Raw genomic sequence first — 56262 nt, forward strand, 5'->3', positions numbered from 1 at the left:
TTTCACCGGGGCCCTCCGGGCGCTTCCCTTCGTTCTTGCGTTTCCGACTCTATCAGACTCTTTCGTGTCCGATTCCCGGTCGAAGCGGGTCGAGCAGTTTTCGCTTTCCAGTTCTTCGCTTTCGCGTTTCCCTTTCCGGCGATTCCGACTCTATCAGATCCTTTCGGGCCTGATTCCCAGTCAGCGGGCTTGTCCTCCGGGCCGTTTCGGGCCCTTCCGACGAGTGAGACATTAGCGGATTCCCGGGCTCCGACGCTAATCGGGGCCGTTCTCTCGAACAGGCAATCCTCATTTCACACAAGCACACGCAAAGGCACACGACAGAAAGCCGGGCCTTGTTGAATGGTGGTGCGGAATGGCTGTCCGGGGACCGACCGGAGTCGGCGCTCACGTCGGACAGCTCGCAGGACATTACTCAGGGACGGGCAGCCTGTCAACCCCGCGTTCGCGCCCCGTATGTACGGGCAACGGTGCGCTGCCCGCTCAAGCGGTGAGCGGGCAGCCTGGGTACGGGTCGGGCTGTTCTCGGCCGGTCGCGGATCAACCGTGCCGGTGGTCCTCGATGGGGGTACGGGCCTCCGCGAAGAGGGCCGGGCCGTCCTGCGGCACCTCGGGCCACGCCCCGGATTCGGGGTTGAGCTCGACGAGCTGCTCGGTGGAGAGCGCGTACACGACCCGGCCGAGGCCGGAGCGGACGATGCCGCCGGCGCACATCTGGCACGGCTGGCAGCTGGTGTACATCGTGGTGCGGGCCGCCGCCTCGGGAGCGAGTTCGCGGGCAGCCCAGCGGGCGAGCTTCAGTTCCGGGTGGGCGCTGATGTCGTCGTCGCGGCGCACGGTGTTGTGGGCCTCGACGAGGACGGTGCCGTCCTCGTCGGCCAGCAGGGAACCGTACGGGGCGTCGCCCAGGGTGACGGCGCGGGCTGCCAGGCCGATCGCGCGGCGCAGCAGGGTCTCGTCGGCGGGGGTGATCACGCGGGTGTCCTCCAGTGGTCGGCCACGGTGGCGAGCGCCCGCCAGGCCGCTTGGGGCCGGCGGGTCTCCTCCGGGTCTCCGTCGTAGGGGTCGAGAACGACGGTATCCGCCCCGAGGCGCTCCAGCTGGGCGAGGTCGTCGAGGACCTGTTCGAGGGTTCCGACGCCGGCGGGCCGGTCGGGGCCGTCGACGGGTGTGGTGGTCAGCCGCAGCGAGATCCGGGGAGCGAAGCCCGGCAGGCTGTGCCGCTCGACGGCCGAGCGCAGCCAGGGGACGGTGTTGTTCAGCGGGTGCCAGGGGGCGTCGAGTCTGATGGCACGACGGATGGCGGCGTCGCTGTTGCCGCCGACCCAGATCGGTACGGATGCGGTGGGGCCGGGACCGTCCTCCCGCCAGGCCGCGCGTACGGCGTCCAGGTACTGGTCGGTGAGCTTGCCGCGCTCGGTGAACGGCACGCCCAGTGCGGCGAACTCCTGCCGGGCCCAGCCCACGCCCACCCCGAGTACGAACCGCCCGCCGCTGAGCCGGTCCAGGTTTCCCGCCATGCGGGCGACCAGCAGGGGACGCCGGTAGGGCATCACCAGCACGGTCGTGCCCAGCCGGATCCGGGTGGTGACGCCCGCCAGCCAGGAGAGTGTGGTGAACGGTTCGTGGAAGGGTTCCGGATACTGCGCGGCCACGTCCGGGGTGACGGCGACGTGGTCCGACACCATGAGGAGGTCGTACCCCAGGCCTTCCACGGTCCGCGCCCAGTCGCGCAGGGTGCCGGGGTCGGTTCCCGGCCCGAAGTTCGGTACGTTGACGCCCAGTTGCATGCTCAGAGGCTATCCCCGCGATCATGGCGACGGGAATGGGCTCTTCCCCGGACAGGCGGTCGGTCTCCGCTGATTTCCCGGTAGATTCCCGCCATGGCCGCGAATCTCGACGACGTCGACTGGGCGATCATCACCCAGTTGCAGCAGGAAGCCCGGATATCCCTGAGCGAGCTGGGGCGGCGGGTGAGCCTCAGCTCCTCCGCCACCACGGAGCGCGTGCGTCGGCTGGAGGCGCTGGGTGTCATCACCGGATACACAGCGACGGTCGATCCGGCCGAGGTGGGCTATCCGGTGCTGGCGGTCGTCCGGCTGAAGTACCCGGGCAACCGGCATCAGCCACTGCACGGGCTGCTCGCCGAGCGGCACGAGATCCTGGAGTGTCTGCGGACGACGGGCGAGGACTGCTACACGCCGAAGGTGGCCGCGACCTCGATGGAGCATCTGGAGTCGCTCGTCGATGAGCTGGCCGGTTTCGGGAGCACGACCACGAGCGTGGTCTACAGCCGGACCCTGCCCGCTCGCGGCCCGCGCCGGCCCTGACACCGCCCGTCCGCGACGGCTCACACCGTCGCGTGCACGTCCTCCAGCTCCTGGAGGAGGCGGCGCTTGGGGCGGGCTCCCACCATCGACTTCACCGGTTCGCCGTCGCGGAAGACGATCAGGGTGGGCATCGACAGCACGCCGTAGCGGGCGGCGGTACCGGGGTTGTGGTCGACGTCGATCTGCACGATCTTGAGGCGGTCGGCCTCTTCACGGGCGATCTCGCTCAGCACCGGGGCGAGCTGGCGGCACGGGCCGCACCAGTCGGCGGTGAATTCCACCAGGACCGGCAGTCCGGCGCCGAGCACCTCGTCGTCGAAGGTCCCATCGGTCACCTCGGTGACGCCTTCCGCATGGATCATCTGTCATCCTCCCAGTTCACATCGGGGCTCCGGTCCGCCGGGAAGTCCGGCGGCCGCCTCGACCTCGGCGCGGGCGAGCTGTACGCCGACCTCGGCCCGTACGGTCTGCAGTTGTGCGATCAGCGCGTCCAGCTCATCGAGCTTCCGCCGGTAGACGGCGAGCGACGCGGGGCAGGCGTCGCCCGCCGGGTGTCCTGCCCGCAGGCACTCCACGAACGGCCGGGTCTCCTCCAGGTCGAACCCGAAGTCCTGGAGGGTCCGGATCTGGCGGAGTTGCCTGAGGTCGTTCTCGTCGTACGTGCGGTAGCCGTTCTCGGACCGTCGCGCCCGCAGCAGCCCGCGCGTCTCGTAGTAGCGCAGCGCCCGCGTCGTCGTCCCGGCCCGTTCGGCCAGCTCACCGATTCGCATGACCCGACCGTATTCCTTGACGCGGGCGTCAAGGCAAGGAGGCGGTCAGGAGGGGACGGGGGCCTCCGCCAGGACGCGCGCCAGTTCGCGCGGCTGCGAGAACATCGGCCAGTGGCCGGTCTCCATCTCGACCAGCCGCCAACGGTCGCTCTTGAGCAGCTCGGCCACGTCGCCGTTGGGCTCCGCGCCGTCGAGCAGGCACTTGACGTAGGTGGCCGGCAGTTCGCCGAGCGGGCGGGTGAGCTCGGCGGGCTCGGTGAGGGTCGCCCCGGGGTGGGGCGTGGAGCCGTCGACGATCCGCCGGATCTGCGCGGGGTCGAGTCCCTGGCCCTCGAAGTCCGGGGCGGTCAGCGGGGGCCAGAAGCCGCCGTGCCCGGCGATCGTGGCTTCCAGCTGCCAGGCCCACGGAGCGGAGGCGAACGCCTTCCCTTCGGCGGGGACGTCGGAGTCCACGAACACCACGTGTGCGAGCCGGTCGCCGATGCGTCCGGCTGCCTGGCCCACCGGGATGCCGGAGTAGCTGTGCCCGACGAGCACCACGTCGGTCAGGGCGGCGTGTTCGACCGCGTCCACGATGTCCCGCACGTGTGTCTGCTGCCCCGCCGGTACGTCGCGCTTCTCCGCGAGCCCGGAGAGGGTGAGCGGGAGGACGGTGTGCCCGTCCCGGCGCAGCTCCTCGGCCACCTCGTGCCACGCCCAGCCGCCGAGCCAAGCTCCCGCCACCAATACGTAGTTCGTCATCGGGGCACCGTAGCGCCGGGCGCTGACAGAAGGGCGCTGACAGCGGCTGTCGGCGGCGACCGGCGTCGGAGGCCCGGGGCGTCCCCGTGGTGGGGTGCGCCCCGGGCCTCGGCGGGGATCATCGTGTGAAGGCGGCCCCGGTCACTGGGCGTAGATCCCGATCTCGTTGAGGGAGTACCGGTTGTCGGTGCCCCTGACCAGCCCGGTGATGCGCACGTACCGGGCGTCCACCGGGGTGAAGGAACGGTTCTCGGTGCCGCCGGAGCCTGCGGTGGTGGTGTGCACCGTCGTCCAGGTGGCGTTGTCCGAGGAGACCTCGACGGTGTACTTCACCGCGTACTGGTCGGACCAGTCCAGCGAGGTCCGGCCGACCCGTCGTACCGCTCCGAGGTCGACGGTGATCCACGCGGTGTCGACGGTCTTGCTGGCCCAGCGGGTGGACCGGTCACCGTCGACCGCCTGCTTGGGCGGGTAGGCGACCACCACGGCGTTCTGGTAGTCGGACGCGGTGGCCTTGGCCCCGGTGGCGAGGTTGGTGAGGCTGTCCGACCGGGTGGCCGGGAACTCCACCACCTGCTGGTAGGTGGGACGGTTCTGCCAGGCGATCCGGGGCACGGTGATGCCGCCCATGGCCCGGTGCACGATGGAGTCGGCGCAGACCTGGTCACCGGCGGAGCAGGACGCGTCCGCCGGGTAGACGGTGGCCGCCGGGACGGCCGCGGCGGCCGTCAGGGTGGTCAGCAGGACGTTCCGGCAGGACGCGACGGTGCCGCTACCGCAGTACGTACGGTCCAGGGGCGAGGCGACCGCGGCGCCGAGCACCGCGCGCAGGTCCTTGTCGAGGTAGCTCCACCAGCCGTGCTGGAAGGAGGAGCCCTTGTGGGCCTGGGCCGCGGCGATGCCGGTGCCGACCGCGCCGGAGCCGTTCTGCCCGCCGGACGGCGACTCGTTGATGGGCGCGACGGCGGTGAGGGCCTGGTAGGCGGCGCTGCCCAGCTTCGGCTGGAACACCCCTTCCACCAGCAGTGGCCACCAGGCGTCCAGCACCCGGATCGCGGTGGCCTGGTCGTACGTCCCCGCGCCCTTGGACGGCTCGCGCCGCTCGGAGCCGGAGGCGGCCCAGGCGCGCAGCTGCTCGACGGTGGCGGAGAGGGCGGGGTCGGTCACGGCGGCGCTGTCGATGACCCGGAGGAGCTCGGGCAGCACTTCCTCGGCCCGCAGGTCGGTGGCGGCGGCGTCCTCCATCGCCTTCACCAGCTGGGCGCGGGTCACGCCGCCCGCGGTGACGAGGGCGGAGACCCGGCTGTCCAGCAGGTCGGCCCGGTGCACGGCGCCGTTGCCCCAGCCGGAGGTGAACCCGGCCGCCTGCTTGTTGTTCCAGCTGACGTAGTAGTCCTGGTCGACGGAGTGGGGGTGCTGGGCGGGCGGGGTGACCGCCGAGGTGTTGACCGTCGGGTTCCAGCCCTGCCATTCGTAGGCGGGCTTGGCCCAGATCGGCTTGTCGGGGTCGGTGCCGGCGGCGCGTACCGGGTTGACGCCGGAGTTGTAGTACGCGGTGTGGTGGGCGTCCGCGTAGAACCAGTTGAAGGTGTATCCGACGTCCTGGGCGGCCGTCTGGAAGGCGGTGGCCGAGGTGATGACGGAGGGGTCGTTGAACTGCTGGAAGCCGACCACGGAGTCCAGCTCGTGCTGGTAGGTGGAGCGCAGCGCGGTGTACGCCACCGGCTTGCCGCCGCTCTTCCCGACATGGGTGACCAGCCCGTACGCGGACCGGAGCGTCTCCAGGTCGTAGGAGCCGGCCGCGGTGGAGTCGGCGGTGGTGGGCGCCCAGGAGTTGTGGGCCGTCAGCTTCTCGAACGGGGTGCAGACCCCGCGCAGCAGGTAGGAGCGGGAGGCGGTGGTGGGCGTCGCGCCCGAGGGCTCGCAGAGCTCGACGGCGAAGGTGTCGGTGATGTCCTGGTTGGCCGAGGTGGCGCTCCAGGAGTAGTCGAGGCCCCGGCCGATCTCCACGTAGAAGCTGATGCCCGGGAAGGAGGCGCCGCGCGAACGGAGGCCCGGGCCGTCCAGCTCCTGGACCATGAGGAGCTGGGGCGCGTAGTACCCGGTCTGCGGGCCGAAGACGGCGATCGGGTGGCCGGAGGCGGTGTGGTCGCCGGAGACCACCAGGGCGTTGGACATGCCGTGTTCGCCGGTGATCAGATCGGCGGGCAGGACGCCCTCGCCGGTGGTGGCCGCCGTCTTCGCGGTCGTGGCCGTGGTGGCCGTGGTGGCCGTGGTGGTCGTGGCGCCGGTGCCGGTGCCGTTGACCGCGTGCGGGTAGGCGGTCACGGTGCCGCTGTCGGGCGTCGCCGTACCGACCGGGGCGGCGGGCGTGGTGGCGTACGGGAAGCTGCCGGTGTGCAGGGTGGTGGTGGCCTCGGTGTCGTTCTGCGCGCGCCAGGCCCGGTACGCGGCGGAGCCGGCGGTGGTGCCGTACTGCTGCTGGAGGGCGAGTTCGGCGAGCGCGTTCTCGACCTCGCCGCCGCCCCCGCTGCCGAAGATGGCGCCGACCACCGAGGCGATGGCGACCGTGTCGGTGGCGGTGAAGTCGGCGATGTTCTTGCCGTGGCCGGTGAGTTCGTACTCGCCCGGGTAGTTGTTGGCGTCCAGGTCGGCGTCGATGAAGGCGTTGACGCCCGCCACGTAGTCGTTGATGTCCTGCACGGCCTGGGTGCCGCGCGCACCGGAGGCCGCGACCCGGTCGAGCTGGGCGCGGAGGTCGGCCTCGGTGTACGGGGCGACGGCCCAGAGGCTCTCCTCCAGCGCCCGGTTGCCCGCCGCGCCGCCCGCGAACGAGGACAGCTGCCCGCGCCCGACGTGGCGCAGGATGTCCATCAGCCACAGCCGGTCCTGGCCCGCCGCGTACCCGGCGCCGAACTCGGTGTCGGAGCGGGTGGTGCCCTTGATGTGGGGGGTGCCGGTGGCCTTGTCCCGGGTGATGGTGACGCCGCTGCGCGGGGTGAGGGTGGACTCCGCCTGTCCGGACGGTACGCCGAAGGAGGCGTCGTTGAAGTAGTTCGCCAACTGGTCCGGGGTGAGCCCGGAGTAGTCGTGCAGCAGGTTGTCGTACTTCTCTATCTGGTCGGCGGAGTGCGCCGGGCGCGTGCCGATCGTCTGGTGCAGCAGGATGCCGGCCAGGGTGGCGTGCCCGTTCTCACCTGCGGTGAGGATGTCCAGGCACTGGCCCTGGCAGGGGTCACCGGCGGCGGGCAGCGGATCGGAGGTCGCTGCCGCGGTGGGGGCGGCGGCCAGGGCGCCGGTGAGCAGCGTTCCGGCGGCGAGGAGGGAGACGACGGCGGCACGGGGTCTGGCCCGGCGCGCGCGCCCCAGGAGGCGCTTGACAGGATTCAACGGAGGGCTCTCGATCTGGGGTGTCGGGGCCGTAGCGGCTCCGAGGGGGAACACCGGCGGGAGCCCGGTGCGTGCGCACGCTAGCCCTCGCGGGGCGCCGGGCGTAAGCCTTGTGCGGTTGCCGCCAGGAACTTGCAACACCCGCTTCATACTGGGAAGTTGGCGCGCCGGGCCGAGAATGTCCTGCGAGGTGGAGGGAGCGGCCGGCCGCGGCATCGGTGGCGCCGGCCCTGTCGGTGGGTTCGCCGCGAAGGTGGCGCCGTCCGCCGGGGGGGGGCGGGTCCGGCAGGTCCGAGGGACGCGCGGAAGGACCCGTGCGGGGCGTGCACGGACCGGCCGGCCCCGCGCCTCGGCGCTGTCAGTGGTTCGACGGGGCATGCGGACCGATCTCTTCCCGATCCAGGATGCTGCGGTACGCGATCGCTGTCGCACCCTTGTCGGGCTTGCCTACGACGTAGCGTGGCGGGGTGTCGGCCAAGGGCACCCTGAGCGTCAGATTCGAGATGTGAGGGGATATCTGCGCTCCGTGCAACTGACGCTGGAAACGGTGATCGACGAGTCGGACGTGCCTCCTCATGCTGCTCCACCAGCCCTGGCCAGGGAGAGCGACGTGGCTTGGGTTCCGCCTCAAGTGCCCTGGCACTGGCGCGATCCCGCCGATGGCAGCTGAGCCGGAACCGGGAACGCCCGCACCTTCCGGTGCGGGCGTTCCCGGCGAGACGGCCGAGGCAGAGGTGGGGTCCTCGGCGAGGGTCTCGGGTCTGTGGGGCTCCGTGCGGATCCGCGCGCGGACGCACCGCCCGGGGCCGGTCGGCGTGGCGCGGGTCAGACCTTCGCCGGCACGCCGCCCCCGTCACGCTGGTCGGGTACCTCTTCGGCGGCCGGAGAACCGGCCCCCGCGGCCGGGGCCGAAGGCGCCTCCTCCTCCAGCATCCGCTCGTCGAAGGGCAGGTTGCCGGCGAGGACCTCGTCCACGCGGGCCCGGTCGATCTCCTTCGTCCAGGTGCCGACGAGGATGGTGGCGACGGCGTTCCCGGCGAAGTTGGTCAGGGCGCGGGCCTCGCTCATGAAGCGGTCGATGCCGACGATCAGGCCGACGCCGTCCACGAGTCCGGGGCGGTGCGACTGGAGGCCACCCGCGAGGGTGGCGAGTCCGGCGCCGGTGACTCCGGCGGCCCCCTTGGAGGCGATGACCATGAAGACGAGCAGGGAGATCTGCTCGCCCGCGCTCAGCGGGTCGCCCATGGCGTTGGCGATGAAGAGGGACGACATCGTGAGGTAGATGGCGGTGCCGTCGAGGTTGAAGGAGTAGCCGGTCGGCACGGTGATGCCGACGACGGGCTTGCTGACGCCGAGGTGCTCCATCTTCGCGATGAGGCGCGGCAGGGCGGACTCGGAGGACGATGTGGAGAGGATCAGCAGGAATTCACGGCCGAGGTACTTCAGCAGCAGGAAGAGGTTCACCCCGGCGACCAGGCGCAGGATGCTGCCCAGGACGACGACGACGAAGATGGCGCAGGTGAGGTAGAAGCCGACCATGATGATGCCGAGCGACTTCAGCGCGTCCACGCCGGTCTCGCCGACCACCGCCGCCATCGCGCCGAACGCGCCGACCGGGGCCGCCCACATGATCATGGCGAGGATGCGGAAGACGAGCTTCTGGATGTGGCCGATGCCGCGCAGAATCGGTTCGCCGGTCGCGCCCAGGGCCTGGATGGCGAAGCCCGCGAGCAGGGCGATCAGCAGGGTCTGGAGGACCTCGCCCTCGGTGAAGGCCGAGACCATGGTCTTCGGGATGATGCCGAGCAGGAAGTCGGCGGTGGACTCGCTCGCCCCCTCGGCCTGCTTCTCGCCGGCCGCGCGGACGGTCTCGGTGAGGTGCAGGCCGGAGCCGGGCTCCAGGATGTTGCCGACGATCAGGCCGATGGCGAGGGCGACGGTCGACATGACCAGGAAGTAGCCGAGTGCCAGCCCGCCCACCGCGCCCACCTTGGCGGCCTTGCGCACCGAGCCGACGCCCAGCACGATCGTGCAGAAGATGATCGGCGAGATCATCATCTTGATGAGGTTGACGAACCCGGTCCCGATGGGCTTCAGCTCGACGGCGACCCCGGGGGCGGCGAACCCCACGATGATGCCGAGCACCACGGCACCGATGACGGCGAGGTACAGGTACTGGGTGCGGTCCCGCTGTCCGGCTGTCCCTGCCACGGGTGCCTCCTGGGTTCGGTCTCGGCTCTTGTCGCGTACGAGTTCCGTGACCCCGGGCGCGTACGAGTCACCCAGGTGGGGTCCGGGGCACGTACGGGTCCCGCCGTCGGGGCGCGTACCGGCCCCCGTCCCTGGGGGCCCCGGTGACTATCCACCGAGCCGTGACGCGGGTCACCCTTGCGTTCATAACGTTCACGCGACTCCGTGGGCGCTCACAGCGTTCCGGAACGCGTAACCCGGGCGGAAGCGGCGGGGCCGAAAACGCCTGGCAACCGGTGCGCGGTGCCACTAGCCTCCATCCATGATCGAGACCGGAACGGTGGCGGAGGAGACCGCGGCCGACACGGAGTCGGAGGACGGGGGCACCGAGCGGCTCCGGACCTTCTGCTGGCGGGGTCGGGGCGTCGCCTTCACGCCGCTGGACTCCGACGACGCCGAGCTGATCCACGCCTGGCGCTCCGACCCCGTCATCGCCCGCGAGGTCGGTACGTGGCCGCGTTCGCTGTCGGCGGTACGCGAGCGCGTGGAGAGCGACCAGGAAGAGGGAGACCGCGACGACTTCCTCGTCCTGCTCCCCGACGGCACTCCCATCGGTCACATCGCCCTGACCGACCAGGACATCGTCGACGGATCGGCCGCGATCACGCTGATGCTGGACCCCGACCACCGTGGACAGGGGTACGGCACCGCCGCCGTGGACGCTCTGGTCGACCTCGCCTTCGGTGAACTGCCGCTGCACCGCGTCGAGGCCGAGACCCACACCACGAACGCCGCGGCACTGGGTGCCCTGGCCGGAGCCGGTTTCGTCCACGAGGGGATACGTCGCTCCACCTGCCTGCACCTGGGGCGCCGGCACGACCTCGCGGTGTACGCGCTGCTCCGGGAGGAGTGGGAGGCCCTCGACCGGCCCCGGTCATGGGACCTGCCGGCCGGCACCGGCTGACGGTCCCGATCGGGAGGACGGCCTGCGCACACCGTGGCACGGGTCAGACTCCTGGCCCCGGGTCCACTCCCCCCTCCAGCCACAGGAACTCCACGACGGCCTTCGTGAACTCCTCCGGTGCGGCCCGGTGGACCAGGTGCCCGGCCGGGATGGTGACGGCCCGCCCGCGCGGGATACGACGGGCCAGGTCGGCCACGCCCTCCTGGGGCACGTGGCTGTCCGGCCCGCCGGCCACGACGAGGGTCTCGGCGGTGATCCGGTCGAGGCGCTCCAGCCATGCGGCTTGCGGGGTGTCGAGCTGCGGCTTGACGGCCAGGACCATCTCCCAGTCGAACGTCAACTGCCCCGCCGGTCTGGTGGGTACGGTCCGCGCGCGGGGGCGCGGGGCGGGAACGTCCTCCAGGACGAGGCGGTGCACCCGCTGCGGGTGTTCCTGGGCGAGGAGGTAGGCGACGATCCCGCCCAGCGAGTGCCCCACCAGCTCCACCCGGTCGAGTCCCAGCGCGTCCAGGAAGCCGAGCACGTCGTCCCGCATGAGCTCCAACGAGTACGTGCCGGGCCAGTCGCTCCGGCCGTGACCACGCAGGTCGAGGGCGTGCACGCGGCGGTGGCGGGCGAGGACGGGGGCCACCGCGTCCCAGTCCGAGGCGTCCTCGCCCAGCGCGTGCAGCAGGACGAGCGGCGGGGCGTCCGCGGGCCCCGAGACCTGGTAGGCCAGCCGGACGCCTCCGACGTCGACGGAGCGGTGATCGGTCATACCGGCAAAATATCCGGGCGCCCGCACCGCGAAAACTCCTTTCGCCGCAGGCCGAACCAGCCCGCCGCCACTCCCCACACCGCGCACCGGTAGCCGTGACCCGGCCAACGCACCCCGGCCACCGCACCCCGGTCTCCGCACCCCGGGCAGACTGTCAGCCATGCGTTCCTTCCGTCCCCGTCCCCGCAGCCTGGCCGGCCAGCTCTTCGCCATGCAGGTCGTCCTGATCGCCGCCGTGGTGGCCGGCGGCGCGTTCTTCGCGTACGTCTCCGGCTCCGCGCGGGCCGAGGAGACCGCGCGGCGGCAGGTGCGGGCGGCGGCGTTGGCGATCGCCGGGTCGCCCTCCGTACGGGAGGCGATCCGCACCCCGGACCCGTCCTCGGTGCTCCAGCCGTACGCGGAACAGGTCCGCGCGGACACCGGGATCGCGTTCGTGACGATCATGAACCCGCAGGGCGTCCGCTGGACGCATCCGGACCGGTCGCGCATCGGCGAGATCTTCCTCGGGCACACCGCGCGGGCGCTGAGGGGCGAGACGTTCGAGGAGACGTACACGGGCACGCTCGGCCCGTCGATCCGCGTGGTCACCCCGGTCCGCGACAGGGGCCGGATCACCGGGCTGGTCAGCGCGGGCATCACCGTGGAGCGGGTCTCCTCCCAGGTGCGGGCGCAGTTGCGGGCGCTGAGCCTCGCGGCGGCGGGTGCGCTGGCGCTCGGCGGGATCGGTACGTACGTGATCAACGCCCGGCTGCGCCGCCATACGCACGGGATGAACGCGGCCGAGCTGAGCCGGATGCACGACTACCACGAGGCGGCCCTGCACGCGGTGCGCGAGGGGCTGCTGATGCTGGACGGGCAGCGGAGGATCGCGCTGATCAACGACGCGGGCCGGGAGCTGCTGGGGCTGGGGCCCGAGGCGGTCGGCCGGAGGGTGGACGCGCTGGCGCTGCCGCCTTCGCTGACCGGGGCCCTGCTGGCGTCCGAGCCGCGGGTGGACGAACTCCATCTGACGGCGGACCGGGTGATCGTGCTGAACTCCCGCCCGGTGGTGGGCGGTGAGCAGCGGGGCACCGTGGCGACCCTGCGGGACCACACCGAGCTGCAGGCTTTGTCGGGCGAGCTGGACTCGGAGCGCGGCTTCTCGCACGCGCTGCGCGCGCAGGCGCACGAGGCGGCGAACCGGTTGCACACGGTGGTGTCACTCATCGAACTCGGCCGTGCCGAGGAGGCGGTGGGGTTCGCGACCGCCGAACTGGAGCTGGCCCAGGTACTGACGGACCGAGTGGTGGGCGCGGTCGCCGAACCGGTGCTCGCGGCCCTGCTGCTCGGCAAGGCGGCCCAGGCCAACGAGCGCGGGGTGGAGCTGGTGCTGGCCGAGGACAGCCGGATCGACGACGGGGTGCTTCCCGACACCCTGGCGCAGCGGGACCTGGTGACCGTGCTGGGGAATCTGATCGACAACGCGCTGGACGCGGCGGCCGACGGCCCGGGCGCCCCGGGCGCCGTCGTCCCCGCGGCCCGGGAAGGCGGCGCGGCCCGGGAAGGCGGCGCGGCCCCGGAAGGCGGCACGCCCCGGGAGGCCGGCGCGGCCCGCCCCCGGGTCACGGTGACGGCCGTCGCCGAGGCGGACGCCCGGGAGCTGCTGCTGAAGGTGGCGGACAACGGCCCCGGCATCGGGCGGGAGGATGCCGAGGCGGTGTTCCGTACCGGCTGGTCGACGCACGGCACCGGGCGGGGACTCGGCCTCGCGCTGGTCCGCCAGACCGTGCAGCGCAACGGCGGGACGGTGGAGCTGGGGCGGGGTCCGGACGGGGGCGCGGAGTTCTCCGTACGCCTGCCGATCCGCGACCGTACGGGCCGCGGAAGCGGCACGACGAACACGACGCGCACCACGAGCACGACGAGCACGACGGGAGAGCGCGCATGATCCGGGTCCTGGTGGTGGAGGACGACCCGGTGGCCGCCGACGCCCACCGGATGTACGTGGCGCGGGTGGAGGGCTTCGAGGTGGCGGCGGTGGCGCACACGCGGGCGGAGGCGGTACGGGCGCTGGACCGGGAGCCCGTCGATCTGCTGCTGCTCGACCTCTACCTCCCCGACGGCCACGGGCTCCAGCTGCTGCGCGCGCTGCGGGCGGCCGGGCACGCCGCCGACGTGATCGCGGTGACGTCGGCGAGGGACCTCGCGGTGGTGCGGGAGGGCGTCTCGCTGGGGGTCGTGCAGTACGTGCTGAAACCGTTCACCTACCCGACGCTGCGGGACCGGCTGGTGCGGTACGCGGAGTTCCGGGGGGCGGCCGGGGAGGCGAGCGGCCAGGAGGAGGTGGACCGGGCGCTCGGGGTGCTGCGCGCCCCGCACCCGGCCGCGCTGCCGAAGGGGCTGAGCGCCCCGACGCTGGAGGCGGTCACCCGTGAGCTGCGCGGGGCGCCGGACGGGGTGACGGCGGCGGCCACCGGCGAGGCGCTGGGCATCTCCCGTATCACCGCGCGCCGTTACCTCGAACACCTCGTCGGCCTCGGCCGGGCCGCCCGCCGGCCGCACTACGGCCAGGTCGGACGGCCGGAGCTGCACTACCGGTGGGTGCCGGAGGCGCGCTGAACGGCGTCCCGGAGCGGGTGCACCGGATCCGCGTGTCACATTCCGCCGGGCTGCCCGGTCTGACCTGTGTACGCACCACAGGGGTGCGTGTCCCGGACCGGTCAAGGAGCCCCCGTGAACACCCACAGCGCCCGACTCAATCTCTTCGGCAGCCCGGCCGTCACCAGGATGCTGGGCCACTTCACCTCGGCGGGGAGGGCGGTCTCGGCGCTCAACGTGCCCGCCGCCACGCAGGAACTGATCAAGATCCGCGCCAGCCAGATCAACGGCTGCGGATTCTGCACCGACATGCACACCAAGGAGGCCGCGGCGGCCGGGGAGAGCGCGGTGCGGCTCGCCCTGGTCGCGGTCTGGCGGGAGGCGACGGTGTTCACCGAGGCCGAGCGTGCCGCGCTCGAACTGGCCGAGCAGGGCACCCGGATCGCGGACGCGGCCGGCGGGGTCACCGACGAGGCGTGGGAGGCGGCCGCCAAGCACTACGACGAGGACCAGCTCGTCGCCCTGGTCTCCCTCGTCGCGGTCATCAACGCCTTCAACCGGCTGAACGTCATGGTCCGGCAGCCGGCCGGCGACTACCAGCCGGGCCAGTTCGGCTGACGGGTCCTGGCCGTGTCCGACCGTTACCGCCGGAGAAAGGAAAGAGGAGCCATGACCACCAGGATCGCCGTCGTCGTCGGCAGTGTCCGCCCGGGCCGGGTGACCCGCGCGGTGGCCGACTGGGTACACACCGTCGCCGCCGGGCGGCCGGACGCCCGTTACGAACTCGTCGACCTCGCCGACCACGACCTGCCCCTCTACGACGAGGCGCTGCCACCCCGGTACGGGCAGTACGAGCACGCCCACACCCGGCGCTGGGCGGCGACGGTCGCCGGGTTCGACGGATTCCTCTTCGTCACGCCGGAGTACAACCACAGCGCCCCGGCCGTGCTGAAGAACGCGCTCGACTACCTCTACGACGAGTGGAACGACAAGGCCGCCGGTTTCGTCAGCCTCGGGTTCGCGGGCGGGGTGCGCGCGGCGGAGCATCTGCGGCACGTCGCCGCCGAACTCCGGATCGCCACCGTGCAGGCGCAGCTCGCGCTGACCCTCACCGACGACTTCGCCGAGTACCCGGCCTTCACGCCCACCGGGACCCGCGAGGAGGAACTGATCCGTGTGCTGGATCAGTTGGAGCGCTGGGCCGGTGCGCTGAAGACCCTGCGCGCCTGAGGCGGGCGGGCTTGCGGGCACCGCACCGGAAAACGGCTGAAGGCTGTTCCCCGTCCCTCCCGGGAGGGACGGGGAACAGCCTTTCACGCGCTCGCGCCGCCCGTGCCCAGAACCTCGCACCGCGCGTGCCCGGAACCTCACGCCGCGCGTGCCCAGAACCTCACGCCGCGCGTGCCCAGAACCTCACGCCGCGCGTGCCCAGAACCTCACGCCGCGCGTGCCCGGAACCTCGCGCCGTGCGTGCCTAGAACACCGACTCCGCTTCGAACATCCGGTCCGCCGGCACGGTCTTCAGCTGGGTCACCGCGTCGGCGAGCGGCACCATCTCGATGGTGGTCCCGCGGAGGGCGGTCATGTTGCCGAACTCGCCGCGGTGCACGGCCTCCACCGCGTGCCAGCCGAAGCGGGTCGCGAGGACGCGGTCGTACGCGGTCGGGGTGCCGCCGCGCTGCACGTGGCCGAGGATGACCGGGCGGGCCTCCTTGCCGAGGCGGCGCTCCAGCTCGACGGCGAGGCGGTTGCCGATGCCCTGGAAGCGCTCGTGGCCGAACTGGTCGATCTCGCCCTTGGCGTACGCCATGGAGCCCTCGGCCGGGTGCGCGCCTTCGGCGACGCAGATGACCGCGAACTTCTTGCCGCGGGCGAAGCGTTCCTCGACCATCTTGACCAGGTCGTCGACCTGGAAGGGGCGCTCGGGCAGGCAGATGCCGTGCGCACCGCCGCCCATGCCGGACTCCAGGGCGATCCATCCGGCGTGACGGCCCATCACCTCGACGACCATGACGCGCTGGTGGGATTCGGCGGTGGTCTTGAGGCGGTCTATGGCCTCCGTCGCGACGCCCACGGCGGTGTCGAAACCGAAGGTGCGGTCGGTGGCGGAGATGTCGTTGTCGATGGTCTTCGGGACGCCGACGACGGGCATGCCGGCCTCGGAGAGCATCCGGGCCGCCGTGAGGGTGCCCTCGCCGCCGATGGGGATGAGGGCGTCTATGCCGTAACGGCGGGACAGCTCCTCACAGTTCTCGGCGGCCTCGCGGAGCCGGTCGCGCTCCAGGCGGGCGGAGCCGAGGATGGTGCCGCCACGCGCCAGGATGCCGCTGACGGCATTCAGGTCCAGCGGGCGGAAGTGGCCGTCCAGGAGGCCCTTGAAGCCGTCCTCGAAGCCGATGACCTCGTCGCCGTGACCCACTACTGCGCGGTGCACGACCGAACGGATCACTGCGTTCAGGCCGGGGCAGTCGCCGCCTGCGGTGAGAATTCCGATGCGCATCGTGCGTTGTCTCCTGCTCGCTAGTACCGGACTGTTCGGGGCCTTGGTGAGCGGCCCCCGCGCCGTGAGCCGTCCCGATTCTCCCACGGCAGGGGTACACCTCGCGCTTTCGGCTGCTCCGGCGCACGAACAGGGGGCGAAAATCCGGGTAACAGGTCCGGAAGCTGCCTCCGGTCCCACGTTACGTGGGGCCTCATGGCCGCTGAGGAGCCGGGGCGGGGAAGCAACGCCCCCGGGTGTACGCGTGCACACACGCACGCACCGGCAACGGCGCGGCCCCGCGCGGGAAAGTGGGAAGGGGTCTCCGGCGGGCGGCCCTGCGGCCCCCGAAGGTATCGTCGGAAATAATGCAAGCCAATGCCACCCCTACCGGGATATCACCGCCCGTATCGGGCGAACAGCCGCATCAGGACGGGAGACCACGCGTGACGCGCAGCGTGTACGTGACCGGGATCGACCGGGGGGACGGCCGCCAGGTCGTCGAACTCGGGGTCATGGAGCTACTGACACGGCAGGTGGACCGCGTCGGCGTCTTCCGGCCGCTGGTCCACGACGGTCCCGACCGGCTGTTCGAGTTGCTGCGCGCCCGCTACCGGCTCTCCCAGAGCCCGGAGACCGTCTACGGCCTCGACTACCACGAGGCGTCGGCGATCCAGGCGGAGCAGGGTACCGACGAACTCGTCTCCCGGCTCGTCGAGCGCTTCCACCAGGTCGCGCGCGCCTACGAAGTGGTGCTGGTGCTCGGCTCCGACTACGCGGAGACCCAGCTCCCCGACGAGCTGGCGCTCAACGCCCGCCTCGCCAACGAGTTCGGGGCCTCCGTCATCGCGGTGGTCGGCGGGAAGGACCAGCCCGCCGAGTCGGTGCGGGCCGAGACGCACAACGCGTACCGCGCCTACGCCGGGCTCGGCTGCGACGTGCTGGCGATGGTGGTCAACCGGGTCGCGCCCGAGGACCGGGACGCCCTCGCCGAGCGCATCGTGGAGCGGCTGACCGTCCCGGTGTACGTACTGCCGGACGATCCGGCCCTCTCGGCGCCCACGGTCGCGCAGGTCACCGCCGCGCTGGGCGGCACGGTGCTGCTCGGCGACGACGCGGGGCTCGCGCGCGACGCGCTGGACTTCGTGTTCGGCGGGGCGATGCTGCCGAGGGTCCTGAAGGCACTGACGCCCGGCTGCATGGTCGTCACCCCGGGCGACCGGGCCGACCTGGTGGTGGGCTCGCTCGCCGCGCACAGCGCCGGCACCCCGCCCATCGCGGGGGTGCTGCTGACGCTGGACGAGCGCCCCGGCGAGGAGATCCTCCAGCTGGCGGCCCGGCTCGCGCCCGGCACCCCGGTGATCTCGGTGTCCGGGGGTTCCTTCCCCACCGCCGGTGAACTCTTCGCCCTCGAAGGCAAGCTGAACGCGGCCACGCCCCGCAAGGCGGAGACCGCGCTCGGCCTGTTCGAGCGCCATGTGGACACCGCCGCGCTCCTCGAACGGGTCTCGGTGGCCCGTACCGGACGTGTCACGCCGATGATGTTCGAGCACGACCTGCTGGAGCAGGCGCGTGCCGACCGGCGCCGGGTGGTGCTGCCGGAGGGTTCCGAGGAGCGCGTGCTGCGCGCCGCCGACGTGCTGCTCCGCCGTGACGTGTGCGAGCTGACGCTCCTCGGCGACGTGGACCTGATCCGCAAGAAGGCGGCCGACCTCGGCATCGACCTCGCGGACACCCAGCTCATCGACCCGGCCACCTCCGAGCTGCGGCAGGCCTTCGCGGAGCGGTACGCCCAGCTGCGCGCGCACCGCGGGGTGACGGTGGAGCTGGCGTACGACGTGGTCTCCGACGTGAACTACTTCGGCACCCTGATGGTCCAGGAGGGCCTGGCGCACGGCATGGTCTCCGGTTCCGTGCACTCCACGGCGGCGACCATCCGGCCGGCCTTCGAGATCATCAAGACGAAGCCGGACGCGCGCATCGTCTCCTCGGTCTTCTTCATGTGCCTCGCCGACAAGGTGCTGGTGTACGGCGACTGCGCGGTCAACCCGGACCCGGACGCGGAGCAGCTCTCGGACATCGCGGTCCAGTCGGCGGCGACGGCGGCCCGTTTCGGGGTGGACCCGCGGATCGCGATGCTGTCGTACTCCACCGGAACCTCGGGTTCCGGTGCGGACGTGGAGAAGGTGCGGGAGGCGACGGAGCGGGTCCGCTCGGCGCGGCCCGATCTGCTCATCGAGGGACCGATCCAGTACGACGCGGCGGTCGAGCCGACCGTCGCTGCGACGAAGATGCCCGAGTCGCCGGTGGCGGGCCAGGCCACCGTGCTGATCTTCCCGGACCTCAACACCGGCAACAACACCTACAAGGCCGTACAGCGCTCGGCGAACGCGGTCGCGGTGGGTCCGGTGCTCCAGGGGCTGCGCAAGCCGGTCAACGACCTCTCGCGCGGCGCTCTCGTCCAGGACATCGTCAACACCGTGGCCATTACAGCTATCCAGGCGCAGGGCGAGGAGTGACCCGCATGACCAACGCGACGACCGACGCGACGACCGAACGGGACGGGGCGGGTGCGGCGCCCTCCGGCGCGCACCGGGTGCTCGTGCTCAACTCCGGCTCCTCGTCGGTGAAGTACCAGTTGCTGGACATGCGCGACCACTCCCGGCTCGCCTCGGGGCTGGTGGAGCGCATCGGCGAGGAAACGTCCCGCCTGGTACACACCCCGCGCCCGGGCGAGGGCGGTGGGGCGCGCGAGCGCACCGGCCGGATCGCCGACCACTCGGCGGCGCTGAAGGCCGCGGCCGAGGAGCTGGCGGCCGACGGGCTGGGGCTCGACTCCCCCGAGCTGGCGGCGATCGGGCACCGGGTGGTGCACGGCGGGCTCCGGTTCACCGAGCCGACCGTGGTGACCGACGACGTGCTCAAGGAGATCGAGCGCCTGGTGCCGGTCGCCCCGCTGCACAACCCGGCGAACATCACCGGCATCCGTACGGCCCAGGAGCTGCGGCCGGACCTGCCGCAGGTCGCGGTCTTCGACACGGCGTTCCACACGACGATGCCCGAGCACGCGGCCCGGTACGCGATCGACGTGGAGACCGCCGACGCCCACCGGGTGCGCCGGTACGGGTTCCACGGGACCTCGCACGCGTACGTCTCGCGCCGGACGGCGAAGCTGCTGGGCCGGCCGGTCGAGGAGCTCAACATCATCGTGCTGCACCTCGGCAACGGCGCCTCGGCGTCCGCCGTGGCGGGCGGGCGGTGCGTGGACACCTCGATGGGCCTGACCCCGCTGGAGGGCCTCGTCATGGGGACCCGCTCCGGGGACATCGACCCGGCCGTCACCTTCCACCTGAAGCGGGTGGCGGGGATGTCGGCGGACGAGATCGACGAGCTGCTCAACAAGAAGAGCGGCTTGGTCGGCCTCTGCGGCGACAACGACATGCGGGAGATCCGCCGCCGGGTGGACGAGGGCGACGAGCGTGCCGCCCTCGCCTTCGACATCTACATCCACCGGCTGAAGAAGTACATCGGCGCCTACACGGCCGTCCTCGGCCGGGTGGACGCGGTGGCCTTCACGGCCGGGGTCGGCGAGAACTCGGCCCCGGTGCGGGAGGCCGCCATCGCCGGCCTGGAGGAGCTCGGCATGGCGGTGGACGGCGATCTGAACGCCGTACGGTCGCCGCAGCCCCGGCTGATCTCCCCCGAGTACGCCCGGGTCGCGGTCGCCGTGGTGCCGACGGACGAGGAACTGGAGATCGCCGGACAGACGTTCGCGCTGGTCGGACGGGCCGCCGGGGACGGCGGCGACGGAAGCGGGACCGGGCCGGAGGAGCCCGGGGCGACGCAGCCGTAGAGGCCCACAACTGAGCACCCCCACGCCCCTTTGTACTTTCCACCAGACGGAATATTCCGCAGTGAAACAAACCGATAGGATCCGCCCCATGCGCCGTTCCAAAATCGTCTGCACCCTCGGTCCCGCCGTCGACTCCCACGAGAAGCTGGTCGCTCTGATCGAGGCCGGCATGAGCGTGGCCCGATTCAACTTCAGCCACGGCACCCACGAAGAGCACCAGGGCCGGTACGACCGTGTCCGCAAGGCTGCCGCCGAGACCGGGCGGGCGGTGGGCGTGCTCGCCGACCTCCAGGGCCCGAAGATCCGCCTCGCGAAGTTCGCCGAGGGCCCCGTCGAGCTGGTCCGCGGTGACGAGTTCACCATCACCGCGGAGGACGTCCCCGGCGACAAGTCGATCTGCGGCACGACCTACAAGGGTCTGCCGGGCGACGTCGTCAAGGGCGACCCGATCCTCATCAACGACGGCAACGTCGAGCTGAAGGTCGTCGAGGTCGAGGGCCCCCGGGTCAAGACCATCGTCATCGAGGGCGGTGTCATCTCCGACCACAAGGGCATCAACCTGCCCGGCGCGGCGGTCAACGTCCCCGCCCTGTCCGAGAAGGACGTGGACGACCTCCGGTTCGCCCTGCGGATGGGCTGCGACATGGTCGCCCTCTCCTTCGTCCGTGACGCCGAGGACGTCAAGGACGTCCACAAGGTGATGGACGAGGAGGGCCGCCGGGTCCCCGTCATCGCCAAGGTGGAGAAGCCGCAGGCGGTCGAGCACATGGAGGGCGTCGTCCTGGCGTTCGACGGTGTGATGGTGGCCCGTGGCGACCTCGCCGTCGAGTACCCGCTGGAGAAGGTCCCGATGGTGCAGAAGCGCCTCGTGGAGCTCTGCCGGCGCAACGCCAAGCCGGTGATCGTGGCGACCCAGATGATGGAGTCGATGATCACCAACTCCCGCCCGACGCGCGCCGAGGCGTCCGACGTCGCCAACGCGATCCTGGACGGCGCGGACGCGGTCATGCTGTCCGCCGAGTCCTCGGTCGGCGCGTACCCGATCGAGACGGTCAAGACGATGGCGAAGATCGTCGTCGCCGCCGAGGAGGAGCTCCTCTCCAAGGGCCTCCAGCCGCTGGTCCCGGGCAAGAAGCCGCGCACCCAGGGCGGTGCGGTCGCCCGCGCCGCCACGGAGATCGCGGACTTCCTGGACGGCAAGGCGCTCGTCGCGTTCACCAAGTCCGGTGACACCGCCCGCCGCCTGTCCCGCTACCGCGCCGCGCAGCCGGTGCTCGCGTTCACCACGGACGAGTCCACCCGCAACCAGCTCACGCTGAGCTGGGGCGTCGAGGCCCACGTCGTGCCGCACGTGGAGACCACCGACGCGATGGTCGACATGGTCGACGCCGAGCTGCTCAAGCTCGGTCGCTACAACGAGGGCGACACGATGATCATCACCGCCGGTTCGCCCCCCGGCATCCCCGGCACCACCAACATGGTCCGCGTCCACCACGTGGGCGGCGGCGACCGCGCCTGACGGCGCACGCCACCAGCGGAACGACGGCCGTGGGCCGCGCACTCCGGCGAGAGCCGGGTGCGCGGCCCACGGCCGTTCCTGCGTACGGCGGCGGTCACGGACACGCCTGTGGCCCGCCTCCCTGACGAACAGGGCTGCGGGCCACAGGTGTTGTGCGGCTCCCGGACTGGTCTGGGGTGCGGCGGAGCGGTCAGCCGCCGTTCTTCGTCAGGTAGTTGTGCAGACCCGGCACCTTGAGCGAGCCGCCGAACTGGCCCGCCTGGGTGACCTTGACGTTCGTGAAGAACGCGAAGGGCACGTTGATCGGGGGCGGCGAGGTGGGGCTGAAGGTGATCGGGATGATGCCGAAGAGGTTGCCCTTCAGCTCCTCCGTGTACATCGTCACCTTGCCGTTGCGGATGGTGGACGTGGAGCCGTCCCGGGCCTGGACGTGCATGGTGGTGCCGTCCGGGCCGACCGCCGTCTGGTGCAGGTCCTTGATGTCGATGGAGTCGGCGGTGAACTTGAGCACCTTCTTGACGGTGCCGTCCGCCGTCTTCACCTCCACGATGCCCGCGTAGTCCAGCCCCGTGAGGGTGAGCAGCGAGGACTGCAGGATCCACGGGTCGGTCGGGAGCAGAGGGATGCCCGGCTCCAGCTCGGCCGCCGCGAGGGCTTCCGGGTCCTCGGTCGGGCACGGGAACGGCCGCTTGGCGCCGTCCGGGATGTCCTCGTCCTTCTTCGCGTCGAGGCCCTTGGCGCTCTCGTCCAGCTCCTCGACCTTCTGGCCCGCCTCGGCCGCCGCCGCGCGGATCTCCTCGGCGGTCTTCTCGGCCTTGGCGGCCGCTTCGTCCTTCGCGGCGTCGGCATCCTTCGCCGCTCCGGTCGCGGAGGCGTCGTCGGTGGATCTCGCGGCCGGCTTCTCCGCGGCCGAGGTACTGGAACCGGCGGTCTCCTCGGCCTTCGGCGCCTCGGTGGTGGCGCTCGGAGTCGGGGTCGGGGTGGCCTTGTTGGGGCCGAGGCTGTCGAAGAAGCCCTTGATCGCGTCGCCGACGCCGAGCGGGTCGAGCGGGTTGGTGCTCTTCGTCGGGGTCGGCGTGGGCTCGGCGGTGGGCTTGGCCCCGGCGGCTACGCCTGCGGTGTCGTCGGCGGCCGGCGCGTCCGACGTCGCGGAGGGGGACGGGGTCGTGGTCGGCGTGGGACGGGAGTCCTCGCCCTTGTCCGTACCCGCGTCCCCGTCCTTGCCCGCCGAAGCGGAGTCGGAGGCGGAGGCCGAGGGGGACGGTGAGGCGGACGCCGACGGCTCCGCCGACTCGCTCGGCTCGTCGGACCGGGTGACACACGGGCCGGGCGCGAACGGGATGTCCGAGGCGTCGTCGGCCATGGCGAGCTTGGGCGTGAGGCTCATGCCCACGAAGACCGCCGTCGGCATCGCGGCGAGCGCGAACGCCTTCTTCCCGGACGGCAGGTTCAGCTTCATCAACAGCGACTTGCGGGGAGCCGCGTGGCGCGGGCCTCTCCGCTCGCGGGCGGCTTCGCCCGCGAAGACGTCGGAGTACCCGTCCTCACGCACGGTGCCTCCCGCCGTCCGCGTCGGCGTCCACCGCCGCGTCGAAGTCGGCGGGCTGCTGCGCGGGGAAGACGGTGATGCCGTGCGGCTTGTCCGAGGGCGGCCCGAACGCGAGCGCCGGCTCGTCCGCGCCGAAGGCAGCCTGCGAGTTCTCGGACCGTGCGACCTCCTCCGCGCTCCCGGCATCGTCCTCCGGCTGTCCCGGGGCCCAGGACACGGAGAGCGCGCCGCCGACCATCGCGAGGACGAAGCCCATCACGAACCCGCCGAAGTTGGCCACGGGTATGGAGATCAGCCCGAGCAGAATCGCCGCTACTCCTGCGAACACACGGACGATGTGGTGGAACCACATCGTCAGCCCCAGCGTGACGAGCAGGACCCCGATGATCAGCGAACCGGCACCGGCGGTGGTGGACATCGCCAGAGTGACGTTACCGAGGTGCATGTTGGCGTACGGGAAGTAGGCGATGGGTATACCGCCCGCCATGGTGAACAGGCCTGCCCAGAACGGCCTGCTCCCCCGCCAGGCGCGGAATCCCTGTCGGTGGGCGGTGGGGTGGTGCTCGTTCTGCCCTGTGGACTCGGGGCTCATGGAAAACAGCTCCCTGGAACCGGTACTGCTGTGAGAAAGGGAGGGTGGGTGGCCGGAGCCCACGTGCATGACTCCGGCCACCCGAACTGAATGCCTACTCGCACTCGTTCGCGTCGTGGTTCAGGCGCAGGCTGAGGTTGCTCAGCTTGAAGGTGCCGGCCGTGGTGGCCCAAGCCCTCTGCGAGACGTTGGTCAGCGTCGCCGTCTTGGCGCGCTGGCCGAAGCCGTACGCGTTCGCCCCGGTGGTCTTCGGCTGGATGCCGAAGCCCGACTCCTTGCCGAGGTCACCCGCCGCGACACCGATGTCGATGTTCTCGAAGTAGGCGTCGGCGTCGAGCTGGGAGACGTCCAGGTACAGGTCCGTCGCCACGACCGGCTTCTTATCGGCGGTGCCGGCCGTCAGCTTCAGCGTCCACGTGCCGAGGCCCGGGATCGGCGTGACGACCGACTGGCACATGTTCGTGATTTCCGCGTAGCTGAAGCCGGAGACCGCGACCGGGTGGTTGCCCGCGCCACCCGTGGCGACGTTGCCGTACTGGACGAAGTCATTGCCCTTGAGCTGGTCGGCAGTGACCTTGAAGTCCTGCCCCGAGATGCTGAACGAAGCCGCCAGCGCACCCTGCGCCAGCCCCACGCCCACCGCCGCCGTAGCGACGACGCTCGGCACCATGACCAGGGCGAAGCGCTTCCATCTGGTTCCACCGCGGATCTGGGAACTCATATATTTCCTCCTTCTCGGACGTACATCTCCGGCCGGGCCGTTGCCCGTCCCGGGATGGGAGAAGTGCTACGTCCTCGGGAAGGAGAGCGCCCGTTCCGGAGGCTGTACCGCATCCGATGCACCGGCGTTCACCCCCGAGCGACAAACCACTGACCGCGCGGTCCGCGCAGCCGGTCGGACAGGCCCCGCCCTCGGGCAGGAACCCCCCTGTCCTCGGCCGGCACCCATGGAGCCGGCCCACTCGGTGGGGACCAACCGCCCCCGGCGCCGACTGGCAATCGGAGCTGGCGGTTATTGGACCGAGCGTGGCCGATCGTGGTGCATTCGGGGCCGGTGCACAAGGGGTGTCGTTACTCGCTAGTAACGGGCCGATAACCACCCCGCGACGCCATGGCATGAACCGGCCACGCAGGGTGGCACGAAAGGGACGTCCAAACCGGAGGAAAACAGAGCGCAACCGGGCAGAGAACCCGAGTCGCTTTACTGCGAGTAACAGCAGCCCGTCAGGTCAAGATTTGGTAAAGCGGAGCCGCAGAACGCCCCGAGTTGTCGCCCGGACGCGAAAACGGCCGTGCCGCCCGGTGGGCGCCACGGCCGTCTTGTCACATAGGAACAAGTCGCGTCGGGAGGGGTCGCATCGGAACGGCTCGCATCAGAACAGCACGCGCGCGAGGGCGGTACGGGCCGCGGCCACCCGCGGGTCCTCCGGGCCGATGACCTCGAAGAGTTCGAGCAGTCGCACCCGCACGGCGTCGCGGTCGTCGCCGAACGTGCGGCGGACCGTCTCCACGAGCCGACCGAAGGCGTCCTCCACATGGCCCCCGACGAGGTCGAGGTCGGCGGCGTCGATCTGGGCGGCGACGTCGGCCGGACCGGCGGCGGCCTTCTCCCGGACCTCCTGCGGGTTCATCTTCTGCACCCGGCCCAGGAGTTCGGCCTGCGCGAGGCCCAACTTGGCCTCCGGGTTGGCCGGGTCGTCGGAGAGGACGTTGCGGTACGCCTGCACCGCACCCGGGAAGTCACTGGCGTCCAGCGCCTGGGAGGCGGCTTCCAGCAGCGCGTCGTACGGGCCGGCCGGGACCTCGGCGGGCGCCGCGTCGGCGCCCTCCGCGTCCGGGTCGACGACGATTCCGGTGAGGCCGAAGCGCTCCTCGCCGACCTGGATCAGCTGGTCCAGGGTCTCGCGGATCTGGGCCTCGGGCGCGGCGCCCTGGAAGAGCGGGAGGGCCTGGCCCGCGACGACGGCGAAGACCGCCGGGATGCCCTGGATGCCGAACTGCTGCATCAGCATCTGGTTGGCGTCGACGTCGACCTTGGCGAGCAGGAAGCGGCCGTTGTACGCGACGGCCAGCCGCTCCAGAAGGGGGCCGAGCTGCTTGCAGGGCTCGCACCACTCGGCCCAGAAGTCGATGACGACGGGTACTTCGGCGGAGCGCTGGAGGACGTCGCGCTCGAATCCGGCTTCGTCGACGTCGATCACCAGGGCGGACGGCGCGACGGCGCCGGTGCCCCCCGTGCGGGCGGCCTCGGCACGGGCCTGCTCCGCCTTGGCCTTCGCCTCTCCGGCCGCCTTGACAGCGGCGAGGTCGACGACGCCGCTCATGGACATGTTCCTAGGCTGCATACGTACATCCTCCCCCCTGTACCCGCCGTTCCGGAAAGCGATCGGTCAACCGGGTCCTGCCGCAGCCCCGGCCGGTGTGCGGGGCGGGCGGACGGACACGGTTCGGGGGGCCTGAACCCCCCGGTCGCGGCGCCGGATCCCCATCCCGCACCGCTCGGTCGGCACCGGATCCCCATCCGGCGCCCCCACGTGGCTGTCGCTCGTTCGTGGCGCGGGCCAACGGGCCACTGCCCGGGGGTCCTTACGCTACGACCCGTAGCGTAACTGGCGAGTAGCCCTCCTGAACAGGACACCTCGGTGATCTGTCTCACCCGGCCCCGCAGCGGCCGCGTCTACCTACTCGCGGGTAAGGTCACCCCATGCCGAGCCGTACCGACCCCCCGTCCGCCCGTCCCGGCCGCCCCCGCAGTGTCGATGCCGACGCGGCGATCCTGGAGGCGACCCGGGCGTCCCTGGTCGAACTCGGCTGGTCGAAGCTGACGATGGGGGACGTGGCCACGCGCGCCGGAGTCGCCAAGACGACGCTCTACCGGCGGTGGGCAGGCAAGAACGAGCTGGTCGTGGACGCCGTCGCCGTCCTCTTCGACGAGCTCGAACTCCCCGACCTCGGCAGCCTCGCCGCCGACGTGCAGGGCGTGGTGCTCCAGTTCGCCGAGTTGCTGGAGCGGCCGGAGACCCGGACGGCGCTGATGGCGGTGGTCGCCGAGTCGACGCGCGACGCGGCGCTGCGCACGCGCATCCAGGACTCGATCGTCAACCGCCAGAAGCGGCTGGTGGTCCTGGGCCGCCGGCGGGCCCAGGAGCGCGGCGAACTGCCGCCCGAGCCGGACGGCCGGGCGGCCGGTCCGACGGCGGACCTGATCTTCGACGTGATCGCGGGCGCGGTGGTGCACCGGGCACTGGTCAGCGCCGAGCCCGTCGACGCGGACTGGGCCCGGCGCTTCACCGCACTGCTGCTCTCCGGACTCGGCTCGGTGGCGTAGCGCCCGCCGCCGCCGGGAGAGGCCGGCTCAGAACCCCGGCGGCTCCGTGTAGACCCCCCACTCCTCGCGCAGCACCCCGCAGATCTCGCCGAGGGTCGCCTCGGCACGCACCGCCTCCAGCATCGGCGCGATCATGTTGGAGCCGTCCCGGGCGGCGGCGAGCATCGCGTCCAGCGAGCCGCGCACCTTCGCCTCGTCGCGGGCCGCCCGGCGGGCGCCGAGGGCGCGGACCTGCTCGCGCTCGACCTCGTGACTGACCCGCAGGATCTCCAGGTCGCCGGTGACCGAGCCGTGGTGGACGTTGACGCCGACGACCCGCTTGTCGCCCTTCTCCAGGGAGCGCTGGTACTGGAACGCGGACTCGGCGATCTCACCGGTGAACCAGCCGTCCTCGATGCCGCGCAGGATGCCGGAGGTGATGGGGCCGATGGGGTGGCGCCCGTCGGGGTGGGCGCGGGTGCCGCGCTCGCGGATCTGCTCGAAGATCTTCTCGGCGTCGGCCTCGATCCGGTCGGTGAGCTGTTCGACGTACCAGGAGCCGCCCAGCGGGTCGGCCACGTTGGCGACGCCGGTCTCCTCCATCAGCACCTGCTGGGTGCGGAGCGCGATCTCGGCGGCCTGCTCGGAGGGGAGGGCCAGGGTCTCGTCGAGGGCGTTGGTGTGCAGCGAACTGGTGCCGCCGAGGACGGCGGAGAGCGCCTCGACCGCGGTGCGTACGACGTTGTTGTACGGCTGCTGGGCGGTGAGGGAGACCCCGGCGGTCTGGGTGTGGAAGCGGAGCCACTGGGCCTTGTCGGTCTTCGCGCCGTACGTCTCCTTCATCCAGCGGGCCCAGATGCGGCGGGCGGCGCGGAACTTGGCGATCTCCTCGAAGAAGTCGAGGTGGGCGTCGAAGAAGAAGGAGAGTCCGGGCGCGAAGGTGTCCACGTCGAGCCCCCGGGAGAGCCCCAGCTCCACGTATCCGAAGCCGTCGGCGAGGGTGTAGGCGAGCTCCTGCGCGGCCGTGGATCCGGCCTCGCGGATGTGGTAGCCGGAGACGGAGAGCGGTTTGTAGGCGGGGATGGAGCGGGCGCAGTGCTCCATCAGGTCCCCGATGAGCCGCAGGTGCGGTTCGGGCTGGAAGAGCCACTCCTTCTGGGCGATGTACTCCTTGAAGATGTCGGTCTGCAGGGTGCCGTTGAGTACGGCCGGGTCGACGCCCTGGCGTTCGGCGGCCACGAGGTACATGCAGAAGACGGGGACGGCGGGTCCGCTGATCGTCATGGAGGTGGTGACCTCGCCGAGCGGGATGTCCCGGAAGAGGACCTCCATGTCGGCGGCGGAGTCGATGGCGACGCCGCAGTGCCCGACCTCGCCGAGTGAGCGGGGTTCGTCGGAGTCCCGGCCCATCAGGGTCGGCATGTCGAAGGCCACACTGAGCCCGCCGCCGCCCGCGGCGAGGATCATCTTGTACCGCTCGTTGGTCTGCTCGGCGTTGCCGAAACCGGCGAACTGGCGGATGGTCCAGGTGCGGCCCCGGTAGCCGGTCGGGTGGAGGCCCCGGGTGAACGGGTACTCGCCGGGCCAGCCGATCCGCTCGAACCCGTCGTACGTGTCGCCGGGCCGGGGACCGTACACCGGGTCCACCGGGTCGCCGGACAGGGTGGTGAAGTCCGCGTCACGCGTGCGGGCCTTGTCGTAACGGGCCTGCCAGCGTCGGCGGCCCTCCTCGATCGCGTCAGCGTCCATGGTGTCGAATTTACTAGGACGTCCTACTACCTGTCGATGACAAACCGCCCGGCACTCGGACGGAGTCCGGGGCGGGCGGGCGGGAGCCGCTCCGCGACGAAGGCCGTTCCGGCCCGACGACCCGGCTCCGTGCGGCAGAATTCCCCCGGAAGAAGCGTGCGCCCGCACGGGTCACGCCTGCACGCAGGGGGAAATCTTGCCCGTTGGGCCCATCCCGATACCGGGGCACTTGAAGCTGCCGCCCACTCGCGCGTCCCTGGCCGGTCGGTTTCGCCGCACCTGGCGCTCGCGCAAGGCGCTGAAGGGGGTCAGCCAGTGGATCCTCGACGTCGGGGTCCCCATCGGCCTGCTCGTGGGGCTCCTGTACGTCCTCGCCGCACGCGCCGAGAGCCCCAGCGAGGTCTACCAGGTCTTCGCGCTGCTGAGGAATCCCGAGCACGTCCTCCTCTGGTTCGCCTCGGTCATCGGGTGGCTCCTCGTCCCGGCCCTCATCGGTGGCGTGGCCGGTCACGTGATCGCCAAGCGCATCGACCACTCCAAGGCCGTGGCCGGCAACGCCGCCTTCACGCAACGGCGTCTGGCTCAACGGCTGTCGCCTCCGCGGCTGATCGACGAACTCCGGCCCTGGTTCCACGGCACGCATGCGCAGCAGGGCTTCGTCGACGCCTGGGTGCGCGTCGCCCACCGCAACGACTGGCAGCGCGCCCAGGACCACTGGGAGCTGTTCGTGATGTACCTCATGTCCAGGGAGCAGTACGCCCTGCTGGACCGGCACGAGTGCCTTCGGCAGGCCCAGAACACGGCGAAGATGGTGCTCCGGTTCACGTCCCTGACCGGACAGTGCCTCGTGTGCGAGAGGAGGCGTTGACGTGCGCGGAGAAGACGCCCTGGAGATCGTCCGGGCTTCCCTTTCCATGGTCATGCCCGGGGCGAGTACGGAGGGCCTCACCAGGGCCGCGGAAGCGGTGATCATGTGGGGGTCGGAGGACGTCGCCGATCGTCTCGACGACGCTCTCGGCCGCAGGATGCTGGTCGACCTCTTCGACGCCGCCCAGACGACACCGCTCGGCTTTCCCGCCGCGGAACCGGAAGACTTCGGCCGTGAGTGGTTCCTCGACCCGCGCTCCGTCGCGCCCTACCGGGAGTGGTCGCACACCGACAACATGGAGACCCTGCCCGCCGCTCCCCCCGACGGCCCGCACCGGAACGACGGGCAGGGCCGCGGACAGGCATCCGCCCCGTAGTACGCCGTACGCCCCGCCGGGTGGACGTGCACAGCGACGACGAACCGCCCCGCGCGCGGCGCGGGGCGGTTCAAGGGTCCTGCGGGGCGTACGGCCCGGCGTCAGCCGTTCTTGACGGCGCCGGCCTGCTCGGAGCGGCTCGCGGCGGCCGGAGCGGCGCCCGCGATCAGCGGCTCGACCTCCCGGACGACCGTGCGCTCCACGAAGAACGCGGCGGTCGGGATGGTGCCGGCGATCAGCACCCAGAGGAGCTTGCCGATCGGCCACTTCGCCTTGGAGCCGAGGTCGAAGGCGAAGAGCAGATAGATGATGTAGAGCACGCCGTGGATCTGGGAGACGACGAGCGTCAGGCCCTCGCCCTTGTCGAATCCGTACTTGAAGACCATGCAGAGGCAGAGGATCAACAACATGACGGCGGTGACGTAGGCCATCACCCGATAGCGGGTCAGCACGCTGCGTTTCATGACATCGAGGTTAGCCGGAGCCCGGGGGCGATCTTGCGGCGGGCACCCCTCGCGTCGAGTGGCCCGCCCGGCCGGGCGCGCACGGCCCCGGCGCCGCTCAGGCGTCCTCGAAGTCCCGCGCGGCGACCCGCAGCGGCCGGAGCATCGCGAAGATCTCCCCGCACTCCTCGGCGTCGTACGCGCCCAGCCCGAAGTCCATCGCCATCAGCTCCTCGGTGGCCGCCTCGACCACCTCGCGGCCCTTGACCGTGATGGAGGCGAGCGTGCCGCGGCCGTCGTTGGGGTTGGGGCGCTTGTCGACCAGCCCGGACTTCACCAGCCGGTCCACGGTGTTGGTGACCGAGGTCGGGTGCACCATCAGGCGCTCGCCGATCTTCGACATCGGCAGCTCGCCCTCCTTGGAGAAGGTGAGCAGCACCAGCGCCTCGTACCGGGCGAACGTCAGCCCGTACGGTTTCACCACCGCGTCGACCTCCGCGAGGAGAATCTGCTGCGCCCTCATGATCGAGGTGATCGCCTGCATGGAGGGCACGGGTCCCCAGCGCTGCTGCCAGAGCTCGTCGGCGCGGGCGATGGGGTCGAAGGGAAGGCTGAGCGGCTTCGGCACAGCCCCGACCTTACCCAGTGGTCACATCGCGGCGGGCGCCGTCTCGGAGTTCGGTACCGAATGTGCGTACGGGACGATCGGGCCGCCCGCGAACACCCGAACGGGGACGGTTCGCGGGGCACCTGATTGACGCTCCGGGGCGGCCGGTGTCGCAGCGCCACGCTCCGTGACCGATGTGCCAGGATCGACCGCATCCCTGTACCTCGCGAGGCGGCCGCACGGGCGCGCCTCGCCCGTGTGTCCCGCTTCGTGCCCGTACCCGTTGAGCCACCGTCCGAGGGGGCTGGATGTCCGGCCGCAGGATCTTGCCCGTCGTCTCCGCCGCCGTGGCCGTGTCGGCCGCCCTCGCGGTGGGCTGCTCGTCCCCGGGGACACCCTCCGGGGACGGCGGGGAACCCGCCGCGAGCACGGCGGACGCCGTCCGGGGCGGACCGGCGCCCGGCACCGCGTCCTCTCCCTTCTGGGTGGACCCGGAGAGCGACGCCGCCCGTCAGGTCCGCGCCTGGAAGGAGGCGGGGCGGCTCGCGGACGCGAAGCTGCTGGAGCGGATCTCCACCCACCCGGTGGCCGACTGGCCCGCGGGCGACGACCCGCAACCGGACATCCGCACCGCCGTCGAGGGTGCCTCGGCCTCGCACCGGAGCGTGCTGTTCGTGGCGTACAACATCCCGCACCGCGACTGCGGCGCCTACTCGGCGGGCGGGGCGCCCGACGCGGACGCGTACCGGGCGTGGACGGAGCGGTTCGCGGGGGCGATCGGGGACGCGCCGGCCGCGGTGATCCTGGAGCCCGACGCCGTGGCGCACGTCGTGGACGGGTGCACCCCGCCCGAGAAGCACGCCGAGCGGCTCGGCCTGCTCGCCGGGGCGGTGGACACCTTCAAGGCCCGGCCGGGGACCAAGGTCTACCTGGACGCCGGGAACCCGGACTGGCTCGCCGACCCCGGCAAGCTGGTGGAGCCGCTCCACCGGGCGGGCATCGACCGGGCCGACGGCTTCTCGCTCAACGTCTCCAACTTCCAGACCGACGAGACGGTGAAGGCGTACGGGGCACGCCTCTCCGCCCTCCTCGGCGGCGCGCACTACGTGATCGACAGCAGCCGCAACGGCCGCGGTCCGCTCTCCGGCGGCCGCTCGGAGGCCTGGTGCAATCCGCCGGGCCGGGCCCTGGGCACTCCCCCGACCACCGACACCGGGGACGAACGGCTGGACGCGTACCTCTGGATCAAGCGGCCGGGCGACTCCGACGGCCCGTGCCGCGGCGGCCCGGCGGCCGGCACCTGGTGGCCGGGTTACGCCCTCGGCCTGGCCCGCGCCGCCGGATCCCGAACGGACGCCGCCGGATCCTGAACGGTCCTGCTCGCGCCCGCGCCTCCCGTACGACCAGGGCTTCCGGGCCGTACGGGAGGCGCGGGCGCGAGCAGAGCTCTCAGCCGACCTTGACCCACTTCGCCACCGACGAGATGCCGTCGGTGTCCGTGACGAAGAGCATGTACCAGCCCGGTGGCACCAGAGTGCTGTCCCCGGGCACCGTCACGGTGATCCTGCCCTCCTCCTCGCGCAGTTCCAGCGCGACCGACCGCTGCTCGACGTCGGTGGTGTGGGTGACGGCACTCGGCCGCATCAGCCGGGCCGTCGCCGGACGGCCGCCGCCGGTCAGCGCGTACGTGGCGGAGCCACCGCGCTCCACCTCCTCCGGCCCGGCGCCGATCACCGGCCGGTCGCCGCCCGCACGGTGCAGCACGGCCGGGGTGAAGACCTCCATCCGCTGCTCGAACTTGCCCAGCTTGGTGTTGGCCTTGTCGCCGTAGAGCGAGTCGGAGCCGAAGGTCGCCACCCGCCCGTCGGGCAGCAGCAGCGCCTCCGAGTGGTAGTTCCGGCCGATGGTGGGCGCGGCCGCCTCGGTGAACTCGCCGGTCTTCGGGTCGTACGTCTGCGCCTTGAGGATGTTGCTGTCGCCGCGCCCCCGGTAGTCGCTCGATCCGCCGGTGGTGAAGACGGTGTCGTCCGGCATGATCACGCTGTTGAGGTAGCGGGTGCCCTGCGGCAGTTCGGGGCCCGGCTCGAAGACCGGGTTCTTCGCCTTGAGGTCCACGACCGCGGTGCGGGCGGTCGACACCGGGGACTCCCCCACCCCGCCGCCTCCGAGGATCATCACCTTCTGGTCCTGGACCGGGGGCAGCATCAGCGAGGAGGCGGTCTCCGTGGCGTCGAAGTCCTTCAGCCCGCCGACCGCCTTGAAGGTGTTCTTCCGCAGGTCCCAGAGCCCGGCGGCGCGCCCCTTGTCCGCGGGGCCGTAACCGGCGTTGGCACCCGGGTAGAAGAGCCTGCCGCCCTTGGTGAGGAAGAGGGCGGGATAGGTCGGGAAGTAGCGGAACGGGCCCTTGGACCACTTCCTGGTCGCCCGGTCGTAGATCTCGGTGTCGCCGGAGATGATCTCGCCGACGTCGTCGAGCCCCGAGACGGCGAGCACCCGCCCGTCGCCGAGCCCGACGAGCGTCGGGTACCAGCGGGCCTGCTTCATCGGGTCGACCCTGATGTACTTCTCGGCCACCGCGTCGAACTCGTAGGCCGACCGGATGCCCTGGAAGTCCTGCTTCTGCGTGGTGATCTTCTCGGCGAGGCCGTAGGAGTTGTCGGCGTCCCTGCCGGTGAGTCCCTCGATCTCGTACTGGGCGGACTCGGCGGTGACCGAGTCGGGGCCCGTCTCCACCGCCTCCACGAAGACCCGCTCCTCGCCGGCGGTCACCTTGCTCTTCCACGGCTTCATCCCGCCGTCCGCCCAGTAGGTGACGGCGAAGCCGCGCTTGGCGGCCCGGGGCACGGTCACGTCGAAGAGGGAGCGGTACTCGACGCCCGAGGGGGAGCGGAAGACCGTGCCCTTCTTCAGGAACAGCGCCTTGTCCGGGCTCTCGTTCTTCACCCGCATCCCGCCGCCGGCCCGGCTCACCTCGCCGTCGAGGACCTCGTAGCGGGCGGTGCCGCCGGCCACCAGCAGGCGGCCGTCGGGGAGCTGGGCGTGGCCGCCGCAGAAGAAGTCCACCGGGGTGGCGACCTTCTTGAAGGTGTCGGCCACCGGGTCCCACAGGACCGTGTCGAAGGTGCCCGCGTCGAAGTGCTGCTGGTTGTTGCCCGAACCCGCGATGATCAGCACCTTGCCGGTGTGGAGCAGCGCCGCGTGGATGGCGTTGGTCCGGTACTCCTCCGGGATGTCGACCCGCTGCCAGGAGCCGTACCGCGCCTGGTAGCCGGGCTGGGCGATCTTGTACGCGTGGTAGTGGTCCTGGGCGAACGAGAGCGCGGCGGGGGCGTTGAGCCCCGCGAGCACCACGACGGCCCCGCTTCCGAGGACCGCCCTCCTGATCCTTCTGGTGGGCCGGTGGGCCATGGGTCAGTTCCCTCCTCGGGTGCCGCGCACCGTCGTCCCGGCGCCGCTGTGGACGGGTTCGGCCGGGATGGCGGCCGGGGTCTCGGTGGTGGTCGTGGTGATGAAGGTCGTCCCGTCGGGCAGCGGGTGCGGGACGGGGTGCCGGGCCGGGCGCCGGCCGGCCGGCCGGGGCCGCGCGGGGCGCCGGCGGGTGCACGACCACACCGCGACCGGGGAGAGCGCGATGGCGAGCGCCAGCACGGCCCAGGTGCGCATCGCCGCGTGCGTGTGGTGCAGGGGTACGGACGCGGCGAGCGAGACCAGCAGCACGGCGGCCCAGAAGAGGTGGACGCGGAAGGTGAGGAGCCGGTCGGGGCTGGTGGCGCCCCCCTTGGGCGTGACGACGAAGCGCCCATCGGTGCGCAGCACGGCGGCGCCGAGCGACTTCAGGTAGATCGGTGCGCAGAGGGCGGACATGGCCATGCCGGCGATGCCGCCGGAGCCCTCGGGTTCGTGCGGGGAGACGTTGTGCCGCCGGTTCCAGAGGTAGAGGCCGATCTGGAGGGCCGCCGCGTCGCTGTAGAGCATCAGCCAGAGGGAGGCGGAGACCTCGGTGCCGGAGGCGCCGAGCCAGAGGAAGAGGACGCAGCTGAAGATCCCGAGCAGCCAGTTGACGGCGGTCATCGGGTAGTAGACGAGCATCAGGGTGTAGCTGAGGAGCCGGCCGGGCGGGAGCCGGAACAGTCCCTTCGGGTACTGCCGCAGGAGCGTCTCGTACGTCCCGCGCGACCAGCGCAGCTGCTGGGTGAAGAAGTCGGTCCAGGAGGACGGGCCCTCGCCGACGGCCAGCACGTCCGGGGTGTAGACGGACCGCCAGTGGCGTCCGGTGAGGGGGTTGCGGCGGCGGTGGATCTCGAAGCCGGTCGCCATGTCCTCGGTGATCGAGTCGTACAGTCCGCCGGCCTGCCGCAGCGCGGCCACGCGGACGACGTTGTTGGTGCCGACGAACATGGGCGCCCCGTAGCGGTTCCCGGCGCGCTGGATCAGGGCGTGGAAGAGGAACTGCTGCGATTCGGCGGCCTTGGTGACGGCCGCGTCGTAGTTCCCGTAGACCTGCGGGCCGACGACGAAGGCGGTGTCGGGGTCGCGGAACCAGCCCAGCATCCGCTCCAGGAAATCGGGCAGCGGCACGTGGTCGGTGTCGACGGAGGCGAAGAAGTCGTAGGCGTCGCCGTGTGCGTCGAGCCAGGCGTTGTAGTTGCCGTGCTTGGTCTTCGCCCGGTGGGCCCCCTTGGGGCGGTTCCACTCGGGGACGCCGCGCCGGGTGAAGTGGCGGACCCCGAGTCCCGCGCAGAGCGCGCGGGCCGCCGGGTCGTCGCCCTCGTCGAGCAGCCAGACGTCCAGCGGTCCGTCGTGCCGGATCCGTACGGCGCCCCGGAGGGTGGCGCGGACCATCGAGAGGGGTTCCTTGCCCGGTACGTACGTGGTGACGAAGGCGACCCGGGTGCCGGGTTCGGGGAGGACCGGCACCGGGTCCCTGGCGACCATCGTGGCGTGCGCGATGGAGACCACGTTGACGAGCATGAAGAGTTCGATCAGCGCGATGGAGACGAGCATCGCGGTGTCGGCGGCGACGAGCCACGGTTCGCCGTTCTCGCGCCGGGTCCAGTGCGTCGGCCAGACGAGGTAGAGCAGCAGCGCCCCGGTGAGCACCGGGGCGAGGGTCATCAGGAGGACGGCCCGGGTGCGCCGCTTCTCCGCCGCGAGGAGGCTCCGGTACCGCACCCGGTACGCCGGGCCCTCCGGTTCTGTGAGCGGACCCGCGAGCCGGCTGTGGGAGTCGTAGTCGTAGACCTCCGACCGCACCCTGCCTCCTATGTCGAACCGGTGTGTCTCCCCACATAAATGGATCTTCCGGAACGGGGCGACTCGGCAGGGCCGAGTGAGCGGTCCCGGAGCGGGACGCGGGCGTGTCGCGGGGCGATCGGGGCCGGAACGCGAGGAGTCCCCCGCCGTGTTGTGGCGGGGGACTCCTCGGGATAACGGGGTGTCACCGGAAACGGACGGGACGTCAGGTGGCCAAGTACCGTTCCACGGTCTCGACCTTGGAGGTGAGTCCGTCGGTGACGCCGGGTCGGATGTCCGCCTTCAGCACGAGGGAGACGCGTCCGGCGCGGGCCTCGACGGCGGCGACGGCGCGCTTGACGACGTCCATCACCTCGTCCCATTCGCCCTCGATCGAGGTGAACATGGCGTCGGTGCGGTTGGGCAGTCCGGACTCGCGGACGACGCGGACGGCGTCGGCGACATACTCGCCGACGTCCTCGCCGACGCCCAGCGGGGAGACCGAGAAGGCGACGATCATGCGTTCACCGTGCCTTCCCGGCGGGCGCGGGCGGCGATGACGCCGTCCGACTCGTACCGCTTGAGGAGCTTGTCGCCGTAGAGCCCGCCGAACGGCAGGAGGCAGAGCACGAAGAAGAGAGCGACCCGCTTGACGGGCCACTTCGCCTTGATCCAGACGTCGAGCAGGAAGAGGACGTAGATCACGAAGAGGAGGCCGTGCAGGGCACCCAGCGGCATCATCAGGAAGTCGATGTCGGAGACCCGGCTGAGGATCGACCCGAAGATGATCAGGGCCGGGAAGGAGAGCGCCTCGGGAATCGAGATGAGGCGCAGCCGGTGCAGGGCGGTAGCGGTCTTGATGTCCACGAGGGCACCTTCGGTGGGAGGGTCGTCACGGCTTGTGAACGCGAGCACAAGCCGCCCCCATTGTGGCACCGCCCGCCCGCGCCTCCTGCCCCGGGGGCGTGCGGGACGGGTGGGGCGGGAGGGTTGCCGCGGGCCGGGGCGGCGGTCTGTGATCCTTCCCCGGACACTGGCCCGGGCGGCTCGCGGGCGGCTAACGTCGGTCCGTGGCGATGTTCCGACTCCAAGGCAGCAAGACGCTCGCCGTCGATCTGACGGGCGATGCCGTCAAGGCGAAGAACGGCTCGATGGTCGCGTACGACGGCCGGATGGCGTTCAAGAAACTCTCCGGCGGCGGTGAGGGCCTGCGCGGCATGGTGACCCGCCGGCTGACCGGCGAACAGATGACGGTGATGGAGGTCCAGGGGCAGGGCACCTGCTATTTCGCCGACCGCGCGAGCGAGATCAACCTCGTCTCGCTGCGGGGCGAGAAGCTCTGGGTGGAGGCGAGCAACCTGCTCTGCACGGACGCCGCCCTGCGCACCGGCACCAGCTTCACCGGGCTGCGCGGCGGGGCCACGGGCAACGGCCTGTTCACCACCACCGTGGAGGGCACCGGGCAGGCGGCGATCATGTCGGACGGTTCGGCGGTGGTGCTCCGGGTGACCCCGCAGTACCCGCTGAACGTCGATCCCGGCGCGTACATCGCCCATCAGGGCAACCTCCAGCAGCACTTCCAGTCCGGGGTGAGCTTCCGCACCTTCATGGGCGAGGGCTCAGGGGAGTCGTTCCAGATCCGCTTCGAGGGCGAGGGACTCGTGTACGTGCAGCCCAGCGAGCGGAACACGGTCGGGGGCGACGTCTGATGCCGTTCCGCGAGATCAACTCGAAGATGGTCGAGGCGACGGTCGTCCCCGGTCAGAAGATGTACAGCCAGCGCGGCGCGATGCTCGCCTACCGGGGCGAGGTCTCCTTCACCCCGAACATCCAGGGCGGCCAGGGCGGGCTGATGTCGATGATCGGCCGGCGGGTGGCGAACGAGGCGGCCCCGCTGATGACGGTGGAGGGCAGCGGCACCGTGATGTTCGGCCACGGCGGCCACCACATCGCCGTCATCAACCTCGCGGGCGACACCCTCCACGTCGAGGCCGACCGGCTGCTGGCGTTCGACGGGACGCTCCAGCAGGGCACGATGTTCATGGGCTCGCAGGGCGGGGTCATGGGGATGGTGCGCGGCCAGGTGACCGGGCAGGGCCTGTTCACCACGACCCTCAAGGGCCACGGCGCGGTCGCGGTGATGGCGCACGGCGGAGTGATCGAACTGCCGATCACGCCCGGCCGCGAGGTGCACGTGGACCCGCAGGCGTACGTCGCGCACCACGGGGACGTGCGGAACAAGCTCTCCACCGCGCTCGGCTGGCGCGACATGGTGGGGCGCGGCTCGGGCGAGGCGTTCCAGCTGGAGCTGAGCGGCAGTGGTGCGGTGTACGTCCAGGCGTCGGAGGAGAAGCTGTGAACACGCCCGTGATCTTCGATCCGATGACGCTGCCGTCGGACGACAACGTCAACGCCTACACCTTCTGCGTGGAGCTGAAGGGCAGTCAGTGGTTCCTCCAGAAGGGGAAGATGATCGCCTACTACGGGCGCATCGACTTCGACGGGGTGGGCAACGGCCGCTTCGACCGGCTGCTGCGGACGAGCTTCCACTCGCCGATGCACGCGAGCGACTGGGTGGTGGCCGAGGGCAGCGGCAAGATGCTGCTCGCGGACCGGGCCTTCGACGTCAACTCGTACGACCTCGACAACGGCAACCTGACGATCCGCTCCGGGAACCTGCTGGCGTTCCAGCCGTCGCTGGCGCTGAAGCAGTCGATCGTGCCGGGGTTCCTCACGCTGATCGGCACGGGGAAGTTCGTGGCGGCCTCGAACGGGCCGGTGGTCTTCATGGAGCCGCCGCTGCGGGTGGACCCGCAGGCCCTGGTCGGCTGGGCCGACTGCCCGTCCCCGTGCCACCACTACGACCACGGGTACATGCGGGGCGTGATGGGCGGGCTGCGGTCGCTGACCGGGATCGGCGGGACGTCCGGCGAGGAGCACCAGTTCGAGTTCGTCGGTGCGGGGACGGTGCTGCTGCAGTCGACCGAGGTGCTGATGGCCGAGCAGTCGGTGGGCGCGGTTCCGGTGGAGGCGGGGGTACCGGGCGGGGGCGGTCCCGGCGTCCACGGCGGGGGTCAACCTGGGTCCGCACCCCGCCTCCCCGGCCAGCTGGGGGATCTCCAGCGTCGGTTCGGCCTGTGAGCGGTACTCTGCGGAGCGTGATTCCCAGGGGTACGCCCCGGGCCCGGCCCCTTCGGGTACCCGGAGCGCCGCGCGTACCGCGCGCGGCCCGGTGACCGACGGCGGATGCCGAGGTGAGTGCCGGGCGGGTGCCGGGGGTCACAGCCCCCACTTCGTCCGGCTTTCAACTTCTTAGGTAGAATCCATATATGGAGACCGAGACGGCCACACGCTGGCTGAGCGATGCGGAGCAGTGCGCCTGGCGCACCCACCTGGACGTCAGCAGACTGCTGACGCACCAGCTGGAGAGAGACCTCCAGCCGTTCGGCCTGACCATGAACGACTACGAGATCCTCGTCAACCTCTCCGAGGCCGAGGAGCAGCGCCTGCGGATGAGCGACCTCGCCTCGCTCACCCTCCAGTCCAAGAGCCGGCTCTCGCACCAGATCACCCGCATGGAGAACGCCGGGCTGGTCAAGCGCGAGAACTGCGAGTCGGACCGGCGCGGACTCTTCGCGGTCCTCACCGACCTCGGCGGGGAGACCATGCGGAAGGTGGCGCCGTACCACGTCGCTTCCGTCCGCAAGCACTTCATGGACCTGCTCTCCCCCGAGGCGCTGGCCGAACTGCACGCGGCCCTCGCCCCCATCGCGGAGCACCTGCGCGGCCGGCGCGGCCGGCCGTAACCGCCGCCCGTACGGGTGCGTACCGGGGCCGGCCCGCACGCCGGCCCCGGTACGTCCCGTCGCGGTAGCCCCTCAGAGTGCTGCCGAGGTGACCCCGGCGACCAGTTCGTCGGCCGCGCCGTACGGGTCGAGCCGGCCCGCCACGATGCGCTCGGCCAGCGCTTCGAGCCGGCGGTCGCCGTGCAGGTCGGCGATCCGCTCGCGCAGGGCCGTCACCGCGATCGTCTCCACCTCACGGGCCGCCCGCGCGGTGCGCCGGGCCGCCAGCACCCCGTGCTCCTCCATCCACACCCGGTGCTTCTCCAGCGCCTCGACCAGCTCGTCGACGCCCTGCCCCCGGGCCGCCACGGTCTTGACGATCGGGGGCCGCCAGTCGTCGGGCCCCCGGGACTCCCCGAGGCCGAGCATGTGGTTCAGCTCCCGGGCGGTGGCGTCCGCGCCGTCCCGGTCCGCCTTGTTGACCACGTACACGTCGCCGATCTCCAGGATTCCGGCCTTCGCCGCCTGGATGCCGTCGCCCATGCCCGGCGCGAGCATCACCACCGAGGTGTCGGCCTGCGAGGCGATCTCCACCTCGGACTGGCCCACCCCGACCGTCTCCACCAGGACCACGTCGCACCCGGCCGCGTCCAGCACCCGGACCGCCTGCGGCGCCGAGCGGGCGAGTCCGCCCAGATGGCCCCGGGTCGCCATGGACCGGATGTAGACGCCGGGGTCGGAGGCGTGGTCCGACATCCGCACCCGGTCGCCGAGCAGCGCCCCGCCGGAGAACGGCGACGACGGGTCGACCGCGAGCACCCCGACCCGCTTCCCGGCCTTGCGGTACGCGGCGACCAGCGCCGAGGTGGAGGTGGACTTGCCGACCCCCGGCGAACCGGTCAGCCCGACGACGTACGCGTGTCCCGCCAGCGGGGCCAGCGCGGCCATCACCTCGCGCAGCTGCGGCGAGGCCCCCTCCACCAGCGAGATGAGCCGGGCGACGGCGCGGGGCCTGCCCTGCCGTGCCTGTTCGACCAGGGTGGGGACGTCCACCATCACCGCTCCGTTCCGTTCCTTCTCACCGCGCGTACCGTGCCGCTCCCGGCTACCCGTGCTACTTGCCCGGTACCCGGATGATCAGCGCGTCGCCCTGGCCGCCGCCGCCGCAGAGCGCCGCCGCACCGGTGCCGCCGCCGCGCCGCTTCAGCTCCAGCGCCAGGTGAAGCACCACGCGGGCGCCGGACATCCCGATGGGGTGGCCGAGCGCGATGGCCCCGCCGTTGACGTTGACCTTCTCCGAGGTGATGCCGAGGTCCTTCATGGACTGCACGGCGACCGCCGCGAACGCCTCGTTGATCTCCACGAGGTCCAGGTCACCGACGGTGAGCCCGTCCTTCTTCAGGGCGTGCCGGATGGCGTTGGACGGCTGGGACTGGAGCGAGTTGTCCGGACCGGCCACATTGCCGTGGGCGCCGATCTCGGCGATCCAGTCGAGCCCCAGCTCCTGGGCCTTCGCCTTGCTCATCACCACGACCGCGGCGGCGCCGTCCGAGATCTGCGAGGAGGAACCGGCGGTGATCGTGCCGTCCTTGGTGAACGCGGGGCGGAGCTTGCCGAGCGACTCGGCGGTCGTCTCGGGCCGGATGCCCTCGTCCTCGGAGAAGAGCACCGGGTCGCCCTTGCGCTGCGGGATCTCGACCGGGGTGATCTCGGCCTCGAAGAGACCGTTCTTCCGGGCGGCGGCGGCCCGCTGGTGGGAGAGGGCGGCGACCGCGTCCTGCTCGGCGCGCTCCAGGCCCAGACGGGTGTTGTGCTTCTCGGTCGACTCCCCCATCGCGATGTTCTCGAAGGCGTCGGTCAGACCGTCGTACGCCATCGCGTCGAGCATCTCGATCGCGCCGTACTTGTACCCCTCGCGGGACTTCGGCAGCAGGTGCGGGGCGTTGGTCATCGACTCCTGGCCGCCGGCCACCACCACGTCGAACTCGCCGGCGCGGATCAGCTGGTCCGCCAGCGCGATCGCGTCGAGCCCGGAAAGACACACCTTGTTGACGGTGAGCGCGGGGACGTTCATCGGGATGCCCGCCTTGACGGCCGCCTGACGGGCCGGGATCTGGCCCGCGCCGGCCTGGAGCACCTGGCCCATGATCACGTACTCGACCTGGTCGCCGCCGATGCCGGCCCGGTCCAGCGCCGCCTTGATGGCGAAACCGCCGAGGTCCGCGCCGGAGAAGCTCTTCAGGGAGCCGAGCAGCCGGCCCATGGGCGTACGGGCGCCCGCGACGATCACTGAGGTGGTGGTACCTGTCGTTCCTGACATGGGCACGGCCCCTAAGAGGTGAGGGTTGTTAACGAGGGTTGACTTGAATGTACTGAGCGCCCCACCGTGCGTCATCCGGCAGCGTGTGTGATCGCGCGCACCTTGCCAATCCTGCGCCCGGGCGCTGCACTGGTCCCATGCTGACGCGAATCGACCACATCGGGATCGCCTGCTTCGACCTCGACAGGACGGTGGAGTTCTACCGCTCCACGTACGGCTTCGAAGTCCACCACTCCGAGGTCAACGAAGAGCAGGGCGTGCGCGAGGCCATGCTGAGGATCAACGGCACCTCCGACGGCGGGGCCTCCTACCTCCAGCTGCTGGAGCCGACCCGGCCGGACTCGGCCGTCGGCAAGTGGCTGGCGAAGAACGGCGAGGGCGTCCACCACATCGCCTTCGGCACCGAGGACGTCGACCAGGACTCCTCGGACATCCGCGAGAAGGGGGTCCGGGTCCTCTACGACGAACCCCGCACCGGCTCCATGGGCTCCAGGATCACCTTCCTCCACCCGAAGGACTGCCACGGGGTGCTCACCGAACTGGTCACGTCCCGGACGGAGCACTGACCGCCGGATACCCGGCCCGGTAGAGTGGGCCGTTCCGGGCCGGGGCCGGGTCGGGGCCGTCAACACGTCCCTGTCGTTTGTCTGTCACCATTCCCCGGGGGACCGCTCGCCGGCGGGCGGTCCTGTATGGAGAGTTGCGACCAGGGGACGGATGGGACCGCGCAGTGCGGGGCTACGAACGCCAGGAGAGCCACCGAGCTGAAGACGACCACCTCTCGCGGTTCGAAGCCGAGATGGACCGGCTGAAGACCGACCGGGAGAAGGCCGTCCAGCACGCCGAGGACCTCGGTTACCAGGTCGAGGTCTTGCGCGCCAAGCTGCACGAGGCACGGCGCAGTCTCGCGACGCGTCCCGCCTACGGCGGCGCGGACCTGGGATACCAGGCCGAGCAAGTGCTCCGTGACGCCCAGGCCCAGGCCGAGCAGCTGCGCGCCGACGCCGAACGCGAGCTCCGCGACGCCCGGGCGCAGACCCAGCGCATCCTCCAGGAGCACGCGGAGCACCAGGCCCGGCTCCAGGCCGAACTCCACAACGAGGCGGTCCAGCGCCGCCAGCGCCTCGACCAGGAGCTGGCCGAGCGCCGGCAGACCGTCGAGGCCCACGTCAACGAGAACGTCGCCTGGGCCGAGCAGCTGCGCGCCCGTACGGAGTCCCAGGCCCGCCGGCTCATGGAGGAGTCGCGCGCCGAGGCGGAGCAGGCCGTGAACGCCGCCCGCAGCGAGGCCGCCCGGGTCGCCGAGGAGACCCGCCAGCGGCTCGGCTCCGAGGCCGAGACCTCCCGCGCCGAGGCCGAGGCGATCCTGCTGCGCGCCCGCCGGGACGCCGAGCGGATGCTGAGCACCGCCGCCGGCCAGGCGCAGGAGGCCACCCAGCACGCCGAGAACCTGCGGTCCACCACCACCGCCGAGGCCGACCGGGCCCGTCGGCAGGCCACCGAACTCCAGCGCACCGCCGAGCAGCACGCCCAGGAGACCGAGACCCGGCTGCGCGAGGCTCGGCTGGAGGCGGAGAAGCTGCTCTCCGAGGCCAAGGAGTCCGCGTCGAAGACGCTGGCCGGGGCCGAGTCGCAGAACGAACAGCGCACCCGCACCGCCAAGTCGGAGATCGCCCGCCTCGTCGGCGAGGCCACCAAGAACGCCGAGACGCTGAAGGAAGAGGCCGAGCAGGCCCTCGTCGACGCCCGCGCCGAGGCCGAGCGGCTCCTCGCGGAGGCGGCCGAGAAGGCGCGTACGGCGGCGGCCGAGGACACCGCCGCCCAGCTCGCCAAGGCCGCCCGCAGCGCCGAGGAGGTGCTGACCAAGGCGTCCGAGGACGCGTCGTCCACCACCCGCGCCGCGGCCGAGGAGGCCGAGCGCATCCGCCGGGAGGCCGAGGCCGAGGCGGACCGGCTGCGCGGCGAGGCCGCCGAGCAGGCCGACCAGCTCAAGGGCGCCGCCGAGGAGGGCACCAAGGAGTACCGGGCCAAGACGGTCGAGCTCCAGGAGGAGGCCCGGCGGCTGCGCGGCGAGGCCGAGCAGCTGCGCTCCGAGGCGGTCGCCGAGGGCGAGCGCATCCGGGGCGAGGCCCGCCGGGAGGCCGTCCAGCAGATCGAGGAGGGTGCCCGCACCGCCGAGGAGCTGCTGACCAAGGCGCGGACGGACGCCGAGGAGCAGCGCGCCTCCGCCGCCACCGAGAGCGAGCGGGTCCGCACCGAGGCGGGCGAGCGCGCGACGACCCTGCGCAAGCAGGCCGAGGAATCGCTGGAGAGCGCACGCGCCGAGGCCGAGACCCTGCGCACCGAGGCCGAGGAGCAGGCGGAGTCCACGAGGACGGCGGCCGAGGAGGCCGCCGCCGCGCTCCGTACCGAGACCGAGCGCCAGGTAGCGGCCCGCGCCGAGGAAGCGGCGGCGGAGCTGGACCGGCTGCGCACCGACGCCGAGACCCGGGTCGCCAACGCCGAGGAGGCCCTCGGTACGGCCCGTACGGAGGCGGAGCGCATCCGCCGCGAGACGGCCGAGGAGTCCGAGCGGCTGCGCGGCGAGGCCGCCGAGCGGCTGCGCGCCCTCCAGGAGCAGGCCGAGGCGGAGGCCCAGCGGCTGCGCGACGAGGCCGCGGCCGACGCGGCCCAGTCGCGTGCGGAGGGCGAGACCGTCGCCGTACGGCTGCGCGGCGAGGCGGCCGCCGAGGCGGAGCGCCTCAAGTCCGAGGCGCAGGAGACGGCCGACCGGGTGCGGGCCGAGGCGGCTGCCGCCGCCGAGCGCGTCGCGGCCGAGGCGGCCGAGGCGCTGGAGGCCGCCCAGGAGGAGGCCAGCCGGCGCCGCCGCACGGCCGAGGAGACCCTGGAGGCCGCACGGACCGAGGCCGGGCAGGAGCGCGAGCGGGCCCGGGAGCAGAGCGAGGAACTCCTCGCGTCCGCCCGTACGCGGGTCGAGGAGGCGCAGACCGAGGCGCAGCGGCTCGTCGGGGAGGCGGAGAGCCGGTCGGCGGAGATGGTCGCCGCCGCCGAGCAGTCCGCCCAGCAGGTGCGCGACGCGGTCGCCGGGCTGCACGAGCAGGCCGGGACGGAGATCGCCGCGCAGCGCACGGCCGCCGAGCAGGAGGCCACGCGGACGCGGACCGAGGCGCGCGAGGAGGCGGACCGGCTGCGCGCCGACGCCGCCGCCGAGCGGGAGCGGGCCGGCGAGGACGCCAACCGCGTCCGCCGGGTCGCGGCCGAGGAGTCGGACGCGGCGAAGGCGCTCGCCGAACGGACCGTCACCGACGCCATCGCGGAGGCCGAGCGGCTGCGCGCGGAGGCGGCGGAGTACAGCCAGCGGGTGCGTACGGAGGCGTCCGACGCCCTCGCCGCCGCCGAGCGCGACGCCGCGCGGTCGCGTGCGGAGGCCCGCGAGGACGCCAACCGCATGCGGTCGGACGCGGCGACGCAGGCCGACCGGCTGGTGGCGGAGGCGACGTCCGAGGGCGAACGCATCTGCCAGGAGGCGACCGACTCGTCGAACCAGCTCGTCGGTGAGGCCACGAAGGAAGCCGAGCGGCGGCGCACGGAGGCGGCGAAGACGGTCGCCTCGGCGCAGGAGCACGCGGACCGCACCCGCGAGGAGTCCGCGAAGCTGCGGACCGACGCGGAGAAGGCGTCCGAGAAGCTGCGGACCGACGCGGAGAAGGCGTCCGAGGATCTGCGGAACGAGGCCCGCGAGGAGTCCGAGCGTGTGCTGGACGAGGCGCGCCAGGCGGCGGCCAAGCGCCGGGCGGACGCGGCCGAGCAGGCCGACCAGCTGATCAACAAGGCGCGCGAGGAGGCGCTGCGGACGGCCACCGAGTCGGAGGCGCAGGCCGACACCATGGTCGACGCCGCCCGCAAGGAGGCCGTCCGGATCACCTCGGAGGCCACCGTGGAGGGCAACACCCTGGTGGAGCGGGCGCGTACGGACGCCGACGAGCTGCTGGTCGGCGCGCGGCGCGACGCGACCGCCACCCGGGAGCGCGCGGAGGAGCACCGCACCCGGACGGAGGCCGAGGTCGAGGAGCTGCACGAGCGGGCCCGCCGGGAGACCTCCGAGCAGATGAAGACGGCCGGAGAGCGGGTCGACCATCTGATGAAGGTGGCGACCGAGCAGCGCGACGAGGCCGAGAAGAAGGCCAAGGAGCTGCTGTCGGACGCGAATTCGGAGGCGGGCAAGGTCCGGATCGCGGCGGTCAAGCGCGCGGAGTCCCTGCTCAAGGAGGCGGAGGCCAAGAAGGCCGAGCTCATCCGCGAGGCAGAGAAGCTGCGGGCCGAGGCCGAGGCCGAGGCGAAGCGTACGGTGGACGAGGGGCAGCGCGAACTCGACGTCCTCGTGCGCAGGCGCGCGGACATCAATACGGAGATCTCCCGTGTCCAGGACGTGCTGGAGGCGTTGGAGTCTTTCGAGGTTCCGACAGGGGGCGGGAAGACCTCCGGCGGAGGCACCCTCGGGGCCGGCATCAAGGCCGCCGCAGGCGCGGGCACCCGGGCGGGCGGCAAGCAGACGGACAGCTGAGGGGCGTGCCCCGGCAGCACACGCCGGGGATGACGGGACGGTCGCGGGAGGAGGGATTCGGGCCGGGCGCCCACGCCCGGACAGCGATTCCGGCGTACCGGGGAGTGATCATCGCTCCACGGGCCGGCCACCCGAAAGAGGTGTCATTCTCCAGATCAAACTGGTATCTCCACGCTGACACGCCGCTTTGGCCCCTAGGATTCCCTCTATCACCTCACCGGTCTCATTCGACAGGAAACCCATGAGCGACCCCTCTTCCCCCTTCGGCTTCGAGCTCGTGCGACGTGGTTACGACCGCGGTCAGGTGGACGACCGCATCACCAAGCTCGTCGCCGACCGTGACAGTGCGCTGGCGCGCATCACCTCCCTGGAGAAGCGCATCGAGGAGCTCCACCTCGAGACGCAGAACGCCCAGGCCCAGGTGAGCGACGCCGAGCCCTCGTACGCCGGCCTCGGTGCCCGCGTCGAGAAGATCCTCCGCCTCGCCGAGGAGGAGGCCAAGGACCTGCGTGAAGAGGCCCGCCGCGCGGCCGAGCAGCACCGCGAGCTGGCCGAGTCGGCCGCCCAGCAGGTGCGCAACGACGCGGAGAACTTCGCCGCCGAGCGGAAGGCGAAGGCGGAGGACGACGGGGTCCGCATCGTCGACAAGGCCAAGGGCGAGGCGACCACGCTGCGCACCGAGGCGCAGAAGGACGCGCAGCAGAAGCGCGAGGAGGCGGACGCCCTCTTCGAGGAGACCCGCGCCAAGGCCGCCCAGGCCGCCGCGGACTTCGAGACCAACCTGGCGAAGCGCCGCGACCAGTCGGAGCGCGACCTCGCGTCCCGTCAGGCCAAGGCCGAGAAGCGCCTGGCGGAGATCGAGCACCGCGCGGAGCAGCTCCGCCTGGAGGCCGAGAAGCTCCGTACGGACGCCGAGCGCCGGGCCCGCCAGACGGTGGAGACCGCGCAGCGCCAGTCCGAGGACATCGTGGCCGACGCGAACGCCAAGGCAGACCGCATCCGCAGCGAGTCGGAGCGCGAGCTGGCGGCGCTCACCAACCGCCGCGACTCGATCAACGCCCAGCTGACCAACGTCCGCGAGATGCTGGCGACGCTGACCGGCGCGGCCGTGGCCGCCGCCTCCTCCCCGGTGGACGACGAGCCCGCCACCCGTGGTGTCCCGGCCCAGCAGACCCGCTGACGCCCTCTCACACCTCCGGCCCACCTCCGTGCGCCCGGTTCCGCCCTTGTGGTGGCGCCGGGCGCGCGGCCGTTCTAGCGTGAACCGCATGATCGAGCTCGAAGGACTGACCAAGCGCTACGGCCAGAAGGTCGCCGTCGACGCGTTGTCCTGCCGGATCAGGCCGGGGATGGTCACCGGCTTCCTCGGCCCGAACGGCGCGGGCAAGTCCACCACGATGCGGATGATGCTCGATCTGGACAACCCGACCTCCGGTTCGGTGCGGATCGACGGCAAGCGTTACCGGGAGCTGGACGAGCCGCTGAAGTACATCGGGGCGCTGCTCGACGCGAAGTCGATGCACGGGGGCCGGAGCGCGTACAACAACCTGCTCTGCCTGGCCCAGAGCAACCGCATCCCCTCGTCGCGGGTGGCGGAGGTGCTGGACACGGTCGGGCTGAGCGCGGTGGCGAAGAAGAAGTCGAAGGGCTTCTCCCTCGGCATGGGCCAGCGGCTCGGCATCGCCTCGGCGCTGCTGGGCGATCCGCAGATCCTGATGTTCGACGAGCCGGTGAACGGTCTCGACCCCGAGGGCATCCACTGGATCCGGAACCTGATGCGCTCGCTCGCCGCCGAGGGCCGGACGATCTTCGTCTCCTCGCACCTGATGAGCGAGATGGCGCTGACGGCGGACCATCTGATCGTGATCGGCCAGGGGCGGCTGCTCGCCGACACCTCGATGGCGGACTTCATCCACCAGAACTCACGGAGTTTCGTCCGGCTGCGCTCCCCGGAACAGGAGCGGCTGCGCGACGTGCTCGCCGCCGGGGGCTTCACCCCCGCGGAGGCGGGGAACGGCGCCCTGGAGGTCGACGGCGCGACCAGCGAGCAGCTCGGTGAGCTGGCCGCCCGCCACCAGGTCGTCCTCCACGAACTGAGCCCGCAACGGGCCTCGCTGGAGGAAGCGTTCATGCAGATGACGGCGGGCTCGGTGGAGTACCACGCGCACGGCGACGCCGACCGCGCGCTCGGCGGGGGCACGCTTCCCCCGGCGGCGGGCGGCGGGCCCGGGCAGGCCGCAGGGCCAGGGCAGGCCCCCGGGGGCTGGGGCGCCGGCTGGAACGATCCCGCCGGCGGCGCCGGTACCCGTACCGACGGCAAGGGGGTGTGACCGATGGCATCGGTACCCGCGGTCCTGACCTCCGAGTGGACCAAGATCCGTACGGTCTCCTCCACCACCTGGACGCTCATCTCGGCGTTCGTCGTGACGGTGGCCATGGGGGCCGCCCTGAGCGCGCTGTTCAAGTCGCGGTTCGACGATCTCTCGGACACCGAGCGGGCGACCTTCGACCCGACCTTCGTCAGCTTCTCCGGGATGATCCTCGGTCAGCTCGCGATGGTCGTCTTCGGCGTGCTGGTGGTCGGTACGGAGTACAGCTCCGGAATGATCCGCACCTCGCTGGCGGCCGTGCCCCGGCGCGGCACGCTCCTCTTCAGCAAGATCGCCGTGGCCGGGGTGCTGGCCCTGGTCGTCGGGCTGATCACCAGCTTCGTCACCTTCCTCCTCGGGCAGGCGCTCCTCGGCGACCACGGCACGGACCTCGGCGCGGACAACGTGCTGCGCGCGGTGGTCGGCGGCGGGCTCTACATGGGGCTCATCGCGGTCTTCTCGATGGGCGTGGCCGCGATGCTGCGGAGCTCGATGCTCTCGCTGGGCATCCTGATGCCGTTCTTCTTCCTCGTCTCGCAGATCCTCTCCTCGGTCCCGGGCGCCAAGACGGTGGCCCGTTACTTCCCCGACCAGGCGGGCTCCAAGATCATGCAGGTGGTGCCGGAGGCGATGGGCAGCGACAGAGCGCCGTACGGGCCGTGGGCCGGTCTCGGCATCATGGCGATCTGGGTGGTCGCGGCGCTGGTCGGCGGCTACCTCGTGCTCCGGGAGCGGGACGCGTAGGGCCGGTCGTCCGGGTCATGCCCCCGGTGCGGCGCATCGGCGGTGCTTCGCCGGAACCGTGCGGGCCTGGTTATCCTCCTCACTCATACGGGGGCATGCGGCCGAGCGGGCCGGGCCCCGACGACGGATGAGTCGATGGGGCTGGGAATGATCGAGGCAGTCGGCCTGACCAAGCGTTACGGCGCACAGACGGCCGTGGAGGACCTCTCCTTCCGGATCAGGCCGGGGATGGTCACGGGCTTCCTCGGCCCGAACGGGTCGGGCAAGTCCACCACCATGCGGATGATGCTCGGGCTCGACCGGCCGACCGCCGGCCATGTGACGATCGGCGGCCACCCCTACCCGAGCCTGCCGAACGCGCCGCGCCAGGTGGGCGCGCTGCTGGACGCGAAGGCGGTGCACGGCGGGCGCAGCGCCCGCAACCACCTGCTGTCGCTGGCCCAGCTGGCGGGCATCCCGGCCGCGCGGGTCGACGAGGTGCTCGGCGTGGTGGGTCTGCGGGAGGTGGCCGGCCGGCGCTCCGCGGGCTATTCGCTGGGGATGGGGCAGCGGCTCGGCATCGCCGCGGCGCTGCTGGGCGATCCGCAGGTGCTGCTCTTCGACGAGCCGGTCAACGGTCTCGACCCGGAGGGCATTCTCTGGGTCCGCAACCTGATGAAGGCGCTGGCGGCCGAGGGCCGTACGGTCTTCGTCTCCAGCCACCTGATGAGCGAGATGGCGCTGACGGCGGACCATCTGATCGTCATCGGGCGGGGCAGGCTCCTCTCCGACATGAGCGTCAAGGAGTTCATCTCCGTCAACTCCGCGGACTTCGCGCGGATCAGGGTGGCCGAGGACGCACCGGAGCCCCGCGAGAAGCTGACCGCCGCGCTGGCGGAGGCGGGCGGGCGGGTGCTCTCCGAGCCGGACGGGGCGCTGCGGGTGACCGGGCTGCCGCTGCCGAGGATCAGCGATCTCGCCCACGGTGCGGACGTGCGGCTCTGGGAGCTGTCGCCGCACCAGGCCTCCCTGGAGGAGGCGTACATGCGGATGACGCAGCACGTCGTGGACTACCGTTCGACGGATGACGCGAAGGCGGGGCTCCGGCCGCCCACGCCCCCGTACACCGTCCCCCAGCCCGACCAGGGCGCCGCTGCGTACGGGCAGCCGCCGCAGGGGTGGGCGCAGCAGTGGTACGCGCCGGCGCCGCCCGGCCAGAACCCCTACGCCTCCGGTCCGGCAGCCGCACAGGCCGCACCCGCACAGGCCATGCCCGTACAGGCCGTGCCCGCCCCGGCCTCTCCCGCCCCTGCCGCCGCGCCCGCACAGCCCGCGCCGGCGGCGCCCGCCTCCGCCGAGCAGAAGACCAGCGAGGACCCCCGATGACGACGCCGGCCACACCGCCGCTCCCCCAGGCCCACCCGCAGCCCGAGCCGGGTCCGGCCGTCCACGGGGTGTCCGTCCCCGGCGGGGTTCCGCAGCTCAGCTACTACGTCTCGCCGATCCCGGTCCGCCCGGCCACCTTCGGCGACGCGCTCGCCTCCGAGTGGACGAAGATCCGCTCGGTGCGCTCCACGATGTGGACACTCGGCGTCATGGTCGCGCTGCTGCTGGGCATCGGGATGCTCGTCGCCTTCGGGGTGAACGCGGCGAGCGACGCCTCCACGCAGGAGGCCGGCTCGGACGTGCTGGGCCTCGGCTTCTTCGGAGTGCTGCTCGGCTCGATCTGCGTGATCACGCTCGGCGTGCTGACCATCGCGTCGGAGTTCGGCACCGGCATGATCCGTACGACGCTGACGGCGTGCCCGAGCCGGAGCCGGGTGCTCACGGCGAAGGCGGTCGTCTTCTTCCTGCTGGTCTTCGTCCTCACCACGGTGACGACGACCGTCGTCGCCATGCTCCAGACGGCCGTCCTCGGCGGGGGCTCCGCCGCCTCGGGCGCCGACTGGCTGCGGGCCACCGTCGGGGTCGGGCTCTACACCGGGCTGCTGGGGCTGCTCTCGCTCGGGGTCGGCACGATCGTCCGGCACTCGGCGGGGGCGATCACCATCATGATCGGGGTGGTGCTGCTGCCGCTGGTGCTGGCCCTGTTCATGGCCGTGGAGCAGCTGAACCGGCTCCGGGAGTTCCTCTTCGAGTACTCCCTCCCCAGCCAGATCGCCGCGCTCTACGATTCCTCGGTCTCCGGCTCCGGTCCGTCCGGCTGGGACTCGGTGGCGATCATGTTCCTGCTCACCGCCGTCGTGTTCGGCGTCGCCCACCTGGCGCTGAACCGCCGCGACGTCTGACGTACCGCCGCCACGCGCTCCCCGGGAGTCAGTGGCGCGGGGCGTTCCGGGACCGCTGCACCCGTGTGGTGCGGCGGTCCTTCGCGTTCCAGCAGGCCTTGTGCCAGTGGCGCCGGTCGTCGATGCCGCCGTACTCGGGCCACGCCACCAGATGCGGTACGCCGGAGGGGATCTCCTGGTCGCAGCCGGGGCAGCGGTAGCGCTTGCCCTGCGCGCTCGCGCCGGCCACCGGGCGCACCGACCACTCCTCGCCCTGCCACTCCTCGGTGGCCGCGCCGCCGCCGTACCGGTCCCCCGTCACGCTCGCATCGGTGGACGGGCTCTCGCCGCCCTTGGGGCGGTTGCGGCGCGGGGACACGGGACACCTCACGGGGGTGCGCGGGGACAGGGACTTCCAGCCTAGAGCCAGGAGACCGAGGGGTCGCGCGCGGTGTGCGGGGGTCGCGCGTGAACCCTGTGCGGGCCGGGCGGGGCCGCGCGGACCGTACGAGCACCCGCGCGAGCCGGTGCGACCACCCGTGCATGACCGGCCCGGACGCGGGCACCGGAGGTGGTTACCGGAAAATCGCAACAATTTCTCCCGTGGCCCGTGCCTTTGGCACGTGTCAGGCGTTGATGCCGGTAGGGGAAAACCGCGTCGGCCGCAAGGAGGCAGAAGGCGATGCGCGTGGGAACGTTCGTACTGGCAGCACAGTTTCCGGGTCAGGGACAGGGCGAGGCCCTGCACCGGGCGATCCGGTCCGCCGAAGTGGCGGAGGAGTCGGGGCTCGACTCCGTGTGGCTGGCGGAGCACCATTTCGTGCCGTACGGGGTGTGCCCCTCGGCCGTGACGCTGGCCGCGCTGCTGCTCGGCCGCACCCGCAGAATCCGGGTCGGCACCGCCGTCAGCGTGCTGCCGACCCAGCACCCCGTCGCGCTCGGCGAACAGGCGGCGCTGCTCCACCTGACGACCGGCGGCCGGTTCAGCCTCGGCGTGGGCCGGGGCGGGCCGTGGGTGGACCTGGAGGTCTTCGGCGCGGGTCTGGAAGCGTACGACAGCGGCTTCCCCGAGTCCCTTGACCTGCTGCTCGACTGGCTGCGCCGGCCCCGGGTGACCGGGCGCGGCAGCCGCTACCCCTTCCGCGAGGTGGCGGTGGTGCCGCGCGCCGACGAACTGCTCGACGCGGACGGGGCGCCGAAGCCCGGCCCGGAGGTGATCGTGGCGTGCACCTCGCCGAAGACGGTGCGCCTCGCCGCGGAGAAGGCCCTGCCGATGCTGCTCGGGATGCACTGCGGCGACGAGGAGAAGGCGGACATGGTCGCGTTGTGGCGCCGCAGCGCCCGGGAGGCCGGTCATCCGCCGGAGGCCGTCGCGGCGGCCGGACACGTCTCGGCGGGCGTGGCCCAGATCGGGGACTGCCACGAGGACGCCGTGCAGACGCTGGTGAAGGCGATGCCGGAGTGGCTGCGGGACGGCCTGGGCAAGCATGTGACCGTCGACGGCCGGTACCGCGCGATGCGCGACCCCGTGGAGTACACCGAACTGCTCTGCGGACTGCACCCGGTGGGACCGCCCCGGCTCGCCGCCGACCGGCTCGCGGCCACGGCCGAACGCACGGGCATCACCCGCTTCGCGCTCCTCTCCGAGGGGTCCGGCGACCTCGCGGCGACGGAGGAGAACCTGCGCAGGCTGGGCACCGAGGTGCTGCCGCTGCTGGTGTGAGGGGCGCGGCGAGGACCTGTCGGCGCGGTGGCACGGGACGCCGCCGCTCCGGGGCGGGACCTTCTCCCGGGGGCGCCGGCCCCGGCCCGGAGCGGCGGCGGAGATGGTCAGCAGTCCCGGAGTTCGGGCGACTGGTTGAGCAACTGGCCCCTCACCGAGGTGAACTTGGCCAGCCGGTCGTCGACCGACGGGTCGAGCGGGAAGACCGCGACACGGTGGCAGTTCTGGAATGCCAGTCGCACTCCGAAGTGCCGCTGCAGGGCACCGCGTATCGCGTCGCTCGCGAGCGCGCGCAGCAGCTGACCACGTGCCTGCTCGTTGGGCGGCGGCGTCTGGTTGTCGGCGAACTGTCCGCCGTCCACCTTCAGCTGGGCCACCAGTGAGCTGATCATCTCCCATGCGTAGGGCAGGGAGGTCCGGACGCAGTCGACGAAGTCGGCTTCGTCGACCTCGCCTCGCTCGGCCTGTTCCAAGAGGGCCGGTGAGACGTCGAGCGACATGGGTTCTCCTCTCGCGACCCCGGCGGGTGGCCAGGGCCTTACGGGCACGGCAGAAGGACGGCGACGCAGCGTGCACACCCGGCGACCTCCTGCTTCCACGGTAAGGGTGCGGTCCTGGTCGCACCAGGAGATTGGGAACACAACCGGCCAACAACGAACCCGAGCAAAGAGGGGCAAGACCCTGTGCGCTCCGGCAGGGGCTGGAGTGGCTCAGGAGGTGCGAATCGCGCCGACCACCCGTTGTCGAGTAGCGTTGCCGACCATGCGTCTCGTCATCGCCCGTTGCTCCGTCGACTACGCGGGCCGGCTCACCGCCCACCTGCCCTCCGCTCCCCGTCTGATCCTGGTGAAGGCGGACGGCAGCGTCTCGATCCACGCCGACGACCGGGCGTACAAACCGCTCAACTGGATGTCTCCGCCGTGCACCCTGAAGGAGGGCTCCGGCGACGACCGGAACATCTGGACCGTGGTGAACAAGGCGGGCGAAAAACTGATCATCACGATGGAGGAGATCCTCCACGACTCCTCGCACGAGCTCGGTGTCGATCCCGGCCTGATCAAGGACGGTGTGGAAGCGCACCTCCAGGAGTTGCTCGCCGACCGGATCGAGATCCTGGGCGAGGGCTACACCCTGATCCGCCGCGAATACCCCACCGCCATCGGCCCCGTGGACATCCTCTGCCGGGACGCCGAGGGTGCGACCGTGGCCGTGGAACTCAAGCGGCGCGGTGACATCGACGGCGTGGAACAGCTCACCCGTTATCTGGAACTGCTCAACCGCGATCCCCACCTGGCGCCGGTGCGGGGCGTCTTCGCGGCGCAGGAGATCAAGCCGCAGGCGCGGGTTCTCGCCACCGACCGCAAGATCGGCTGCGTGGTCCTGGACTACAACGCGATGCGCGGCATCGAGGACGACAAACTGCGACTGTTCTGATTTTCAGCCGCCCCGCGCCGGGCGCGGACGACCGGACGGCTTGGTCGACAAGCCGTCCGGTTATCGATGTTTCGGGCGGTGCCACCTGTCCGGAAAACACCAGGTAGTCCGGAAATCGAGGTCCCAGGTTCCGGACGGGACGGTGCGGGCCCCGGCTGCCGGAACGGGCCACGTCCCGACAGCCGGTACGACCGTATGACCCAGCCTCAGGTCCCGGTTCAGGTCTCCGCTCAGGTCCCGGTTCACGTCCCCGCTCAGGTCCCGGTTCAGGTCCTGGCTCAGGTCCCGGTTCACGTCCCCGCTCAGGCTCCGGCCGGTGTGGCCGTCGGGGTGCCGGGGCTTCCCCAGGGGCTCGCCTCGGCGGTACCGGACGCGGTGGCCGTGGCGCCGTCGCCTTCTCCGGTCCCGGTCCCGTCTCCGCCCCCGCTCTCCTCGCCTCCGGGAGTCGTGCTGCCGCCGGTCGGCGTGTCCGAGGGCGACGTGGAGGGCGACGCGCTGCCGTCCCCGGTGGCCGAGGGGTCCGGGCTGGAGCTCGTGGGGTCCGTGGGTGAGGTCGAGGCGGACCCGCCGGCCGGCGGGGTGGGCACCGAGCTGCCGGAGTCGCCCGCGGTGGGCGAGGTCGTACCAGGGGACGGGCTCTGCGCCGTACCGCTGCTGCCGGGGGTGGGTGTGCCGGTGCTGTCCGGGGTGGGTGTACCGGACGGGCCGGGCGGGGCGGAGGCGCTGCCGCTCGGTGCGGAGCCGCCCGTGCCGTCGTCCTGGGCCGGGGTGTCCTCGTCCGGGA

General features: G+C 71.8%; 51 protein-coding genes (1 of these 51 only partly in view). 26 read left to right on the top strand and 25 right to left on the bottom strand.

What is annotated here, in order from left to right; all coding sequences use genetic code 11:
• Nucleotides 1-540: 540 nt before the first annotated feature.
• On the bottom strand, nt 541-975 hold the full coding sequence (locus ACWCSV_RS16375; protein ID WP_451142677.1) for a nucleoside deaminase: 435 nt from the start codon (nt 973-975) through the stop codon (nt 541-543).
• Nucleotides 972-1790: a TIGR03619 family F420-dependent LLM class oxidoreductase gene (locus tag ACWCSV_RS16380; RefSeq protein ID WP_451142679.1), complete on the bottom strand. Its 819-nt coding sequence runs from the start codon at nt 1788-1790 to the stop codon at nt 972-974. Before ACWCSV_RS16380 ends, ACWCSV_RS16375 begins: the two co-directional genes overlap by 4 nt.
• Before the next feature lie 93 nt (nt 1791-1883).
• Between ACWCSV_RS16380 and ACWCSV_RS16385 the strand changes: the two genes are divergently transcribed.
• Nucleotides 1884-2330, top strand: a complete 447-nt coding sequence (locus tag ACWCSV_RS16385) for an Lrp/AsnC family transcriptional regulator (RefSeq protein WP_451142681.1) — start codon at nt 1884-1886, stop codon at nt 2328-2330.
• A gap of 20 nt (nt 2331-2350) precedes the next feature.
• Here the strand turns inward: ACWCSV_RS16385 and trxA are convergent, their stop codons facing one another.
• The 5 genes from trxA to ACWCSV_RS16410 form a co-directional block, all read right to left on the bottom strand.
• A complete protein-coding gene (trxA, locus tag ACWCSV_RS16390) occupies nt 2351-2692 on the bottom strand; it encodes a thioredoxin (protein WP_451142683.1) in 342 nt (113 codons plus the stop codon).
• Nucleotides 2693-2695: 3 nt separating this feature from the next.
• Nucleotides 2696-3100, bottom strand: coding sequence for a MerR family transcriptional regulator (locus tag ACWCSV_RS16395; protein ID WP_451142685.1), 405 nt, complete (start codon nt 3098-3100; stop codon nt 2696-2698).
• 45 nt (nt 3101-3145) lie between these two features.
• Nucleotides 3146-3841, bottom strand: coding sequence for an alpha/beta fold hydrolase (locus ACWCSV_RS16400; protein WP_451142687.1), 696 nt, complete (start codon nt 3839-3841; stop codon nt 3146-3148).
• A gap of 141 nt (nt 3842-3982) precedes the next feature.
• Nucleotides 3983-7231, bottom strand: coding sequence for a penicillin acylase family protein (locus tag ACWCSV_RS16405; protein ID WP_451142689.1), 3249 nt, complete (start codon nt 7229-7231; stop codon nt 3983-3985).
• A gap of 825 nt (nt 7232-8056) precedes the next feature.
• On the bottom strand, nt 8057-9442 hold the full coding sequence (locus tag ACWCSV_RS16410; RefSeq protein ID WP_451142691.1) for a cation:dicarboxylate symporter family transporter: 1386 nt from the start codon (nt 9440-9442) through the stop codon (nt 8057-8059).
• A gap of 301 nt (nt 9443-9743) precedes the next feature.
• Between ACWCSV_RS16410 and ACWCSV_RS16415 the strand changes: the two genes are divergently transcribed.
• Nucleotides 9744-10385 (top strand): GNAT family N-acetyltransferase, encoded by a 642-nt coding sequence (locus tag ACWCSV_RS16415; RefSeq protein WP_451142693.1) that lies wholly within the window; start codon nt 9744-9746, stop codon nt 10383-10385.
• Between the two features lie 43 nt (nt 10386-10428).
• Here the strand turns inward: ACWCSV_RS16415 and ACWCSV_RS16420 are convergent, their stop codons facing one another.
• A complete protein-coding gene (locus tag ACWCSV_RS16420) occupies nt 10429-11142 on the bottom strand; it encodes an alpha/beta fold hydrolase (RefSeq protein WP_451142695.1) in 714 nt (237 codons plus the stop codon).
• 160 nt (nt 11143-11302) lie between these two features.
• On the opposite strand from ACWCSV_RS16420, the gene ACWCSV_RS16425 reads away from it, so the two are divergent.
• The 4 genes from ACWCSV_RS16425 to ACWCSV_RS16440 all read left to right on the top strand — a co-directional run bounded on the left by ACWCSV_RS16425 (nt 11303) and on the right by ACWCSV_RS16440 (nt 14949).
• Nucleotides 11303-13069 (top strand): sensor histidine kinase, encoded by a 1767-nt coding sequence (locus ACWCSV_RS16425; RefSeq protein ID WP_451142697.1) that lies wholly within the window; start codon nt 11303-11305, stop codon nt 13067-13069.
• A complete protein-coding gene (locus ACWCSV_RS16430) occupies nt 13066-13740 on the top strand; it encodes a response regulator (RefSeq protein ID WP_451142699.1) in 675 nt (224 codons plus the stop codon). The genes ACWCSV_RS16425 and ACWCSV_RS16430 overlap by 4 nt, the downstream gene beginning before the upstream one ends.
• 168 nt (nt 13741-13908) lie before the next feature.
• Nucleotides 13909-14337 carry a carboxymuconolactone decarboxylase family protein gene (locus tag ACWCSV_RS16435; RefSeq protein WP_451142934.1) on the top strand — a complete coding sequence of 143 codons (429 nt, stop codon included), beginning with the start codon at nt 13909-13911 and terminating at the stop codon, nt 14335-14337.
• Nucleotides 14338-14388: 51 nt separating this feature from the next.
• On the top strand, nt 14389-14949 hold the full coding sequence (locus ACWCSV_RS16440; RefSeq protein WP_451142701.1) for an NADPH-dependent FMN reductase: 561 nt from the start codon (nt 14389-14391) through the stop codon (nt 14947-14949).
• Between the two features lie 244 nt (nt 14950-15193).
• On the opposite strand, the gene ACWCSV_RS16445 is transcribed toward ACWCSV_RS16440, so the two are convergent.
• Nucleotides 15194-16219, bottom strand: coding sequence for an ATP-dependent 6-phosphofructokinase (locus ACWCSV_RS16445; RefSeq protein ID WP_450771881.1), 1026 nt, complete (start codon nt 16217-16219; stop codon nt 15194-15196).
• A gap of 425 nt (nt 16220-16644) precedes the next feature.
• On the opposite strand from ACWCSV_RS16445, the gene pta reads away from it, so the two are divergent.
• From pta to pyk, 3 genes are all read left to right on the top strand, one after another.
• Nucleotides 16645-18717 (top strand): phosphate acetyltransferase, encoded by a 2073-nt coding sequence (gene pta, locus ACWCSV_RS16450; protein ID WP_451142703.1) that lies wholly within the window; start codon nt 16645-16647, stop codon nt 18715-18717.
• 5 nt (nt 18718-18722) lie between these two features.
• Nucleotides 18723-20051, top strand: coding sequence for an acetate kinase (locus ACWCSV_RS16455; RefSeq protein WP_451142705.1), 1329 nt, complete (start codon nt 18723-18725; stop codon nt 20049-20051).
• Nucleotides 20052-20139: 88 nt separating this feature from the next.
• On the top strand, nt 20140-21570 hold the full coding sequence (gene pyk / locus ACWCSV_RS16460; RefSeq protein ID WP_451142707.1) for a pyruvate kinase: 1431 nt from the start codon (nt 20140-20142) through the stop codon (nt 21568-21570).
• A gap of 190 nt (nt 21571-21760) precedes the next feature.
• Here pyk and ACWCSV_RS16465 read toward each other — a convergent pair whose 3' ends face one another.
• From ACWCSV_RS16465 to ACWCSV_RS16480, 4 genes are all read right to left on the bottom strand, one after another.
• Nucleotides 21761-23122, bottom strand: a complete 1362-nt coding sequence (locus ACWCSV_RS16465; protein ID WP_451142709.1) for a hypothetical protein — start codon at nt 23120-23122, stop codon at nt 21761-21763.
• Nucleotides 23115-23711, bottom strand: a complete 597-nt coding sequence (locus ACWCSV_RS16470; RefSeq protein ID WP_451142711.1) for a DUF6114 domain-containing protein — start codon at nt 23709-23711, stop codon at nt 23115-23117. Before ACWCSV_RS16470 ends, ACWCSV_RS16465 begins: the two co-directional genes overlap by 8 nt.
• Nucleotides 23712-23805: 94 nt before the next feature.
• Nucleotides 23806-24432, bottom strand: a complete 627-nt coding sequence (locus tag ACWCSV_RS16475) for a DUF6230 family protein (protein WP_451142713.1) — start codon at nt 24430-24432, stop codon at nt 23806-23808.
• A gap of 652 nt (nt 24433-25084) precedes the next feature.
• Nucleotides 25085-26056 carry a tetratricopeptide repeat protein gene (locus ACWCSV_RS16480; RefSeq protein WP_451142715.1) on the bottom strand — a complete coding sequence of 324 codons (972 nt, stop codon included), beginning with the start codon at nt 26054-26056 and terminating at the stop codon, nt 25085-25087.
• A gap of 359 nt (nt 26057-26415) precedes the next feature.
• Between ACWCSV_RS16480 and ACWCSV_RS16485 the strand changes: the two genes are divergently transcribed.
• Entirely contained in the window at nt 26416-27039 is a 624-nt protein-coding gene (locus tag ACWCSV_RS16485) for a TetR/AcrR family transcriptional regulator (protein ID WP_451142717.1), read from the top strand.
• Between the two features lie 27 nt (nt 27040-27066).
• Here ACWCSV_RS16485 and ACWCSV_RS16490 read toward each other — a convergent pair whose 3' ends face one another.
• The gene (locus ACWCSV_RS16490) at nt 27067-28767 is read right to left on the bottom strand and encodes an acyl-CoA mutase large subunit family protein (RefSeq protein ID WP_451142719.1); all 1701 of its coding nucleotides are present in this window, start codon (nt 28765-28767) and stop codon (nt 27067-27069) included.
• Nucleotides 28768-28996: 229 nt separating this feature from the next.
• Here ACWCSV_RS16490 and ACWCSV_RS16495 point away from each other — a divergent pair, with 229 nt between their 5' ends.
• Nucleotides 28997-29635 (top strand): DUF6313 family protein, encoded by a 639-nt coding sequence (locus ACWCSV_RS16495; RefSeq protein ID WP_451142721.1) that lies wholly within the window; start codon nt 28997-28999, stop codon nt 29633-29635.
• Between the two features lies 1 nt (nt 29636).
• The gene (locus ACWCSV_RS16500) at nt 29637-30011 is read left to right on the top strand and encodes a hypothetical protein (RefSeq protein WP_451142723.1); all 375 of its coding nucleotides are present in this window, start codon (nt 29637-29639) and stop codon (nt 30009-30011) included.
• Between the two features lie 101 nt (nt 30012-30112).
• On the opposite strand, the gene ACWCSV_RS16505 is transcribed toward ACWCSV_RS16500, so the two are convergent.
• Nucleotides 30113-30475 carry a DUF3817 domain-containing protein gene (locus tag ACWCSV_RS16505; RefSeq protein WP_451142725.1) on the bottom strand — a complete coding sequence of 121 codons (363 nt, stop codon included), beginning with the start codon at nt 30473-30475 and terminating at the stop codon, nt 30113-30115.
• A gap of 97 nt (nt 30476-30572) precedes the next feature.
• Nucleotides 30573-31082 carry a MarR family winged helix-turn-helix transcriptional regulator gene (locus ACWCSV_RS16510; RefSeq protein ID WP_451142727.1) on the bottom strand — a complete coding sequence of 170 codons (510 nt, stop codon included), beginning with the start codon at nt 31080-31082 and terminating at the stop codon, nt 30573-30575.
• A gap of 287 nt (nt 31083-31369) precedes the next feature.
• Here ACWCSV_RS16510 and ACWCSV_RS16515 point away from each other — a divergent pair, with 287 nt between their 5' ends.
• Nucleotides 31370-32431 carry a glycoside hydrolase family 6 protein gene (locus ACWCSV_RS16515; protein ID WP_451142729.1) on the top strand — a complete coding sequence of 354 codons (1062 nt, stop codon included), beginning with the start codon at nt 31370-31372 and terminating at the stop codon, nt 32429-32431.
• Nucleotides 32432-32510: 79 nt separating this feature from the next.
• Here ACWCSV_RS16515 and ACWCSV_RS16520 read toward each other — a convergent pair whose 3' ends face one another.
• The 4 genes from ACWCSV_RS16520 to ACWCSV_RS16535 form a co-directional block, all read right to left on the bottom strand.
• The gene (locus tag ACWCSV_RS16520; RefSeq protein WP_451142731.1) at nt 32511-34469 is read right to left on the bottom strand and encodes a galactose oxidase-like domain-containing protein; all 1959 of its coding nucleotides are present in this window, start codon (nt 34467-34469) and stop codon (nt 32511-32513) included.
• A gap of 3 nt (nt 34470-34472) precedes the next feature.
• Nucleotides 34473-36314: a glycosyltransferase family 2 protein gene (locus ACWCSV_RS16525; protein ID WP_451142733.1), complete on the bottom strand. Its 1842-nt coding sequence runs from the start codon at nt 36312-36314 to the stop codon at nt 34473-34475.
• 205 nt (nt 36315-36519) lie between these two features.
• Nucleotides 36520-36813: an MTH1187 family thiamine-binding protein gene (locus ACWCSV_RS16530; protein ID WP_266709201.1), complete on the bottom strand. Its 294-nt coding sequence runs from the start codon at nt 36811-36813 to the stop codon at nt 36520-36522.
• Nucleotides 36810-37160 (bottom strand): DUF3817 domain-containing protein, encoded by a 351-nt coding sequence (locus tag ACWCSV_RS16535; protein WP_451142736.1) that lies wholly within the window; start codon nt 37158-37160, stop codon nt 36810-36812. Before ACWCSV_RS16535 ends, ACWCSV_RS16530 begins: the two co-directional genes overlap by 4 nt.
• A gap of 209 nt (nt 37161-37369) precedes the next feature.
• On the opposite strand from ACWCSV_RS16535, the gene ACWCSV_RS16540 reads away from it, so the two are divergent.
• The 4 genes from ACWCSV_RS16540 to ACWCSV_RS16555 all read left to right on the top strand — a co-directional run bounded on the left by ACWCSV_RS16540 (nt 37370) and on the right by ACWCSV_RS16555 (nt 40099).
• Nucleotides 37370-38002: an AIM24 family protein gene (locus ACWCSV_RS16540; RefSeq protein WP_451142936.1), complete on the top strand. Its 633-nt coding sequence runs from the start codon at nt 37370-37372 to the stop codon at nt 38000-38002.
• Entirely contained in the window at nt 38002-38652 is a 651-nt protein-coding gene (locus ACWCSV_RS16545) for an AIM24 family protein (protein ID WP_390965467.1), read from the top strand. Before ACWCSV_RS16540 ends, ACWCSV_RS16545 begins: the two co-directional genes overlap by 1 nt.
• Nucleotides 38649-39434: an AIM24 family protein gene (locus ACWCSV_RS16550; RefSeq protein WP_451142738.1), complete on the top strand. Its 786-nt coding sequence runs from the start codon at nt 38649-38651 to the stop codon at nt 39432-39434. The genes ACWCSV_RS16545 and ACWCSV_RS16550 overlap by 4 nt, the downstream gene beginning before the upstream one ends.
• Nucleotides 39435-39622: 188 nt before the next feature.
• On the top strand, nt 39623-40099 hold the full coding sequence (locus tag ACWCSV_RS16555) for a MarR family winged helix-turn-helix transcriptional regulator (protein ID WP_390965464.1): 477 nt from the start codon (nt 39623-39625) through the stop codon (nt 40097-40099).
• A gap of 72 nt (nt 40100-40171) precedes the next feature.
• On the opposite strand, the gene meaB is transcribed toward ACWCSV_RS16555, so the two are convergent.
• Both meaB and ACWCSV_RS16565 read right to left on the bottom strand, forming a co-directional pair.
• On the bottom strand, nt 40172-41134 hold the full coding sequence (gene meaB, locus ACWCSV_RS16560; protein WP_451142740.1) for a methylmalonyl Co-A mutase-associated GTPase MeaB: 963 nt from the start codon (nt 41132-41134) through the stop codon (nt 40172-40174).
• A 58-nt stretch (nt 41135-41192) separates the two neighbouring features.
• Nucleotides 41193-42398: an acetyl-CoA C-acetyltransferase gene (locus tag ACWCSV_RS16565; RefSeq protein WP_451142742.1), complete on the bottom strand. Its 1206-nt coding sequence runs from the start codon at nt 42396-42398 to the stop codon at nt 41193-41195.
• Nucleotides 42399-42535: 137 nt separating this feature from the next.
• On the opposite strand from ACWCSV_RS16565, the gene mce reads away from it, so the two are divergent.
• From mce to ACWCSV_RS16600, 7 genes are all read left to right on the top strand, one after another.
• Nucleotides 42536-42964: a methylmalonyl-CoA epimerase gene (gene mce, locus ACWCSV_RS16570; RefSeq protein WP_451142744.1), complete on the top strand. Its 429-nt coding sequence runs from the start codon at nt 42536-42538 to the stop codon at nt 42962-42964.
• Between the two features lie 164 nt (nt 42965-43128).
• Nucleotides 43129-46962 carry a polarized growth protein Scy gene (scy, locus tag ACWCSV_RS16575; RefSeq protein WP_451142746.1) on the top strand — a complete coding sequence of 1278 codons (3834 nt, stop codon included), beginning with the start codon at nt 43129-43131 and terminating at the stop codon, nt 46960-46962.
• A gap of 241 nt (nt 46963-47203) precedes the next feature.
• Nucleotides 47204-48142, top strand: coding sequence for a coiled-coil domain-containing protein (locus tag ACWCSV_RS16580; RefSeq protein WP_266709183.1), 939 nt, complete (start codon nt 47204-47206; stop codon nt 48140-48142).
• Nucleotides 48143-48230: 88 nt separating this feature from the next.
• Nucleotides 48231-49292 carry an ATP-binding cassette domain-containing protein gene (locus ACWCSV_RS16585; RefSeq protein WP_451142748.1) on the top strand — a complete coding sequence of 354 codons (1062 nt, stop codon included), beginning with the start codon at nt 48231-48233 and terminating at the stop codon, nt 49290-49292.
• A 3-nt stretch (nt 49293-49295) separates the two neighbouring features.
• Nucleotides 49296-50075, top strand: coding sequence for an ABC transporter permease (locus ACWCSV_RS16590; RefSeq protein WP_451142750.1), 780 nt, complete (start codon nt 49296-49298; stop codon nt 50073-50075).
• Between the two features lie 147 nt (nt 50076-50222).
• Entirely contained in the window at nt 50223-51440 is a 1218-nt protein-coding gene (locus ACWCSV_RS16595; RefSeq protein ID WP_451142752.1) for an ABC transporter ATP-binding protein, read from the top strand.
• Nucleotides 51437-52342 (top strand): ABC transporter permease subunit, encoded by a 906-nt coding sequence (locus tag ACWCSV_RS16600; protein WP_451142754.1) that lies wholly within the window; start codon nt 51437-51439, stop codon nt 52340-52342. The genes ACWCSV_RS16595 and ACWCSV_RS16600 overlap by 4 nt, the downstream gene beginning before the upstream one ends.
• Before the next feature lie 28 nt (nt 52343-52370).
• Here ACWCSV_RS16600 and ACWCSV_RS16605 read toward each other — a convergent pair whose 3' ends face one another.
• Nucleotides 52371-52700, bottom strand: a complete 330-nt coding sequence (locus ACWCSV_RS16605) for an ATP/GTP-binding protein (protein ID WP_327178010.1) — start codon at nt 52698-52700, stop codon at nt 52371-52373.
• Nucleotides 52701-53003: 303 nt separating this feature from the next.
• Between ACWCSV_RS16605 and ACWCSV_RS16610 the strand changes: the two genes are divergently transcribed.
• Nucleotides 53004-54044 carry an LLM class flavin-dependent oxidoreductase gene (locus ACWCSV_RS16610; RefSeq protein ID WP_451142757.1) on the top strand — a complete coding sequence of 347 codons (1041 nt, stop codon included), beginning with the start codon at nt 53004-53006 and terminating at the stop codon, nt 54042-54044.
• A gap of 107 nt (nt 54045-54151) precedes the next feature.
• Here ACWCSV_RS16610 and ACWCSV_RS16615 read toward each other — a convergent pair whose 3' ends face one another.
• Nucleotides 54152-54544, bottom strand: a complete 393-nt coding sequence (locus ACWCSV_RS16615) for an SCO5389 family protein (RefSeq protein ID WP_266709169.1) — start codon at nt 54542-54544, stop codon at nt 54152-54154.
• Between the two features lie 262 nt (nt 54545-54806).
• Between ACWCSV_RS16615 and nucS the strand changes: the two genes are divergently transcribed.
• Entirely contained in the window at nt 54807-55478 is a 672-nt protein-coding gene (gene nucS, locus ACWCSV_RS16620; protein ID WP_451142759.1) for an endonuclease NucS, read from the top strand.
• Nucleotides 55479-55780: 302 nt separating this feature from the next.
• On the opposite strand, the gene ACWCSV_RS16625 is transcribed toward nucS, so the two are convergent.
• Nucleotides 55781-56262, bottom strand: partial view of an ATP-binding protein gene (locus ACWCSV_RS16625; RefSeq protein WP_451142761.1) — the 3' portion only. It continues 2128 nt past the right edge of the window; 482 of the gene's 2610 nt are visible here — the last part of the coding sequence; its start codon lies off the right edge, out of view; it ends in the stop codon at nt 55781-55783.

This window comes from Streptomyces sp. NPDC001770, from assembly GCF_053596135.1.

Coding starts and splice junctions, on each gene's coding strand:
- ACWCSV_RS16380 (WP_451142679.1), bottom strand. CDS start 1,790: ATGCAACTGGGCGTCAACGTACCGAACTTCGGGCCGGGAACCGACCCC.
- ACWCSV_RS16385 (WP_451142681.1), top strand. CDS start 1,884: ATGGCCGCGAATCTCGACGACGTCGACTGGGCGATCATCACCCAGTTG.
- trxA (WP_451142683.1), bottom strand. CDS start 2,692: ATGATCCATGCGGAAGGCGTCACCGAGGTGACCGATGGGACCTTCGAC.
- ACWCSV_RS16395 (WP_451142685.1), bottom strand. CDS start 3,100: ATGCGAATCGGTGAGCTGGCCGAACGGGCCGGGACGACGACGCGGGCG.
- ACWCSV_RS16400 (WP_451142687.1), bottom strand. CDS start 3,841: ATGACGAACTACGTATTGGTGGCGGGAGCTTGGCTCGGCGGCTGGGCG.
- ACWCSV_RS16415 (WP_451142693.1), top strand. CDS start 9,744: ATGATCGAGACCGGAACGGTGGCGGAGGAGACCGCGGCCGACACGGAG.
- ACWCSV_RS16420 (WP_451142695.1), bottom strand. CDS start 11,142: ATGACCGATCACCGCTCCGTCGACGTCGGAGGCGTCCGGCTGGCCTAC.
- ACWCSV_RS16425 (WP_451142697.1), top strand. CDS start 11,303: ATGCGTTCCTTCCGTCCCCGTCCCCGCAGCCTGGCCGGCCAGCTCTTC.
- ACWCSV_RS16430 (WP_451142699.1), top strand. CDS start 13,066: ATGATCCGGGTCCTGGTGGTGGAGGACGACCCGGTGGCCGCCGACGCC.
- ACWCSV_RS16435 (WP_451142934.1), top strand. CDS start 13,909: ATGCTGGGCCACTTCACCTCGGCGGGGAGGGCGGTCTCGGCGCTCAAC.
- ACWCSV_RS16440 (WP_451142701.1), top strand. CDS start 14,389: ATGACCACCAGGATCGCCGTCGTCGTCGGCAGTGTCCGCCCGGGCCGG.
- ACWCSV_RS16445 (WP_450771881.1), bottom strand. CDS start 16,219: ATGCGCATCGGAATTCTCACCGCAGGCGGCGACTGCCCCGGCCTGAAC.
- ACWCSV_RS16455 (WP_451142705.1), top strand. CDS start 18,723: ATGACCAACGCGACGACCGACGCGACGACCGAACGGGACGGGGCGGGT.
- pyk (WP_451142707.1), top strand. CDS start 20,140: ATGCGCCGTTCCAAAATCGTCTGCACCCTCGGTCCCGCCGTCGACTCC.
- ACWCSV_RS16470 (WP_451142711.1), bottom strand. CDS start 23,711: ATGAGCCCCGAGTCCACAGGGCAGAACGAGCACCACCCCACCGCCCAC.
- ACWCSV_RS16475 (WP_451142713.1), bottom strand. CDS start 24,432: ATGAGTTCCCAGATCCGCGGTGGAACCAGATGGAAGCGCTTCGCCCTG.
- ACWCSV_RS16480 (WP_451142715.1), bottom strand. CDS start 26,056: ATGCAGCCTAGGAACATGTCCATGAGCGGCGTCGTCGACCTCGCCGCT.
- ACWCSV_RS16485 (WP_451142717.1), top strand. CDS start 26,416: ATGCCGAGCCGTACCGACCCCCCGTCCGCCCGTCCCGGCCGCCCCCGC.
- ACWCSV_RS16490 (WP_451142719.1), bottom strand. CDS start 28,767: ATGGACGCTGACGCGATCGAGGAGGGCCGCCGACGCTGGCAGGCCCGT.
- ACWCSV_RS16505 (WP_451142725.1), bottom strand. CDS start 30,475: ATGAAACGCAGCGTGCTGACCCGCTATCGGGTGATGGCCTACGTCACC.
- ACWCSV_RS16515 (WP_451142729.1), top strand. CDS start 31,370: ATGTCCGGCCGCAGGATCTTGCCCGTCGTCTCCGCCGCCGTGGCCGTG.
- ACWCSV_RS16520 (WP_451142731.1), bottom strand. CDS start 34,469: ATGGCCCACCGGCCCACCAGAAGGATCAGGAGGGCGGTCCTCGGAAGC.
- ACWCSV_RS16530 (WP_266709201.1), bottom strand. CDS start 36,813: ATGATCGTCGCCTTCTCGGTCTCCCCGCTGGGCGTCGGCGAGGACGTC.
- ACWCSV_RS16540 (WP_451142936.1), top strand. CDS start 37,370: ATGTTCCGACTCCAAGGCAGCAAGACGCTCGCCGTCGATCTGACGGGC.
- ACWCSV_RS16545 (WP_390965467.1), top strand. CDS start 38,002: ATGCCGTTCCGCGAGATCAACTCGAAGATGGTCGAGGCGACGGTCGTC.
- ACWCSV_RS16555 (WP_390965464.1), top strand. CDS start 39,623: ATGGAGACCGAGACGGCCACACGCTGGCTGAGCGATGCGGAGCAGTGC.
- meaB (WP_451142740.1), bottom strand. CDS start 41,134: ATGGTGGACGTCCCCACCCTGGTCGAACAGGCACGGCAGGGCAGGCCC.
- ACWCSV_RS16565 (WP_451142742.1), bottom strand. CDS start 42,398: ATGTCAGGAACGACAGGTACCACCACCTCAGTGATCGTCGCGGGCGCC.
- mce (WP_451142744.1), top strand. CDS start 42,536: ATGCTGACGCGAATCGACCACATCGGGATCGCCTGCTTCGACCTCGAC.
- ACWCSV_RS16580 (WP_266709183.1), top strand. CDS start 47,204: ATGAGCGACCCCTCTTCCCCCTTCGGCTTCGAGCTCGTGCGACGTGGT.
- ACWCSV_RS16585 (WP_451142748.1), top strand. CDS start 48,231: ATGATCGAGCTCGAAGGACTGACCAAGCGCTACGGCCAGAAGGTCGCC.
- ACWCSV_RS16590 (WP_451142750.1), top strand. CDS start 49,296: ATGGCATCGGTACCCGCGGTCCTGACCTCCGAGTGGACCAAGATCCGT.
- ACWCSV_RS16595 (WP_451142752.1), top strand. CDS start 50,223: ATGATCGAGGCAGTCGGCCTGACCAAGCGTTACGGCGCACAGACGGCC.
- ACWCSV_RS16600 (WP_451142754.1), top strand. CDS start 51,437: ATGACGACGCCGGCCACACCGCCGCTCCCCCAGGCCCACCCGCAGCCC.
- ACWCSV_RS16610 (WP_451142757.1), top strand. CDS start 53,004: ATGCGCGTGGGAACGTTCGTACTGGCAGCACAGTTTCCGGGTCAGGGA.
- ACWCSV_RS16615 (WP_266709169.1), bottom strand. CDS start 54,544: ATGTCGCTCGACGTCTCACCGGCCCTCTTGGAACAGGCCGAGCGAGGC.
- nucS (WP_451142759.1), top strand. CDS start 54,807: ATGCGTCTCGTCATCGCCCGTTGCTCCGTCGACTACGCGGGCCGGCTC.